Annotated in this window: 52 protein-coding genes, 1 rRNA gene and 1 riboswitch (1 of these 54 running past the window's edge); of the genes, 18 read left to right on the top strand and 35 right to left on the bottom strand. The window is 52.4% G+C overall.

What is annotated here, in order from left to right; genetic code table 11:
- The 17 genes from glmS to mioC all read right to left on the bottom strand — a co-directional run.
- Window positions 1–1,385: the 5' portion of a glutamine--fructose-6-phosphate transaminase (isomerizing) gene (glmS, locus tag Q4579_RS15950; protein ID WP_303565558.1), read on the bottom strand. The gene continues 451 nt to the left of window position 1, outside the view; only the first 1,385 of its 1,836 coding nucleotides appear in the window; the start codon lies at window positions 1,383–1,385; the stop codon falls past the left edge of the window.
- Between the two features lie 30 nt (window positions 1,386–1,415).
- Window positions 1,416–2,186 carry a DeoR/GlpR family DNA-binding transcription regulator gene (locus Q4579_RS15945; RefSeq protein ID WP_303565557.1) on the bottom strand — a complete coding sequence of 257 codons (771 nt, stop codon included), beginning with the start codon at window positions 2,184–2,186 and terminating at the stop codon, window positions 1,416–1,418.
- Between the two features lie 169 nt (window positions 2,187–2,355).
- A complete protein-coding gene (glmU, locus tag Q4579_RS15940) occupies window positions 2,356–3,717 on the bottom strand; it encodes a bifunctional UDP-N-acetylglucosamine diphosphorylase/glucosamine-1-phosphate N-acetyltransferase GlmU (protein ID WP_303565555.1) in 1,362 nt (453 codons plus the stop codon).
- A 211-nt stretch (window positions 3,718–3,928) separates the two neighbouring features.
- Entirely contained in the window at window positions 3,929–4,351 is a 423-nt protein-coding gene (locus tag Q4579_RS15935) for a F0F1 ATP synthase subunit epsilon (RefSeq protein WP_211646701.1), read from the bottom strand.
- Between the two features lie 17 nt (window positions 4,352–4,368).
- On the bottom strand, window positions 4,369–5,775 hold the full coding sequence (atpD, locus tag Q4579_RS15930) for a F0F1 ATP synthase subunit beta (protein WP_211646700.1): 1,407 nt from the start codon (window positions 5,773–5,775) through the stop codon (window positions 4,369–4,371).
- Between the two features lie 32 nt (window positions 5,776–5,807).
- Window positions 5,808–6,674 carry a F0F1 ATP synthase subunit gamma gene (atpG, locus tag Q4579_RS15925; RefSeq protein ID WP_303565553.1) on the bottom strand — a complete coding sequence of 289 codons (867 nt, stop codon included), beginning with the start codon at window positions 6,672–6,674 and terminating at the stop codon, window positions 5,808–5,810.
- A 44-nt stretch (window positions 6,675–6,718) separates the two neighbouring features.
- The gene (gene atpA / locus Q4579_RS15920; protein ID WP_211646698.1) at window positions 6,719–8,260 is read right to left on the bottom strand and encodes a F0F1 ATP synthase subunit alpha; all 1,542 of its coding nucleotides are present in this window, start codon (window positions 8,258–8,260) and stop codon (window positions 6,719–6,721) included.
- 16 nt (window positions 8,261–8,276) lie between these two features.
- Window positions 8,277–8,810, bottom strand: a complete 534-nt coding sequence (gene atpH, locus Q4579_RS15915) for a F0F1 ATP synthase subunit delta (RefSeq protein WP_211646697.1) — start codon at window positions 8,808–8,810, stop codon at window positions 8,277–8,279.
- Window positions 8,811–8,827: 17 nt separating this feature from the next.
- Entirely contained in the window at window positions 8,828–9,298 is a 471-nt protein-coding gene (gene atpF, locus Q4579_RS15910) for a F0F1 ATP synthase subunit B (RefSeq protein WP_303565552.1), read from the bottom strand.
- A gap of 50 nt (window positions 9,299–9,348) precedes the next feature.
- Complete coding sequence (gene atpE / locus Q4579_RS15905) at window positions 9,349–9,606, bottom strand: F0F1 ATP synthase subunit C (RefSeq protein WP_005302247.1); 258 nt, start codon at window positions 9,604–9,606, stop codon at window positions 9,349–9,351.
- Window positions 9,607–9,673: 67 nt separating this feature from the next.
- Window positions 9,674–10,480 carry a F0F1 ATP synthase subunit A gene (gene atpB, locus Q4579_RS15900; RefSeq protein ID WP_211646695.1) on the bottom strand — a complete coding sequence of 269 codons (807 nt, stop codon included), beginning with the start codon at window positions 10,478–10,480 and terminating at the stop codon, window positions 9,674–9,676.
- Between the two features lie 8 nt (window positions 10,481–10,488).
- Complete coding sequence (locus Q4579_RS15895; protein ID WP_211646694.1) at window positions 10,489–10,878, bottom strand: F0F1 ATP synthase subunit I; 390 nt, start codon at window positions 10,876–10,878, stop codon at window positions 10,489–10,491.
- Window positions 10,879–11,055: 177 nt separating this feature from the next.
- Window positions 11,056–11,958, bottom strand: a complete 903-nt coding sequence (locus tag Q4579_RS15890) for a ParB/RepB/Spo0J family partition protein (protein ID WP_211646693.1) — start codon at window positions 11,956–11,958, stop codon at window positions 11,056–11,058.
- Between the two features lie 6 nt (window positions 11,959–11,964).
- Window positions 11,965–12,759: a ParA family protein gene (locus Q4579_RS15885; protein WP_303565551.1), complete on the bottom strand. Its 795-nt coding sequence runs from the start codon at window positions 12,757–12,759 to the stop codon at window positions 11,965–11,967.
- A gap of 17 nt (window positions 12,760–12,776) precedes the next feature.
- Complete coding sequence (gene rsmG, locus Q4579_RS15880) at window positions 12,777–13,400, bottom strand: 16S rRNA (guanine(527)-N(7))-methyltransferase RsmG (RefSeq protein ID WP_303565549.1); 624 nt, start codon at window positions 13,398–13,400, stop codon at window positions 12,777–12,779.
- Complete coding sequence (mnmG, locus tag Q4579_RS15875) at window positions 13,397–15,301, bottom strand: tRNA uridine-5-carboxymethylaminomethyl(34) synthesis enzyme MnmG (protein WP_303565547.1); 1,905 nt, start codon at window positions 15,299–15,301, stop codon at window positions 13,397–13,399. Before mnmG ends, rsmG begins: the two co-directional genes overlap by 4 nt.
- 430 nt (window positions 15,302–15,731) lie before the next feature.
- On the bottom strand, window positions 15,732–16,175 hold the full coding sequence (gene mioC / locus Q4579_RS15870) for an FMN-binding protein MioC (protein WP_303565602.1): 444 nt from the start codon (window positions 16,173–16,175) through the stop codon (window positions 15,732–15,734).
- Window positions 16,176–16,923: 748 nt separating this feature from the next.
- On the opposite strand from mioC, the gene ileS reads away from it, so the two are divergent.
- Window positions 16,924–20,091, top strand: coding sequence for an isoleucine--tRNA ligase (ileS, locus tag Q4579_RS15865; RefSeq protein WP_303565546.1), 3,168 nt, complete (start codon window positions 16,924–16,926; stop codon window positions 20,089–20,091).
- A gap of 29 nt (window positions 20,092–20,120) precedes the next feature.
- Here the strand turns inward: ileS and Q4579_RS15860 are convergent, their stop codons facing one another.
- From Q4579_RS15860 to Q4579_RS15815, 10 genes are all read right to left on the bottom strand, one after another.
- Window positions 20,121–20,624 carry a hypothetical protein gene (locus tag Q4579_RS15860; protein ID WP_303565544.1) on the bottom strand — a complete coding sequence of 168 codons (504 nt, stop codon included), beginning with the start codon at window positions 20,622–20,624 and terminating at the stop codon, window positions 20,121–20,123.
- A complete protein-coding gene (locus Q4579_RS15855) occupies window positions 20,621–21,634 on the bottom strand; it encodes an ATP-binding protein (protein WP_303565543.1) in 1,014 nt (337 codons plus the stop codon). The genes Q4579_RS15860 and Q4579_RS15855 overlap by 4 nt, the downstream gene beginning before the upstream one ends.
- A gap of 136 nt (window positions 21,635–21,770) precedes the next feature.
- A complete protein-coding gene (gene mnmE / locus Q4579_RS15850) occupies window positions 21,771–23,138 on the bottom strand; it encodes a tRNA uridine-5-carboxymethylaminomethyl(34) synthesis GTPase MnmE (protein ID WP_303565601.1) in 1,368 nt (455 codons plus the stop codon).
- 138 nt (window positions 23,139–23,276) lie between these two features.
- Entirely contained in the window at window positions 23,277–24,920 is a 1,644-nt protein-coding gene (gene yidC, locus Q4579_RS15845) for a membrane protein insertase YidC (protein ID WP_303565542.1), read from the bottom strand.
- A gap of 2 nt (window positions 24,921–24,922) precedes the next feature.
- Window positions 24,923–25,180 carry a membrane protein insertion efficiency factor YidD gene (yidD, locus tag Q4579_RS15840; RefSeq protein ID WP_303565540.1) on the bottom strand — a complete coding sequence of 86 codons (258 nt, stop codon included), beginning with the start codon at window positions 25,178–25,180 and terminating at the stop codon, window positions 24,923–24,925.
- Window positions 25,147–25,503 (bottom strand): ribonuclease P protein component, encoded by a 357-nt coding sequence (rnpA, locus tag Q4579_RS15835; RefSeq protein ID WP_211646684.1) that lies wholly within the window; start codon window positions 25,501–25,503, stop codon window positions 25,147–25,149. Before rnpA ends, yidD begins: the two co-directional genes overlap by 34 nt.
- Window positions 25,504–25,517: 14 nt before the next feature.
- Window positions 25,518–25,652, bottom strand: coding sequence for a 50S ribosomal protein L34 (gene rpmH, locus Q4579_RS15830; RefSeq protein ID WP_081669218.1), 135 nt, complete (start codon window positions 25,650–25,652; stop codon window positions 25,518–25,520).
- Window positions 25,653–25,854: 202 nt separating this feature from the next.
- A complete protein-coding gene (locus tag Q4579_RS15825; RefSeq protein ID WP_303565539.1) occupies window positions 25,855–26,625 on the bottom strand; it encodes an amino acid ABC transporter ATP-binding protein in 771 nt (256 codons plus the stop codon).
- Complete coding sequence (locus Q4579_RS15820) at window positions 26,622–27,293, bottom strand: amino acid ABC transporter permease (protein ID WP_211646682.1); 672 nt, start codon at window positions 27,291–27,293, stop codon at window positions 26,622–26,624. The genes Q4579_RS15825 and Q4579_RS15820 overlap by 4 nt, the downstream gene beginning before the upstream one ends.
- Before the next feature lie 122 nt (window positions 27,294–27,415).
- On the bottom strand, window positions 27,416–28,171 hold the full coding sequence (locus Q4579_RS15815) for an amino acid ABC transporter substrate-binding protein (RefSeq protein WP_303565537.1): 756 nt from the start codon (window positions 28,169–28,171) through the stop codon (window positions 27,416–27,418).
- 348 nt (window positions 28,172–28,519) lie between these two features.
- Here Q4579_RS15815 and dnaA point away from each other — a divergent pair, with 348 nt between their 5' ends.
- Genes dnaA through gyrB form a run of 4 tightly spaced genes read left to right on the top strand, consistent with a single transcriptional unit; the run spans window position 28,520 to window position 34,530 of the window.
- Entirely contained in the window at window positions 28,520–29,914 is a 1,395-nt protein-coding gene (gene dnaA / locus Q4579_RS15810) for a chromosomal replication initiator protein DnaA (RefSeq protein WP_303565535.1), read from the top strand.
- Window position 29,915: 1 nt separating this feature from the next.
- Window positions 29,916–31,016: a DNA polymerase III subunit beta gene (gene dnaN / locus Q4579_RS15805; RefSeq protein WP_211646679.1), complete on the top strand. Its 1,101-nt coding sequence runs from the start codon at window positions 29,916–29,918 to the stop codon at window positions 31,014–31,016.
- A gap of 3 nt (window positions 31,017–31,019) precedes the next feature.
- Complete coding sequence (gene recF, locus Q4579_RS15800) at window positions 31,020–32,099, top strand: DNA replication/repair protein RecF (RefSeq protein WP_303565534.1); 1,080 nt, start codon at window positions 31,020–31,022, stop codon at window positions 32,097–32,099.
- Between the two features lie 19 nt (window positions 32,100–32,118).
- Complete coding sequence (gene gyrB / locus Q4579_RS15795; RefSeq protein ID WP_303565532.1) at window positions 32,119–34,530, top strand: DNA topoisomerase (ATP-hydrolyzing) subunit B; 2,412 nt, start codon at window positions 32,119–32,121, stop codon at window positions 34,528–34,530.
- 65 nt (window positions 34,531–34,595) lie between these two features.
- Here the strand turns inward: gyrB and Q4579_RS15790 are convergent, their stop codons facing one another.
- Window positions 34,596–36,293, bottom strand: coding sequence for an acyl-CoA dehydrogenase family protein (locus Q4579_RS15790; protein WP_303565530.1), 1,698 nt, complete (start codon window positions 36,291–36,293; stop codon window positions 34,596–34,598).
- A 368-nt stretch (window positions 36,294–36,661) separates the two neighbouring features.
- On the opposite strand from Q4579_RS15790, the gene Q4579_RS15785 reads away from it, so the two are divergent.
- Complete coding sequence (locus Q4579_RS15785; RefSeq protein WP_303565528.1) at window positions 36,662–37,132, top strand: Hsp20 family protein; 471 nt, start codon at window positions 36,662–36,664, stop codon at window positions 37,130–37,132.
- Window positions 37,133–37,335: 203 nt separating this feature from the next.
- Complete coding sequence (locus tag Q4579_RS15780; protein WP_368501997.1) at window positions 37,336–37,920, top strand: GNAT family N-acetyltransferase; 585 nt, start codon at window positions 37,336–37,338, stop codon at window positions 37,918–37,920.
- A gap of 121 nt (window positions 37,921–38,041) precedes the next feature.
- On the opposite strand, the gene Q4579_RS15775 is transcribed toward Q4579_RS15780, so the two are convergent.
- Entirely contained in the window at window positions 38,042–39,292 is a 1,251-nt protein-coding gene (locus Q4579_RS15775) for a valine--pyruvate transaminase (protein ID WP_303565527.1), read from the bottom strand.
- 437 nt (window positions 39,293–39,729) lie between these two features.
- Between Q4579_RS15775 and Q4579_RS15770 the strand changes: the two genes are divergently transcribed.
- Window positions 39,730–41,022: a DUF1835 domain-containing protein gene (locus tag Q4579_RS15770; RefSeq protein ID WP_303565525.1), complete on the top strand. Its 1,293-nt coding sequence runs from the start codon at window positions 39,730–39,732 to the stop codon at window positions 41,020–41,022.
- A 111-nt stretch (window positions 41,023–41,133) separates the two neighbouring features.
- Window positions 41,134–41,214: a cytochrome b6-f complex subunit PetN gene (locus Q4579_RS23080; protein ID WP_368501998.1), complete on the top strand. Its 81-nt coding sequence runs from the start codon at window positions 41,134–41,136 to the stop codon at window positions 41,212–41,214.
- 83 nt (window positions 41,215–41,297) lie between these two features.
- Here Q4579_RS23080 and glyS read toward each other — a convergent pair whose 3' ends face one another.
- Window positions 41,298–43,370, bottom strand: coding sequence for a glycine--tRNA ligase subunit beta (gene glyS / locus Q4579_RS15765; protein ID WP_303565523.1), 2,073 nt, complete (start codon window positions 43,368–43,370; stop codon window positions 41,298–41,300).
- 9 nt (window positions 43,371–43,379) lie between these two features.
- Window positions 43,380–44,291: a glycine--tRNA ligase subunit alpha gene (glyQ, locus tag Q4579_RS15760; RefSeq protein ID WP_211646672.1), complete on the bottom strand. Its 912-nt coding sequence runs from the start codon at window positions 44,289–44,291 to the stop codon at window positions 43,380–43,382.
- 251 nt (window positions 44,292–44,542) lie between these two features.
- Between glyQ and Q4579_RS15755 the strand changes: the two genes are divergently transcribed.
- Together Q4579_RS15755 and Q4579_RS15750 are read left to right on the top strand one after the other, a co-directional pair.
- Entirely contained in the window at window positions 44,543–45,259 is a 717-nt protein-coding gene (locus Q4579_RS15755) for an OmpA family protein (protein ID WP_303565522.1), read from the top strand.
- A 95-nt stretch (window positions 45,260–45,354) separates the two neighbouring features.
- Window positions 45,355–45,453, top strand: a riboswitch (yybP-ykoY riboswitch).
- Between the two features lie 94 nt (window positions 45,454–45,547).
- Window positions 45,548–46,105, top strand: coding sequence for a TMEM165/GDT1 family protein (locus Q4579_RS15750; RefSeq protein ID WP_303565520.1), 558 nt, complete (start codon window positions 45,548–45,550; stop codon window positions 46,103–46,105).
- 82 nt (window positions 46,106–46,187) lie between these two features.
- Here Q4579_RS15750 and tusA read toward each other — a convergent pair whose 3' ends face one another.
- Complete coding sequence (tusA, locus tag Q4579_RS15745) at window positions 46,188–46,436, bottom strand: sulfurtransferase TusA (RefSeq protein ID WP_046222073.1); 249 nt, start codon at window positions 46,434–46,436, stop codon at window positions 46,188–46,190.
- Window positions 46,437–46,573: 137 nt separating this feature from the next.
- Between tusA and Q4579_RS15740 the strand changes: the two genes are divergently transcribed.
- Window positions 46,574–46,756, top strand: coding sequence for a hypothetical protein (locus Q4579_RS15740; RefSeq protein WP_303565519.1), 183 nt, complete (start codon window positions 46,574–46,576; stop codon window positions 46,754–46,756).
- Between the two features lie 132 nt (window positions 46,757–46,888).
- Here Q4579_RS15740 and Q4579_RS15735 read toward each other — a convergent pair whose 3' ends face one another.
- The 3 genes from Q4579_RS15735 to fadB form a co-directional block, all read right to left on the bottom strand.
- Entirely contained in the window at window positions 46,889–47,872 is a 984-nt protein-coding gene (locus Q4579_RS15735; RefSeq protein WP_303565518.1) for an MDR family oxidoreductase, read from the bottom strand.
- A gap of 147 nt (window positions 47,873–48,019) precedes the next feature.
- Window positions 48,020–49,189 (bottom strand): acetyl-CoA C-acyltransferase FadA, encoded by a 1,170-nt coding sequence (gene fadA / locus Q4579_RS15730; RefSeq protein WP_211646667.1) that lies wholly within the window; start codon window positions 49,187–49,189, stop codon window positions 48,020–48,022.
- Between the two features lie 16 nt (window positions 49,190–49,205).
- The gene (fadB, locus tag Q4579_RS15725; protein WP_303565517.1) at window positions 49,206–51,368 is read right to left on the bottom strand and encodes a fatty acid oxidation complex subunit alpha FadB; all 2,163 of its coding nucleotides are present in this window, start codon (window positions 51,366–51,368) and stop codon (window positions 49,206–49,208) included.
- A gap of 345 nt (window positions 51,369–51,713) precedes the next feature.
- Here fadB and Q4579_RS15720 point away from each other — a divergent pair, with 345 nt between their 5' ends.
- From Q4579_RS15720 to Q4579_RS15695, 6 genes are all read left to right on the top strand, one after another.
- Window positions 51,714–53,588 (top strand): S8 family serine peptidase, encoded by a 1,875-nt coding sequence (locus tag Q4579_RS15720; RefSeq protein WP_303565516.1) that lies wholly within the window; start codon window positions 51,714–51,716, stop codon window positions 53,586–53,588.
- Between the two features lie 3 nt (window positions 53,589–53,591).
- Complete coding sequence (locus tag Q4579_RS15715) at window positions 53,592–54,065, top strand: hypothetical protein (protein WP_303565515.1); 474 nt, start codon at window positions 53,592–53,594, stop codon at window positions 54,063–54,065.
- Window positions 54,066–54,184: 119 nt separating this feature from the next.
- Window positions 54,185–54,811, top strand: coding sequence for a YigZ family protein (locus tag Q4579_RS15710; RefSeq protein WP_303565513.1), 627 nt, complete (start codon window positions 54,185–54,187; stop codon window positions 54,809–54,811).
- 29 nt (window positions 54,812–54,840) lie between these two features.
- Window positions 54,841–56,298 carry a TrkH family potassium uptake protein gene (locus Q4579_RS15705; protein WP_303565512.1) on the top strand — a complete coding sequence of 486 codons (1,458 nt, stop codon included), beginning with the start codon at window positions 54,841–54,843 and terminating at the stop codon, window positions 56,296–56,298.
- Between the two features lie 10 nt (window positions 56,299–56,308).
- The gene (hemG, locus tag Q4579_RS15700) at window positions 56,309–56,833 is read left to right on the top strand and encodes a menaquinone-dependent protoporphyrinogen IX dehydrogenase (protein WP_303565511.1); all 525 of its coding nucleotides are present in this window, start codon (window positions 56,309–56,311) and stop codon (window positions 56,831–56,833) included.
- Between the two features lie 452 nt (window positions 56,834–57,285).
- Window positions 57,286–57,671: ribosomal RNA gene (locus Q4579_RS15695) — 16S ribosomal RNA — on the top strand; the annotation flags it as partial.

Here is a 57,671-nt window from a genome sequence, read left to right as displayed (position 1 = left end):
TCCGCCAGGGCTTCAATGTCATCAGCCATCGCCAGCGTCTGCTCAATTTTGGATGGCAGGCTTTGCAGTGCCGAAACCAGCTGAGTTTCCTGAGCCGCATCCATAGTCTGATTGCCGCGGCCAATCGCACCCACCAGCATCAGCAGACCAGCCAGCTGAACAGTAAAGGCTTTGGTCGAAGCGACCCCGATTTCTGCACCGGCTTTCATCATGTAAGCCAGATCGGATTCACGCACCAGCGACGAGCCCGGCACGTTACAGATCGTCAGGCTGGCCATGTAACCCATTTCTTTCGCCAGACGCAGGGCTGCCAGCGTATCTGCGGTTTCGCCGGACTGAGACAGTGTGACCAGCAAGCTGTTGTCGAACACATGAGACTTGCGATAGCGGAATTCAGAGGCGATTTCCACATTACAGGACACACCCGCCCACTGCTCCAGCCAGTAACGCGCCACCAGACCGGCATGGTAGCTGGTCCCGCAGGCAATGATCTGAACGTGTTTCACTTTCTGAAGCAGAGCTTCCGCACCTTCACCAAAGGCGGATGCCAGCACTTTACCGTTCTGCAAACGGCCTTCCATGGTGCGTTGCAGGGCAATCGGCTGCTCGTAAATTTCCTTCAGCATGTAATGGCGGTACTGACCCTTATCACCGGCGTCATGGGAAACTTCAGATTCTTTAATTTCGCGTTCAACGGCTTCGCCGTTTTTGTCGAAAATAGTCACTTCAAAACGCGTCACCTCAGCCACATCACCTTCTTCAAGGAATGCAAAGCGACGGGTCACCGGCAGTAGGGCCAGCTGATCAGAAGCCACAAAATGCTCATCGACCCCATAGCCGATCACCAGCGGGCTACCGGAGCGGGCGACGACAATCCGGCTCGGATCGCGACGGTCCATCACCACAGTCCCGTAAGCACCTTCCAGTTGTGTCACGGTTTTCTGAACCGCTTCCAGCAGCGTTTCAGCGCGACGCAGTTCCCAATCCACCAGGTGAGCGATCACTTCGGTATCGGTCTGCGACACAAAGGTGTAGCCCCGCTCTGTCAGTAATGCACGCAGCGGCTCATGGTTCTCGATGATGCCATTGTGCACAATCGCGATGTCGTCGCCGGACATGTGCGGGTGAGCATTGATTTCAGACGGTACACCATGGGTCGCCCACCGGGTGTGTGCAATACCGGTCCCACCAGCAATCGGACTGGCAGCCACAGCATCGGACAGCTCCTGGACTTTGCCCAGACGACGCACCCGGCTCAGCGCATTTGCTGAATCCACAACCGCGACACCGGCTGAATCATATCCCCGGTATTCCAGACGGCGCAGGCCCTCAATCAGAATGCCCGCCACATCACGCTGTGCGACAGCACCAACGATTCCACACATATCTTACTCCTGCAAACTTCAAGATTGTTATCAGTTGACGGCAGCGCAGATCACCTGCACTCCTTGTTGTTCGATTTCTGCTTTTGCGGCCGGATCCAGACCGTCATCGGTGATCAGGGTACTGATGCTCTGCCACGGCAGTTCCAGATTGGGGATCCGACGACCGACCTTGCTGGATTCCACCATCACCACCACTTCACGGGACACCTCAGCCATGACCCGGCTCAAACCAATCAGTTCGTTGAAAGTGGTGGTTCCGCGACTGATGTCGATGCCATCCGCACCGATAAACAACTGGTCAAAATCATAGGAACGCAAGACCGACTCAGCGACCTGCCCCTGAAAAGCCTCGGAGTGGGGGTCCCAGGTCCCGCCGGTCATCAATAGGGTCGGCTCATTTTCAAGCTCATTGAGGGCATTGGCGACATTGAGTGAATTCGTCATCACAATCAGACCCTGCTTGTCACCCAGCAGGCTGATCAGCGCAGCCGTCGTACTTCCGCTGTCAATGATGATGCGGTTATGGTCACGGATCCGGGCGGCAGCAGCCTGGGCAATCGCCAGCTTTCGAATCGAAACTTCCGGTTCGTGGCCTGCCGCCACAATTTCAGACGGCATCGCAATCGCACCGCCATACCGGCGCAGCAGCAACCCCGCTTTTTCAAGCGCGGCTAAGTCTTTACGGATGGTGACTTCAGAGGTGGTAAATTGTTGTGCCAGTGCATCGACACTGACTTCGCCCTGTTCATTGACCCGAGCAACAATACTGTGGCGCCGCTGCTGCGTATTTCGTTTCGACATGTAAGTTTATTTTGTAATTTAAGTTTCGAACTGAAACTAAATATAGCAAAACAAAAGAATGGAGATCAAGAAATTACCAGCAAAGTTTCACCGAGATCTGACAGGGCGGCAGGATGTAGTGATAAAAAAAGCAGCGCATCAGCGCTGCTTTTTCAGATTGAAAGAATCATTATTTTTTCTTTTCCGGCCGTTTCCAGCCTTTAATTGTCCGGGCTGGCACGCGAGTAATGACTAACTCACCTTCACCGACATCCCGGTTAATCGTGGCACCGGCACCAATGGTTGCACCCTTGCCGATTTTCACAGGCGCAATCAGTTGTGTATCCGATCCAACAAATACATCATCTTCGATTTCGGTTCGGAACTTATTGGCACCGTCGTAGTTACAGGTAATCGTACCCGCACCAATATTCACCCGAGCACCGATTTCTGCATCGCCCAGGTACGTCAGATGACTGGCTTTCGAACCCTGCCCCAGACGGGCCTGTTTCATCTCCACAAAGTTACCGACGTGAGAATCACCAACCAGCTCTGCGCCCGGACGCAGGCGGGTAAACGGCCCCACAGAGCAATCTTCACCGACGGTCGCGCCTTCAATAATGCTGTACGGGCGCACCAGACTGTTGTCGTCAATTTCACAGTCAATCAGCACAGAGCCTGCGCCAATCACAACATTGTTGCCCAGGGTTACATTGCCTTCGATCACCACATTGACGTCAATTTCAACATCCTGACCGCACTGCAGCGTCCCACGCAGATCAAAGCGCGCCGGATCACGCAGCATCACGCCTTGCTCCAGCAGCCGCTCAGCCTGCATCAACTGATAAGCCCGCTCCAAACGCGCCAACTGAACGCGGTTGTTCACACCTTCAACTTCTACCGCCATCGCCGGATGCACCGCCTGGATCTGACGGTCTTCACTGTGTGCCATGGCAATGATATCAGTCAGGTAATATTCGCCCTGTGCGTTCTCGTTCTTCAGTTGGCCAAGCCAGCGCTTCAGATCACCGCCATTGGCGACCAGCACACCGGTATTAATTTCACAGATCGCTTTCTGCGCTTCCGTCGCGTCTTTCTGCTCTACAATCGCAACAACGGCATCGTTTTCCCGCACAATCCGGCCATAGCCCGTCGGATCCTCCAGCACCACAGTCAGCAGGCCGATGCCGCCAACCGGCTGTGCATCCAGCAGCTTTTCCAGCGTTTCACCTGTAATCAGCGGTACATCCCCGTACAACACCAAGACCTGCTCATCATCCGCAAAATGAGGGGCAGCCTGATTGACGGCATGGCCCGTCCCCAGTTGCTCGGCCTGAAGGACCCAATTCACAGGCTCTTCTGCCAGGCGAGCCTGCATGACATCGCCGCCATGCCCGTAGACCAGATGGAGGTTAGCCGCCCCTGCATCACTGCAGGTATCAATGACATGTTTCACCATTGGCTTGCCTGCCAGTGTATGGAGTACTTTCGGCAGGGCGGAATACATGCGGGTGCCTTTGCCCGCGGCCAGGATCACAGCGCTGAAGCTCATGAATCAGTGTCCCTTCTAATGAATGTCGGAAAGAGTTTGGAGCATTGTATCGGCTCACTGCGACGGATATAAGCCTTTGCCGCATATTATTGACACAATGCATACAGGCAGGCGCGCGCTTTGTGAGCTTATCCGGGTCTTTCTTCGATTTTCCTGAATCGCAGCCATAAAAAAAGCGACCCGATGGGTCGCTTTTTGCTCAGATGCCTGATTAACGCTTCCGCTTGGTCAGCTCGATGACTCGAAGCTGCGCGATTGCTTTAGCCAGATCACTGGCCGCTTGCGCGAAGTCGATGTCGCCGTGCTGATTGTGGATACGCTCCTCAGCCTGACGTTTCGCTTCTTCAGCCTTGGCTGCGTCCAGATCAACGCCACGGATTGCTGTATCCGCCAGGACAGTCACTGCCCCAGGCTGAACTTCCAGCATACCGCCGGAGAGGTAGATAACTTCTTCCTCACCGTTTTGTTTAACGATCCGGACCATTCCTGGCGTGATAGCGGTCAGCAGCGGGGTGTGACCTGCGTGAATACCCAGTTCACCTTCGCTACCGGTCACCTGGATATTTTCAGCACGACCAGAGAACAAACGTTTCTCTGCGCTTACTACGTCCAGATGGAAGGTTATCGCTGCCATGTCGCCTCCTGTTCAGCTTACAGCTTCTTCGCGTTTTCCAGTGCGTCTTCGATCGCGCCGCAGTACATGAATGCCTGCTCTGGAATGTCGTCGTATTCGCCGGCCAGCAGGCCTTTGAAGCTGCGCAGAGTATCTTTCAGAGGAACATAGATACCCGGGTCGCCAGTAAATACCTGTGCTACGTGGTAAGGCTGAGTCAGGAAACGCTCAATCTTACGTGCACGGGCAACCGCTTGCTTGTCATCTTCAGACAACTCGTCCATACCCAGGATAGCGATGATGTCTTTCAGCTCTTTGTAACGCTGCAGGGTGCTTTGAACACCACGCGCGATTTCATAGTGCTCCTGACCAACCACCAGCGGATCCAGCATACGAGATGTAGAATCCAGTGGGTCGATCGCTGGGTACAGACCCAGAGAAGCAATCTGACGAGACAGTACAACAGTCGCATCCAAGTGGGCAAACGTGGTCGCCGGAGATGGGTCAGTCAAGTCATCCGCAGGAACGTAAACGGCCTGTACGGAAGTGATAGAACCGGTCTTCGTCGAGGTGATACGCTCCTGAAGCACACCCATCTCTTCTGCCAGTGTCGGCTGATAACCTACAGCAGAAGGCATACGACCCAGTAGTGCAGATACTTCTGTACCGGCCAGGGTGTAACGATAGATGTTATCGATGAACAGCAGTACGTCACGGCCTTCATCACGGAACTTCTCAGCCATCGTCAGGCCAGTCAGAGCAACACGCAGACGGTTACCCGGTGGCTCGTTCATCTGACCGTAAACCATTGCTACTTTTGATTCTTCAGGTTTTTCCAGGTTGACAACCCCGGCTTCCTGCATCTCGTAGTAGAAGTCGTTACCCTCACGCGTCCGCTCACCAACACCGGCGAAAACAGACAGACCTGAGTGTTTCAGGGCGATGTTGTTGATCAGTTCCATCATGTTGACGGTCTTACCAACACCCGCACCACCGAACAGACCGATTTTACCACCCTTCGCGAATGGGCAAACCAGGTCAATCACTTTTACGCCGGTTTCCAGCAGTTCAACTGCGTTGGACTGATCTTCGTAGCTTGGTGCTGCACGGTGAATTGAGTAACGCTCTTGTTCACCGATCTCACCACACTCGTCAATTGGCTGACCCAGAACGTTCATGATACGTCCCAGAGTCGCTGTACCGACTGGTACTTCAATTGGTCGACCTGTGTTTTCAACAGTCAGACCACGACGCAGGCCATCAGAACTACCCATAGCGATACCACGAACTACGCCACCGCCCAGCTGCTGCTGAACTTCCAGTACCAAGGTACCTTTTTCTTTGGCATCAACGTGCAGGGCATCATATACCTGGGGTACAGAATCCTGTGGAAACTCTACGTCGACTACCGCACCGATGATCTGTACGATCTTACCTGTAGCCATCGTTAATCCTCTAAACTTATTAATTCTTTGCCTTAAACAGCGGAGGCACCAGAAACGATTTCCGACAGCTCTTGTGTGATCGCAGCCTGACGGGCTTTGTTGTACACAAGTTGCAGTTCGTCAATCAAGTTACCTGCATTATCTGTTGCTGCTTTCATCGCAACCATTCGGGCCGCTTGCTCACAGGCAAGGTTCTCGACCACACCCTGATAGACCTGAGATTCGACATAGCGAACCAGCAGGGTATCCAGCAGAGGTTTTGGCTCAGGCTCATAAATGTAGTCCCAAGCGTGGTTGCGTTTCATTTCTTCGTCTTCTGACTTAGGCAAAGGCAGCAATTGATCGATCACTGGCGCTTGTACCATGGTGTTCACAAACTTGTTGTACACCAGATACAGACGATCCAGTTGGCCTTCATCATATTTCTTCAGCATCACACCCACAGTACCGATCAGCTCATCGACAGAAGGCTTGTCACCCAGACCTGTCACCTGAGCCGCAACACGGCCACCGTAGTTGTTAAAGAAAGCTGTCGCTTTCGCCCCAATCAGGGCCAGCTCAACCTCAGCGCCTTTATCTGACCAGGACTTCATGCCGTTGATGGCTTGTTTGAACATGTTGACGTTCAAGCCACCACACAGACCACGGTCAGTTGAAACAATGATGTAACCTACGCGCTTGGCCTCACGCTCCTCAAGATAAGGATGCTTATACTCGAGGCTACCAAGGGCGATATGACCGATCACTTTGCGCATTGTTTGTGCGTATGGGCGTGATGATTCCATCGCGTCTTGCGATTTACGCATTTTAGACGCAGCAACCATCTCCATCGCTTTGGTGATCTTCTGAGTGTTCTTCACACTGCCGATCTTGTTACGTATCTCTTTTGCGCCGGCCATCGTTACTCTCCTTGAGCTGGTGATCGCTTGCGATCACCAACCAATTACCAAGTCTGGGTCGCTTTGAAATCTTCAACCAGTTTCACGAACTGGGCTTCAACTTCGTTGTTCCACGCACCCGTTTCATCAATCTGAGCAACCAGCTCAGCGAATTGACTCTTGGCGTAAGACAGTAACGCAGCTTCGAAATCTGCCAGCTTATTCAGCTCAACATCTTTCAGGTAACCTTTCTCAGCAGAGAAAATCACCAGCGCCTGCTCAAATACAGACATTGGCGAGTACTGCTTCTGCTTCATCAGCTCGGTTACTTTCTGGCCGTGGTCCAGCTGACGCTTAGTGGCGTCATCCAGGTCAGAAGAGAACTGTGCGAATGCAGCCAGTTCACGATACTGAGCCAGTGCGGTACGGATACCACCAGACAGTTTCTTGATGATCTTGGTCTGCGCAGCACCACCAACACGGGATACCGAGATACCTGGGTCAACCGCAGGACGGATACCGGCGTTGAACAGCTCAGTTTGCAGGAAGATCTGGCCATCGGTGATCGAAATCACGTTGGTCGGTACGAACGCAGAAACGTCGCCCGCCTGAGTTTCGATGATTGGCAGTGCGGTCAGAGAACCGGTTTTGCCTTTCACTTCACCGTTGGTGAACTTTTCGACGTACTCTTCGCTTACGCGAGCCGCACGCTCCAGCAGACGGGAGTGGAGGTAGAAAACGTCACCAGGGAAAGCTTCACGACCTGGTGGACGACGCAGCAGCAGAGAGATCTGACGGTAAGCAACAGCCTGCTTAGACAGGTCATCGTATACGATCAGTGCATCTTCACCGCGGTCACGGAAGTATTCACCCATGGCACAACCAGCATAAGGTGCCAGGTATTGCAGCGCCGCCGCTTCAGAAGCAGATGCCACAACAACGATGGTGTTTTTCAGTGCGCCGTGCTCTTCCAGCTTACGAACCACGTTTGCAATGGTTGAAGCTTTCTGGCCAATCGCGACATAGATAGAGTAGATACCAGAGTTCTTCTGGTTGATGATGGCATCGATCGCCAGTGCGGTTTTACCGATCTGACGGTCACCGATGATCAGCTCACGCTGGCCACGGCCGATTGGAATCATCGAGTCAACCGCTTTGTAACCAGTCTGTACAGGCTGATCAACAGATTTACGGTCGATAACACCCGGTGCGATCACTTCTACAGGTGAGGTGATGTCGCTCTCGATTGGGCCTTTACCATCAATTGGCTCACCCAGGGTGTTGACAACACGACCCAGCAGAGCAGGGCCGACTGGAACTTCCAGGATACGACCGGTTGCGGTCACTTTCATGCCTTCCTGCAGGTCAGCATATGGGCCCATCACAACTGCACCAACCGAGTCACGCTCAAGGTTCAGTGCCAGTGCGTAACGGCCGCCTGGTAGTTCAATCATTTCACCTTGCATGACATCTGCAAGGCCGTGGATACGAATGATACCATCGCTGACAGAAACGATCGTACCTTCGTTACGCGCTTCACTTGCAACGCTGAATTTCTCAATTCGCTGCTTGATCAGTTCGCTAATTTCCGTGGAATTAAGTTGCATGCTCCAATTCCCCAAATCAAGACTGCAACGTATCGTTCAGACGGGCGAGTTTGCCGCGCACTGATTGATCGATGACTAAGTCTCCGGCTCTAATTACAACCCCGGCAATCAGGGTCTCGTCTACACTGCAGTTCAGCTTAACCTTACGCGCCAGACGCTCTTCCAGCTTCTTGCTGATCGCACTCAATTGACCCTCGTCCAACGCAACCGCAGAGGTCACAGTGGCATCGATGGTTTTTTCCAGTTCGTCTTTCAGGAACAGGAACTGAGTACAGACAGCAGGAAGTGCTTTCAGACGTCCGTTTTCAGCCATCACCTTAATCAGGTTCTGGCCGGCTTCGTTGAGTTGCTCGCCGCAGACGGAAATAAATACTTCCACCAGCTTGTCGGCCGCATAACCCCCATCCAGGATATCCTGAATGGTGTCATTGTTTGCGACTTCCGCAGCAAAGGTGAGCATTTCAGACCACTGGGTCAACTCACCTTTCTCAACCGCATAATCAAAGGCTGCTTTAGCGTAGGGGCGTGCGATAGTAGTCAGTTCAGACATGTTGCTTGCCCCTTCTATTACAGATCTGCAGTGACTTTGTTAAGAAGATCAGCATGAGCGTCTTTATCAATAGAACGCTCGATGATTTTCTCAGCACCAATCACAGCCAGAGTTGCAACTTGTTTGCGTAGTTCATCGCGCGCGCGATTTCGTTCTGCATCAATTTCAGCACGACCTTGAGTCAGAATTTTTTCACGCTCAGCCGTCGCTTCCGCTTTGGCCTCTTCGATGATTTGAGCTTTGCGCTTATTGGCTTGCTCAATCAGTTCAGTTGCAGTGCGTTTTGCTTCTTTCAGTTGATCAGAAGCATTTGCCTGCGCCAGGTTCAGATCTTTGGCAGCGCGATCCGCTGCTGCCAAACCGTCAGCAATTTTTTTCTGACGCTCTTCAATCGCTGCCATGATCGGTGGCCACACATATTTCATGCAGAAGACCACGAACAGGAAAAACGCGATAGCCTGACCCAGCAATGTTGCATTCATATTCACAACGGCATCTCCTTAAACAGGGTTGCTATGGGTCCGTTTACGTCCGTTGATTAACCAGCCAGTTGTCCAACGAATGGGTTTGCGAATGTGAATAGCAGAGCGATAACGATACCGATCATTGGAACCGCATCCAGCAGACCTGCGATGATGAACATCTTAACTTGCAGCATTGGCGCCATTTCTGGTTGACGAGCTGCGCCTTCCAGGAACTTACCACCCAGCAGGGCGAAACCAATCGCAGTACCCAGGGCAGCAAGACCTACAATGATGCCCACGGCAATTGCAGAAAAGCTTAGTAAAGTTTCCATCACTATCTCCAGTTTATTGTTGTCGGCCTAAACGCCAGTAAAGAAAAATTTAAAAATTGTTTACGTCTTAATGATTGTCTTCGTGTGCCTGAGACAGGTACACAATTGTCAGCATCATAAAGACGAAAGATTGAATCGTAATGACCAGGATGTGGAAAATTGCCCACGGAACCGAGCCCAGCCATTGAGCCCACCACGGCATCAGTGCCGCGATAAGGATAAACACCACCTCACCGGCGAACATGTTACCGAACAGACGCATACCCAGAGAAATAGGCTTCGCCAGCAGCGAAACTACTTCCAGTAGCAGGTTGAACGGAATCATGACCGGGTGATTGAACGGGTGTAATGCCAGTTCTTTGGCAAAACCGCCCAGGCCTTTGATCTTGATGCTGTAATAGATCATCAATGCAAAGACACCCAGCGCCATTGCCATGGTGATGTTAACATCAGCTGATGGTACGACCTTCAGATAAGGAATACCCAACCAATGCTCTGCCGGATAAGGAAGAAAGTCGATTGGAACCAAGTCCATGACGTTCATCAGGAAAATCCAACAGAAGATCGTCAGAGCTAGCGGAGCTATCAGCGGGTTGCGGCCATGAAAGGTTTCTTTGACACTGTTGTCAACGAATTCCACCATGATTTCCACAAAACACTGTAGCTTACCCGGCACCCCTGAGGTTGCCTGCTTCGCTGCAAGACGGAACAATCCCAAAAAGATTGCACCAGTCAACACAGAAAAGAACAGACTGTCGATGTGTACCGCCCAGAAACTTCCTTCCGCCACCAGGCCCAGCTTATCGGTTGATAAGTTAGTCAGGTGGTGAGTGATGTAACTGGATGGAGTAAGCGCTTCACCTGGCGCAGCCATAACTCATCCTATTTGTTGTTGTTAATGAATAAAACCGGCGCACAGATATTAATACCCAGAGCCAGCAAATAGGTCAGTTTGAGGGGAACAAGTTCCACCTCGACATACAAGTAGACAAGGGAAAACAAGATGACTGTAATGAGGATTTTCAGCACTTCTCCACTGTAGATGGACGCCATCACCAGACGGGCCTTACTCGCCCCGCCATAAAGAAAAGCGCACACAGAAAAAGCGGCGTTAGCAATCACAAAAATGCCACCACCGATCAGTGCAGAGATTCCCCAGTCAACATTGACAGCAAACACTGCCATGATTGCCGTTGTCAAAACGACGCCAGATTGTAATAACAACAACCGCTTCGCCAATTGGCGTCCCGGTCTGACCAGCGCCGAAACCATGTATTCATTCCTCGAGTCCGTTCCACTACACATACGTCGTGCTGGGAAAACTGCGAAAATTATACGGGTCAATAAATTGAATGCAATCTAATCACAGCAAAAAAACAGTTAGATTTTATAACACATTATCCCGATCACGCGGTGGTTACTTTTACGGCAAAAATAGTACGAAACTCGTCACACTTCCGAACTGAACATTGCCAGTAGTTGCTCTAACTTCTGCGGTTCGTCAAAATTTATAATAATTTTTCCTTTACCGTTCTTGCTTTGATTTATCGCAACCTGAGTGCCGAAATGCTCACTCAGACGGTTTTCAATCGCTTCAACTTTGGGATCAACAGGGGCAGGGGCCACTTCTGGGGCCGGGGCAAGCATTTTTTTCACCAAACGCTCGGTATCCCGGACCGTCAGAGATTTAGCCACGACGGTGTGGGCCGCTTCCAGTTGCTGTTCAGCAACCAGAGACAGCAAAGCACGGGCGTGACCCATTTCCAGCTGACGCTGGGCCAGCAACCGTTTGACCTGAGGTTCCAACTGATTCAGACGAAGCAGGTTGGATACCGCAGCACGGGACTTGCCGACAGCTTCGGCAATTTGCTGATGGGTGAGGGAGAATTCATTCTGCAATCGCTCCAGCGCCTGAGCTTCCTCAATGGCATTGAGGTCTTCACGCTGGATGTTTTCAATCAGAGCAATCGCCACGGTGGCGCGGTCGTCCACGTTTTTCACCAGACAGGGAACAACTTGCAGTCCTGCCTGACGCGATGCCCGCCAGCGACGTTCGCCGGCAATGATTTCATACTGTTGCGGTGCGAGCTGGCGAACCACGATCGGTTGGATCACCCCTTGCGCACGGATGGAGTCAGTTAATTCAGCCAGCGCTTCGTCCGACATATCCTGACGAGGCTGGTACTGACCCGGTTGCAGCTGACTGACCGGCAAATCGCGCAATGCGCCTTCGGCCGGTACCGTTTCTTCCTTGCTGACGGCCTCTGCGGCCTGTTGTCGTTCACGAGCCACCGAACTGGTGGCCAGCAGTGCATCAAGGCCTTTTCCCAGGCCTCGTTTATTCATGGTCATGTTTGCTTATGCCTCTACCTGAGCAGATTCACCCGCAGTTTCCTCACGACGAATCATCTCTCCGGCCAGGGCCAGGTAAGCCTTGGCACCACTGGAGGTTTTATCGTAGTACATCGCCGGACAGCCGTGACTCGGCGCCTCAGCCAGACGGACATTGCGTGGGATCACGGTGCGGTAAACCTTGTCGCCAAAATGCTTCTTCAACTGCTGGGACACTTCGTTCGCCAGCCGATTGCGTGGATCATACATGGTGCGAAGCAAGCCTTCTATCCTCAGATCAGGATTCACCACGGCGGCCAGTTTACTGATGGTATCCATCAGCGCCGTCAGGCCTTCCAGTGCAAAGTATTCACACTGCATCGGCACCAGTACGGAATCGGCGGCAGTCATGGCATTGATCGTCAGCAGGTTCAGCGACGGCGGGCAATCGATAAAGATGAAATCATAAGATTCTCTGACCGATGCCAGAGCCGTGCGCAGCCGGACTTCGCGGGCAAACACTTCCATGAGTTTAATTTCGGCAGCAGTCACGTCTCCGTTCGCTGCCACCAGATGGTAACCACCGGCATTTTCAGTGATCACCACCTCGGAGAATGGGGTTTCTTCGACCAGAAGCTCATAGGCCGTGGCATCAACCTGGTATTTGTCCACACCGCTGGCCATGGTGGCATTGCCCTGAGGATCCAGATCAACCACCAGCACCTTGCGCTGCGTTGCGGCCAGTGAGGCAGCCAAATTGACACAGGTCGTGGTTTTACCCACGCCACCTTTTTGGTTGGCAACAGCTATGACTTTTCCCACGAATCACCCTCGTTCATTCATTCCTTTGCCGTCAAGAGTACTAAATGACGCGCCCCCGCCAATTCGGGGACATGCAAAGATTTGACCTCACTCACAGAACACCAGGATGGTAGCTCAGCAAGCTCCTCTTCCGCAACCTGACCTTTGAGCGCCATAAAATAGCCCCCTTGGATAGGCAGGTGACGGCACCAGTGCACCATGTCAGACATCGACGCAAACGCCCGGCTCAGAACGGCATCAAAGCCCTGTTCCGGTTGAAATTCTTCCACCCGGCTCTGGACCGGTGTGACATTGTCGATGTTGAGTTCATGAAGCACCTGGCGGATAAATCGGATCCGCTTCCCCAGACTGTCCAGCAATGTGAACTGCTTGTCCGGATGCATGATGGCCAGCGGGATGCCAGGCAGACCAGGGCCGGTCCCGACATCAATAAAGCGTGTGCCCGATGCCAGATAAGGACTGACCACCAGGCTATCCATAATATGCTTCACCAGCATTTCACTGGGATCACGCACAGACGTCAGATTATACGCTTTGTTCCACTTGTGTAGCAGACTAACGTAGCCCACCAGTTGCTCAAGTTGCTGTTCTGTGACCTTGAGTTCAGTTTTTGCAATCAGCTGCGTCAGACGTGCTTTCACGCGGCCACCTCCGGGTCACCTTTTTTCAGCAAACCTTGCTTTTTCAGGTAAACCAGCAACAGTGAAATCGCCGCCGGCGTTACACCGGAAATCCGGGACGCCATACCAATGGTGGCCGGGCGCGCTTCCGTCAGCTTGGCCACTACTTCATTAGACAATCCTTTCACCAGGCTGTAATCCAGATCGGCTGGCAGTTTGCTCTGCTCATGACGCAGGGATTTTTCCACCTCTTCTTTCTGGCGGTCGATATAGCCCTGGTATTTAACCTGAATTTCGACCTGCTCGCTGGCCTGCACATCCTCATGGGCCGGACCAAACGATGTCTGTGCCGTCAGTTGCGTATAGGTTACTTCCGGTCGGCGCAGCAGATCTTCACCGTTGGCTTCACGCACCAGCGGAGTTTTCAAAATGTCATTGATCGATGCCGCATCTTCGGAAGTCGGGTGGATCCAAATCGACTTCAGACGCTGACGTTCTTGTTCAATATGCGCCATCTTGGTATTGAAACGCGCCCAGCGCGCATCATCTACCAGACCGAACTGACGGCCGATTTCTGTCAGACGGATATCCGCGTTGTCTTCCCGCAGCAGCAAACGATATTCAGCACGCGAGGTAAACATACGATACGGTTCTTTGGTGCCCATGGTTGACAGGTCGTCAATCAGCACGCCCAGATATGCCTGATCACGACGCGGGCTCCAGCCATCTTTGTCCTGAGACTGCAGCGCGGCATTCATCCCGGCCAATAGCCCCTGAGCGGCCGCTTCTTCGTAGCCTGTGGTGCCGTTGATCTGTCCGGCGAAGAACAGACCGGCAATAAATTTGGTTTCCAGCGTTGGTTTCAGATCACGCGGGTCGAAGAAATCATATTCAATCGCGTAACCCGGACGAATGATGCTGGCATTTTCAAAGCCTTTCATCGAACGGACGATCTGCATCTGCACGTCAAACGGCAAACTGGTGGAAATTCCGTTCGGATACAGCTCATGGGTCGTCAGGCCTTCCGGCTCAATGAAGATCTGGTGGCTGTTTTTATCCGCAAAGCGCATGACCTTGTCTTCAATCGACGGACAATAACGTGGACCAATCCCTTCGATCACACCCGAGTACATCGGGCTGCGATCCAGATTATTGCGGATCACATCGTGCGTCTGCTCATTGGTATGGGTGATAAAACAAGGGATCTGACGCGGATGATCCGAGGGTTTGCCCATAAACGAAAAGACAGGCGTCGGGTTATCACCGTGTTGCGCTTCGAGCTGACTGAAATCAACCGTGCGGGCATCAATACGTGGTGGCGTACCGGTTTTCAGGCGATCCACCCGAAACGGCAGCGCACGCAGACGATCCGCCAGCGCGATCGAGGGTGGATCCCCGGCGCGACCGCCGTTGTAATTTTCCAGACCAATATGGATCTTGCCGCCCAGGAAAGTCCCCACCGTCAGAACCACAGCACGGGCACGGAATTTCAGTCCCATTTCAGTGATCACACCCACAGCACGATCCTGCTCGACGATCAGATCGTTGACCGCCTGCTGGAACAGCATCAGATTGGGTTGATTTTCCAGCGTTTCACGGACGGCGGCTTTATACAGCGCACGGTCAGCCTGAGCACGGGTGGCGCGTACGGCCGGACCTTTGGAAGAGTTCAGGGTCCGGAATTGGATCCCGCCTTTATCGATGGCGGTTGCCATGACACCACCCAAGGCATCCACTTCTTTTACCAGGTGGCCTTTACCGATCCCGCCGATTGCCGGGTTACAGGACATCTGACCCAGCGTATCAATATTATGGGTCAACAGCAGGGTTTTCTGACCCATCCGAGCTGCTGCCAGTGCGGCTTCCGTTCCGGCATGACCGCCACCGACGACGATGACATCAAAATTTTCCTGGTAAAACATGAAACTACCTCAGGTGATCAATTAGCCAGTCAATTTGCAAGAAGCAAAGGGGGGATATTCTACCTTGTTTCAGAGCAAGAAAGAATCACCCTGATTCGATCAAATGATCCGGGGATGAGATCCTAAATATATATAAGATCTTTTAAAGAAGATCTTTTATTGGATCTACTATTAGGATCCCCCGATCGTGTGGATAAGTGGTTTTTGATCCGAATGATCATGCGTTTAGGGAGGATCACTTCTTGTGAGGTGTCCGGGATCTTCATAAGGAAAGGCTGGGATCTAAATGCCTTGTTATACACAGGGCCAACAAGGCGATCAAGTTGTTCATTGGATAACAAAGGGTTGATCACCGTTTAGATCAATAGTTATCCACAAGAGAAAAGTGAAAAAAAGCGGAAATGGGAGTAATTTCCGCTCTGAATTTGCCTTAGCTCAGGAATGGCAGCCACGTTTCAAGCCACATTTCCGCTGGATCCTCTGGAACGGGATCGCGTTGCACATCAATTTCCAGTCGTTCGCCCAATCGATGAGCGCCGCAGTCTTGTAGCAACTGATCAAGATCTTTTCCAGCCTGGCAGAACGTGTCGTAGCTGCTGTCGCCAATGGCAATTACGCCGTATTTCAGCTGTTGTAGGGATGGCTGTTCCTCTCGGAGCTGTATTACGAAAGGCTGAATATTATCCGGAAACTCACCGGCGCCGTGAGTTGAGCAGATCAGCAGCCAGATGCCATCCGGGTCCAGCGCGGACAGGTCGGCCTGGTTCACAATGTCTGTCTGGTGTCCGGCTTCGCTCAGCATATCGGCCAGATGATCGGCAACATACTCGGCCCCGCCGAGGGTACTGCCAGTGATCAGGGTAATGGTGGCCATTGCATCCTCTTTGTCAAAATAGTCTGTGTTGAGCGGATTGTACCCGCAATCGATCTGAATAAAACCCCCGGAATATTGTGCTTTCTGTACGATGGTAGCGAGGGGGGACAGGCTGGCCGTTTTGCTTGACACGCCAATGAAACTTCCCGGTGGATAGATGTTCATCTTCCTGAGTATGGATAGCTGTCGGCTGACATGTTTTCGACAGAATATCTGGGACTTGTTGACAGGTAATCCCAAGGATCATTTGTGTTTCAATGCCCTGTCAGGCCTGGATCTCCTGTCATATCAACCGATATTTCATCAGGATCCTTGCTGACTTGGCCTGTGGCGACATATGAATTGGATCTGAATGCTGAGCAGGCTGTTGGTATCCTGTTTGGAGACTGTGATCATTATCGACTGGTGATCTGGCTGAGATCTTCTGCGGTCTGGCTTCAGGCTTCATTGGACGGATCCCTGATCCGGATCTGTGGGCAAAGCGGACCGCGACAGCGGAAAAATTGCGATCATGCACCACATGGACGGTGATGACTGCTTTGGTGCTTGATGTGGCTCTCGTATTTGACACCTTTCATGAAGGGGGTTAGGTTAAAAGCCATGAAGACATTTTTTAGCCAACAGCGAATTATTATCATCATTCCTTAGGAGTGGTGGGTTCGTGTTGCCGAAATTTAACTGACCCGCTCAAGAGGCGGGTTTTTTGTAAACTGCATCTTGGGCGCTCTGACAACGAAAGAGGTCCTTGATGCGTAAAGAATCCAATTCAGGCCAGGACGCAGTGTCGTCCCCGGCATTTTCCTTTGTGGCCGCAGAGCATGCGGTCCTCGACTTCTGGCAGCACCGGCAGATTTTCCGGCAGTCACTTCAGGCTTCGGCCGAGCAGCCGGAGTATGTGTTTTATGACGGGCCCCCTTTTGCCACTGGCCTGCCGCATCACGGCCATCTGGTTGCATCAACCATCAAAGATGTCATCCCACGATACTTCACCATGCAGGGATTTCATGTCCAGCGCCGGTTTGGCTGGGATTGCCATGGCCTGCCGATTGAGCATGAGATCGACAAAACCTTAGGCATGTCGGCCAAAGAGGCCGTGGCCGAGCATGGTTTGGCGCAATATAACGACGCCTGTCGGGGCATTGTGCAGCGCTATACGAAAGAGTGGGAGAAAACCATCACCCGGCTGGGGCGCTGGGTGGATTTCGAGAATGATTACCGCACGATGGAGCCCTGGTATATGGAATCGGTGTGGTGGGTCTTCCGCCAGCTGTGGGATCAGGGGCGGGTCTATCAGGGCAAGAAAGTGGTGGCTTACTCCACGGCGCTGGAGACCGTGCTGTCGAACTTTGAGGCCACCTCCAACTATCAGGATGTTCAGGATCCTGCGCTCACCGTGCTGTTCCGGCTGGCCGATGAGGATGCTTATTTTGCGGCCTGGACAACCACGCCCTGGACACTGCCGTCGAATCTGGCGCTCTGTGTCGGTCCGGCAATCGACTATGTCAAAGTCAGAGACGAGGCCGCAGGTTGCACGTTCTGGCTGGCCCAGTCTCAGCTGGATGGGATCGGCAAGGGGTGCTCACTGACCGTACTGGCCCACAAAACCGGCGCTGATCTGGCCGGGATGCGTTACCTGCCGCTGTTTGATGATTTTGCCCATATGCAGGCCGACGGGGCGTTCCGGGTGCTGGCCGATGACTTTGTCTCGACAGACAACGGCACTGGCATTGTGCATCTGGCGCCAGCTTTCGGGGAAGATGATCAGCGGGTGGCCAGAGCCCATGGCCTGGACGCCGCTCCCTGTCCGCTGGACAGCCTCGGATGTTTCACCGCGGAGGTGGCAGCTTTTCAGGGGATGTACATCAAAGATGCCGACAAACCTATCATTCGTGCCTTGCAGTCCCGGGGGCAGCTGTACCGGCAGGAAACGATCGTCCACAGTTATCCGTTCTGCCCGCGTTCGGACACCCCGATCATCTATCGCACCGTCCCGTCCTGGTATATCCGGGTCGAGCCGATGCGCGATGCACTGGTCGCAAACAATCAGCAGGTGAACTGGGTGCCGGAACATCTGAAAGAAGGCCGGATGGGCAACTGGCTGGCGGGGGCGAAAGACTGGGCGGTTTCCCGCAACCGTTATTGGGGAACGCCGCTGCCGATCTGGGTGAATGACACCACAGGCAACCGGCTGTGTCTGGGTTCACGGGAAGAGTTAGCCCGTTATACCGGCGTCACGGTTGCGGATCTGCACCGGGACCATGTGGATAATCTGACATTCACTCTGCCGGGAGAAGCCGGGGTCTACCGTCGCATTGAAGAAGTGTTCGACTGCTGGTTCGAGTCGGGCGCCATGCCTTATGCACAGGTGCACTATCCGTTTGAAAATAAAGATCAGTTCGAGAAAAACTTCCCGGCCGCTTTTATTGCGGAGGGGGTCGATCAGACCCGGGGCTGGTTTTATACCCTGCAGGTGCTCAGTCACTGCCTGTTTGGCAAAGCGGCGTTCAACAATGTCATCGTCAATGGCATCGTGATGGCTGAAGATGGCAAGAAGATGTCGAAACGTCTGAAAAATTATACCGCACCCGATGTGCTGATGGAGCAATACGGCGCGGATGCCCTGCGGCTGTATCTGATCAACTCCGGGCTGGTGAAAGCCGAGGAGCAGCGTTTTTCGGACAGTGGTGTACAGGACATGGTGCGTCGGGTACTGCTGCCCTGGTACAACGGCTACCAGTTCTTCGCTACCTATGCCGGGCTGGATCAGTGGCAGGCTGCGGCGGAACCCGTGCCCAGCGATAACATCCTGGATCAGTGGATCCTGTCCCGGCTTCAGACGCTGATCCGGCAGGTGAACACCGAGATGCAGCAATATCGCCTGTATCAGGTGGTGCCGGCACTGTTTGAGTTTCTCGAACAGCTGACCAACTGGTATATCCGTCTCAACCGGGCCCGGTTCTGGCAGTCGGGGATGACTGAGGATAAGGCGCACGCCTATCAGACGCTGTTCCGTTGCCTGGAGACATTCGGCATGCTGATGGCCCCGTTTGCGCCGTTTCTGTCGGAACATCTCTATCGGGCGATGCTGGCCTTCCGTCAGCCCGGCAGTGTGCCGGAATCGGTCCATCTGTGTACCTATCCGGTCGCCGAGACGGCCTTGCAGCAACCGATGCTGGAAGCGTCCGTCGAGCGGTTTCAGCATCTGGTCATCATGGGACGGCAGAAGCGCAATGAGCTGAAAATCAAAATCAAAACCCCGTTGAACCGAATGACGGTGCTGCACCGCGATCCGGCTGTGCTGGCGGATGTGGCCCGGTTGTCGGACTATATCCGTACCGAGCTGAACGTGAAGACGGTATTGTTCAGCGAGCATGAAGCGGACTACATCGACTTCTACGCCAAACCGAACTTTGCCGGATTGGGTCGGCGGCTGGGGCCGAAGATGAAGCATTACTCAGCCCTGATCCAGTCCCTGACGGAAGCCCAGCTGATGGATTTGCAAACGCAAGGCCAGCTGACACTCGACGGGGAAGTGTTCAGCGATGAAGATATTGTGCTTTACCGTCAGGCGAAAACAGGCACTCATGCCGTGTCGAACCGGTTTATCTCGCTGGATGTGGATCCGGAGCTCACGGATGCGCTGATCGGGGAAGGGGCTGTCCGGGAGGTGATCAGCCGGATCCAGAAGCTCCGTAAGGACAATGGATTTGCGGTCAGTGACCGGATCCGGATCGACCTGCAGGCCCCGGTGACGATAGCGGACTGGGTGACCCGGCATCAGGCGTATCTGATGGAGGAAACGCTGGCGGTTGCGCTGGAGGTACAACCGTTCACGGACAGTGCATCAGGCAAGGGGCAGGTGTTCTCGACCGAGCATGGTGAGATTGCGATCTCGGTTGCTGTGGTGCCCGCTTAAACGCGAAAGCCCCGCTCATTGGCGGGGCTTTAATCGTGTTGAATTAACCCAATTTGTTGTGCCATTTCTTTATTAATCACCATTGCATTGGCACGCCAAAGCTTACATTGACGATAGAGGACCTGCTTTAGCTTATCCGTTAAGTCAGGTAAATATGCTTTGGGAGCTTCCGGGATGACCAGGTAGAAAGTAATTTTACTGGTTCGCCAGTTCATGGCGCGGATATCTGCGCTTAATTCATCCCGAACATGGACTGAGTGCCCTGTGGAGCCAGTGAGTAATGCTTGCAGCGAGTTGTCGAATTTCTCGAAAATTTCATGAAAGTATTCATTAAATCGGTCGATATTTTTTGTGCTGCTTGGAACTGATGCTTTCGCTTCAACAAGAATCAGTTTTTGCTCGTTTGTCCACCAGATAAACTCACAAGCTTTAATTCCTGATATGCCTTGAATGGTTGCAGACTTTTCTACTTGATAGATTTGACTGGGATTGAAGGGACCAAAATGGACACCAGACTCAACGATGGTAATCATGAAATACCTTCAAACTCTTGTTCAAAAAGGCGAATCGATTCATTAATAATTTCTGTGTCGGGTAGACCATCTCTGAGTAAGCAGCTTTGGTGCCACAATCCGTCCTCATCGGCGATAAAGCACGGCAAGGGAAGTTCATGTTTTCTGGCAATTAACAGCAGTTTCTTGATGACATAGTAGGAATGCGTTGCCATAAATATCTGCATTCCTTGTTCAGTCAGCATGTGCAGAATATCTAAGAGTTTGATAATGGCTGTCGGGTGCAAAGCTGATTCAGGTTCATCAATAAAGATCACTGAGCCAGGGGTCAGGAAGCGGTTACCAAGTAATGTATCCAGAATCGCGATCTTTTTGATCCCTTCTGCCGTACTATGAATCGAGAATTTTGAGTTTTTTTGTTTATACACCCATTGTTGATCCTCAAAAACGACTTTTCCCTGAAACATGTCTTCAAGCTGTTTACGCGACTTCGAAAAACTATCATAGTTTCGGCCGCGCTGAGGTTGGTTCTGTAAGGCGAGGATGAGATCTGAATAAGTTGCATCATAGCCAAACTCTCTGTTTTGCAGGGAACTGCGTAAGATGACATTCCACAGAGACAGCACTTCTTTTGGGGGTAAGAAAACAGAGTTGTCCTCTCGAACCGGAAGGGTATTCATACTGGGCCTGACGAGTTTGCTCGTATCCTGTCCAAAACTAAAAGAAAGTGATGATTGATCTGACATGGTTGCGCTGACTTCGAGTCGGTTCCCTTTGCCTCTTTTGACTAGATCACCAAGAGGCTGACTTTGGAAAGTCCAGTACAGTTTATCGCTCAATACATCATGAAATTCTCGATTGTCCTGGCCTCGTCCAAATTCTTCCTGAGCACGCATGACACAATAAAGTGATTTTAATAACCAGGTTTTACCGCAGCCATTGGTGCCAATTATGACATTGAGTTTGCCTAAATTTTTGCCTTTGGCTTCCTTTATTGGCCCGCTGTTATGAATTGCGAAATGTTCAATCATAGTACTAACCTTGAAGTTATTTGATTCAATATAACAACGCTTATAGCTTTGATAAACCTGCTCATTTAACTATGAGTTGTGTGACCTCCTAATCTTCGTTCACAGAACGAGGGTTAGGAGGTATGCGCGATAAGAATTACTTCCCGATGCAAAAGGAAGTAAAGATGCGGCCCAGCAAATCATCGGAGGTAAATTCCCCGGTGATTTCGCTCAGGTGCTGCTGAGCCAGACGTAGTTCCTCAGCCAGGATTTCGCCCGCCATGTAACCTTCCAGCTGTGCCTTGCCGGTGTCAAGGTGCGTCGCAGCGCGTTCCAGTGCATCCAGATGGCGACGGCGGGCCATGAAGCCGCCCTCCGTGGTTCCGGCGAAGCCCATGCAGGCTTTGAGGTGTTCGCGCAGGTCTTCCACGCCATCTCCGGTCCGGGCTGACAGGCGGATCAGGGTGGGCTGGCTGACATGGCAGATCCCGGCGGTTTCACCGGTCAGCTCCACTTTGTTGCGGATCACCGTCAGACCCATGCTGTCGGGCAGGCGCTCGATAAAATCGGGCCAGATCTCTGCCGGATTGGTCGCATCCGTGGTGGTGGCATCGACCATAAACAGCACGCGGTCTGCCTGCTGGATTTCATCCCAGGCCCGCTCAATGCCGATGCGCTCGACTTCGTCGCTGGCGTCCCGAAGTCCGGCGGTGTCGATGATGTGCAGTGGCATGCCATCTATGTGGATGTGCTCACGTAGGACATCACGGGTGGTGCCGGCAATGTCGGTGACAATGGCGCTGTCTTTGCCGGACAGGGCATTGAGCAGGCTGGATTTGCCAGCGTTCGGCCGCCCGGCGATCACGACTTTCATGCCTTCGCGCATAATCGCGCCCTGATTGGCTTCGCGGCGCACGGCGTCGAGCTGTGTCATCACCGCATCTAGATCAGCGCTGACTTTGCCGTCACTGAGGAAGTCGATTTCTTCTTCCGGAAAGTCAATGGCCGCTTCCACGTAAATACGAAGACGGATCAGGGCTTCAACCAGATCATTGACCCGGTTTGAAAAAGCCCCCTGCAGCGACTGAAATGCACTCTTGGCGGCTTCCTCGCTGCTGGCGTCAATCAGATCGGCAATGGCTTCGGCTTGTGCCAGATCCAGTTTGTCGTTCATGAAAGCGCGCTCAGAGAACTCACCCGGCCGGGCCGGACGAACGCCGTCGATGAGCAGGATGCGCTTGATTAGCATGTCCATCAGGACCGGACCGCCGTGGCCCTGCAGTTCCAGCACGTCCTCCCCGGTAAAAGAATTCGGGTTGGGGAAGTACAGGGCGATGCCCTGATCCAGCGCGGTTCCGTCTGCGGCGCGGAACGGCAGATACTCTGCGTAACGGGGCTTGAGTGAGCGTCCGGTGACGGCTTCTGCCACCTGGCCCGCCAGCGGGCCGGAAACGCGGATAATGCCGACCCCGCCCCGTCCCGGTGGGGTGGCCTGAGCAACAATCGTGTCGGTCGTCTGTGTCATCATGAATGCTTCGTCAGTTGGCGTGGGCGCCATTGTAATCAGTGTTTACAGGATAGCCAACTCTGTGAGCCGGCGATGGCGCAGGAAATAAAAAGGCGGCCCGGTTGGCCGCCTTGGTCTCATCTTCAGGAAGCAGGCTTACTTGCTGTGCAGGCCTTTCTTCTCTAGTTGCTTGAAGATGATGGACTGCTGAATCAGCGTCACGATGTTCGATACCAGCCAGTACAGTACCAGACCGGATGGGAAGAACAGGAAGAAACCGGTGAACAGCACAGGCATGAAGGTCATGATCTTCTGCTGCATCGGATCCGTCACTGTGGTCGGACTCATCTTCTGAATCAGGAACATGGTCACACCCATCAGAATCGGCAGGACGTAGTACGGGTCTTGTGCGGACAGGTCGTGGATCCAGCCGAAGAAAGGTGCGTGACGCAGCTCGACTGATTCCATCAGCGCCCAGTACAGAGCGATGAAAATCGGCATCTGCAGCAGCAGTGGCAGACAGCCACCCAGCGGGTTGACTTTCTCTTTCTTGTACAGCTCCATCATTTCCTGGCTCATGCGCTGACGGTCTTCGCCGAAACGTTCACGCATTGCCTGCAGCTTAGGTTGCAGCATGCGCATTTTTGCCATAGAGGTGTACTGTGCTTTGGTCAGCGGGAACATCACACCACGAACAATGAAGGTCAGGATGATGATGGCGATACCCCAGTTGCCCACAAAGCCGTGGATCAGAGACAGCAGCTTGTGCAGCGGGCTCGCGATGAACCACAACCAGCCGTAGTCGGCGGTCAGATCCAGGTTGTCTGCGGTGGCTTCCAGTTTGTCTTGCAGTTTCGGACCGATCCACAGTTTCGCGGTGGTCATCACGCCTGCGCCCGGTGCTACAGTTTCACTTGGCATTCGCACGCCAATGTAGCCTTGTCCCTGACCGGTACGTGAGAACAGGTTGTGAGTTGGGCCTTGAACGCTCTGATCTGTCGATTTGGGAAGCGGTGTCGGGATCCAGGCGGTCACGAAGTAGTGCTGCATCATTGCAGCCCAGCCTTCTTTCATGGACAGGTTCAGGTTCTTGTCTGCCATGTCATCAAAGCTGTACTTCTTGTATTTTTCTTCGTCGGCAGAGAATGCGCCGCCACGATAGGTCGGCATGGTCAGGCTGCCACCGTCATCCATCAGTGTCTGCTTCAGCTGCGCATACATTTGTACGGTTGCTGGTTTGTCAGATTTGTTGTCGATGGTGTAAGACACTTCCAGCGCATAGCTATCGCGCTGAAGCAGGAAAGTCTTGGTATATTCGATGCCGTCTTTGCTGTATGTCAGCGGGACACGCAATTCGTTCTGACCTTCGGCCAGGACATATTCTTTTTGATCAGCGTGCAGCTGGGCACGGCCAGCGGTGGAGTCGATACCGTTTGGACCGATCAGACCTGATTGCGCCGTATACTGGTGCGCCGGGTCATTTTTCAGCAGAACGAACGGATCAGCTGAGTCCAGTTCGTTGTCATAAGCCAGCAGTTTGGCTTCAACAATATCACCACCCAGGGTATCAACAGTCAGATCCAGCACATCGGTGCGGATGTGGATCAGCTTGTCGGAATTGCTTGGCCCCGGAATCGTCGCACTGTCACTGGCATGTGACGGTACATCGCCCTGAGTCGTCGCGCTTTGCGCAGCTGTCTGGTTCTGAGTTTGCGGGCTGTTGTCGGCATTCCACTGCTGAAACAGCAGGAAAGATACAAACAGCAGGGCAATTAACAGAATATTGCGTTGGGAATCCATCGTTAATGTTCTCTGTCGTTATCCTGGGTTGGCGGAACGGGGTCGTAACCACCGTGAGTCAAAGGGTGACATCTTAATAGACGTTTCGCCGCGAACCAACAACCTTTTATTGCTCCATGGGTTTTTACCGCTTCGATCGCGTATTGGGAGCAGGTGGGGGTGAAACGACAACGTGGCCCGATCAGCGGGCTGATTGCCAGTTGGTAAAAGCGGACCAGTCCGACGACTAGCCACGCGAAGGGCGAGACAGGCGATGCCATAGCTTATCTAGCAACTGACACAGTTCGGCGTTGCTCAGTTCACCGGCACTTTTTTTGGCGATCACCACAAAGTCCTTTGCAGGTAAATCGTGTTGTTTGAGACGGAAACGTTCCCGTGCCAGACGCTTAAAACGATTTCGGCCTACAGCGGTTTTGATTTGTTTTTTGGGGACTGCCAACCCGAGCCTTGGATGGTTCTGGGTGTTTTTTCGGGCCAGAATGGTTAAGTGAGGAGAGCCAGCACTGTGCGCTTGCTGGAAGACGTGTTTGTAATCTTCGGGAGTTAACAGACGTAACTCCCGAGAAAAAGCGTACTTATTCAAAATAATCGTGGTGATTACTTAGACAGACGCTTACGGCCTTTCGCACGACGTGCGTTGATTACAGCGCGACCGTTCTTCGTTGCCATGCGTGCACGGAAGCCGTGAGTACGCTTGCGCTTTAGAACTGAAGGTTGAAAAGTGCGTTTCATGGTTTTACCTTAAAATTACTGATCAGTTTTAAGTTTTTGTGTGCTTTGGTCTCTCTTGCGAGACGCCAAACGGGTTATCAATAACCCTTCAAGTCCACAAAGAGGCGGAATTGTAATCACTGACCCGCTTCGAGTCAATATTTCGCCACCTTTTCAGACCCGGTTTTTCGCCTGTTTTTCACAGCCAAACCCGGGCGCTGAATTATACTGGGTGTTTATCTAAGTGCAAGGATCCTGATTGGATCCCCACCTGGCGCAGGAATTTCTTCAGTCGCGGATCCTGTGGATTGGAGAAGATTTCCTGCGGTGATCCTTGCTCAACAAACATGCCGTCCGCCATAAAGATCACGCGATCCGCCACTTCGCGGGCAAACTGCATTTCGTGCGTGACCACCAGCATGGTTTGATTGCGAGTGGCCAGCATTTTCATCAGATTCAGCACTTCGCCAACCCATTCCGGATCCAGCGCTGAGGTGGGCTCATCGAACAGCAGTAACTCAGCGTTGAGTGCCATGGCCCGGCCAATGCCGACCCGTTGCTGCTGGCCGCCGGACAGCGCTGCCGGATAGCTGTCTCCTTTATCCCCCAGGCCGATGTCATCCAGGATTTGCTGTGCCTTGTCGTCGGCGTCCTGCTTTTTCCAGCCTTTGACGGTGATCAGGCCTTCGGCAATGTTCTGACGGGCGGTCAGATGCGCAAATAAGGCGTAGTTCTGAAACACGAAGCCGGTTTTACGGCGGATCGCCAGAATGTCTTTGGCGGTCGCGACCGGTGCTTCGACATGGATATTGTCGATGGTCAGGTGACCGCTGTTGGCTTTTTCCAGAAAGTTGATGCAGCGCAGCAGGGTGGACTTGCCGGTGCCGGACGGGCCGATGATAACGACGATCTCACCTTGCTCGATGGCCAGATCAATGCCGGAGAAGACGGTGTTTTCACCGAAGCGCTTGCTGAAGTTATGTAACTGAATCATCGTACATACGCCCTGTTGAGTTTCACTTCTGCCCAGTTCTGAATGCGGGTCAGGATCACCACGATACCCCAGTAAATCAGGGCCACGGCCAGGAAGGCTTCAAAAAACTTGAAGCTGGAAGAGGCTTCCATCTGAGCTTTGGCCATAATCTCGGCCACGCCCAGCGTAAAGGCCAGCGAGGTGGATTTGATCATGTCGATAAAATAGTTCATCAGCGAAGGCAGCGCGACCCGGGTTGCCTGCGGCAGAATAATGCGGCGCATGGCCTGCATTTCAGTCATACCAATCGACAGGCTGGCTTCACGCTGGCTGTGATCGACGCCGATGATTGCGGCCCGGATACTTTCAGCCATGTAGGCAGCAAAATGCAGGCTCAGGCCGATGACCGCAGCACTGAAGGCATCCAGCCCAACCAGCACAGGCATGACCTGAGGCAGCCCGTAGTACAGCAGAAACAGTTGCACCAGCAGCGGTGTGCCGCGAAAGAAGCTGATATAAACCTGACTGATCTGATCCAGCACCGGCACGCGATAAACCCGAACCAGTGCGAGAGAGACCGCAATGATCAGCGCAAAGATCAGTCCCCAGACAGCCATGCCCATGGTCGTACCCAGATATTTGAGCAGAATCGGCATGAGCGACAGCATGTAATCAAAATCGAAGCCCATAGGGATATGTGTTCCGTGGCGTATGAATAACAAAAGTGACAAGACCCACCGGAAAGGTGAGTCTTGAGATTACTGGTAGTATAAGGATGGTGACCTGAAATGGCAGGGTTTCTTGTCAGAATTTAGCGGGTAATGTCAGCATCGAACCATTTTTGTGAGATTTGGGTCAGTGTGCCGTCCTCACGCATGGCGTTCAGCGCTGTGTTGACTTCATCACGCAGCTTCTGGCCTTTTTCGTTGTTCAGGAATGGCCAGGCATTTTCAATCGTTTCGAACGTAGAGCCAGCCAGTTCCAGTGGCAGACCTGCTTTTTTGATCAGCTCCACAGAAGACAGGCGATCCATGACGAAGGCATCGGTGCGGCCCAGAGCAACATCGTGCTCAATGCCGGTGTCGTAGGTTTTGATGGTGATTTGCTCCGCATTGTCCAGCCCGCGCAGTAATTGCTCGTAGTTTGAGCCCAGGTTCACACCAACGGTTTTGCCGTTCAGGTCGGCCGTACTCTTGATTGCGTCATTGCCTTTACGCACTACCAGCTGCGCGCCGTCAATGACATAGGCATCGCTGAACAGGTACTTGGCTTTTCGCTCACTGGTAATGGTGATCTGGTTGGAAATGGTGTCAATGCGACCGGTTTCCAGCAGACCGAACAGACCGGAGAAGTTTGCGGTGACAAACTCCACTTGATAGTCGTTGCGTTTGCCAATTTCGTTCCACAGATCGACTTCGAAGCCCTGCAGTTCATCCTGCTTCACGAAGGTGAACGGGAAGTAGCGGCCGGACATGCCGACTTTCACGTCTGTGGCAGCAAATGCTGCCTGGCTGACAGTCAGGCCCAGTGCCAGTGCGGTAAAAGATGCTTTGACCCAGTGTTTCATCTGTCTACTCCTCGGATGATGCTGTTTTTATCGGGTTATTCATATCATCCTACTTGTCAGTAAGAACAATGCTTAAATAACCAAAAGTTATTTGTAATAACTATAGAGTGTGAGTTTCAGGTGTGGTGAAAATTCACTCAGCCTCAAGCCCAGGATCCTGTACTTTGTGTAAACAACTGTGAGTAAGGGTCGGCTAAACTGTGTTGATCTGGCCCACGCTTGTGGGATCTGTGTGAATAACTTCGATCTTATTCACTGGATCTGGGATCTCTTTGCTGGAGATCCTTCGCCAGCAGGTATAAAATTGCGTCCCTTTTCGTTTTTTCGTTATTCAATGTGGAGTCGAACTTGTCATCTTCGCTTTGGCTGCAGTGCCTTCAACGCCTTCAGGAAGAACTCCCTGCCACGGAATTCAGCATGTGGGTTCGTCCGCTACAGGCCGAGTTAAACGACAACACCTTGACCTTGTTCGCCCCGAACCGTTTTGTGCTGGACTGGGTGCGGGACAAGTACCTCAACAGTATCAATCGACTGCTGAACGAATTTTGCGGCGCCGATGCGCCGATGCTGCGCTTTGAAGTGGGCAGCAAGCCGGTGACCGTACCGCCGCCTCAGCCAACCGCGGCCGTGGCCACGGTTGCAGCAGACGACCGAATCGATCCGCCGTCCCCGACCTGGGAGCCTGCACCGTCACCGGTACAGCCTGAATCGGCAAAAGGGTATCGATCGAATGTGAATCCCAAACATAACTTCAACAACTTCGTTGAGGGTAAATCGAACCAGCTGGGTCTCGCAGCCTGCCGCCAGGTGGCGGATAACCCGGGTGCAGCGTATAACCCGCTGTTTTTGTATGGCGGCACGGGTTTGGGTAAAACGCACTTGCTGCATGCGGTCGGGAATGCGATTGCGGATCGTAAACCCAATGCCAAAGTGGTTTACATGCATTCCGAGCGCTTCGTGCAGGACATGGTGAAAGCCCTGCAGAACAACGCCATTGAAGAATTCAAACGTTATTACCGCAGCGTCGATGCGCTGCTGATCGATGACATTCAGTTCTTTGCCAACAAAGAGCGCTCTCAGGAAGAGTTTTTCCATACCTTTAATGCGCTGCTTGAAGGCAACCAGCAAATCATCCTCACCTCGGATCGCTATCCCCGTGAAATCAGTGGGGTGGAGGATCGTCTGAAGTCCCGCTTCGGCTGGGGACTGACGGTAGCAATTGAGCCGCCGGAGCTGGAAACCCGGGTTGCGATCCTGATGAAAAAGGCAGAGGACCACAATATTCGTCTGGCCGACGAAGTGGCCTTCTTTATTGCCAAGCGCCTGCGTTCGAATGTGCGGGAACTGGAAGGGGCGCTGAACCGGGTGATCGCGAACGCGAACTTTACCGGTCGTGCTATTACCATCGACTTTGTCCGCGAAGCGCTGCGCGATTTGCTGGCCTTACAGGAAAAGCTGGTCACCATTGATAACATTCAAAAGACAGTGGCTGAGTACTATAAAATCAAGATGGCTGATATGCTGTCCAAGCGTCGCTCCCGCTCTGTTGCTCGCCCACGCCAGATGGCGATGGCATTGGCGAAAGAGCTGACCAACCACAGTCTGCCGGAAATCGGCGATGCGTTTGGTGGACGCGACCACACCACAGTGCTGCACGCCTGCCGTAAGATTGAGCAGTTGCGTGAAGAAAGCCATGATATTAAAGAAGATTACTCTAACCTGATCAGGACACTGTCGTCTTAATATGAAATTTACCGTTGAACGAGAACATCTCATTAAGCCGCTGCAGCAGGTCAATGGTGCGCTGGGCGGTCGTCCGGCGCTGCCGATTCTGGGTAACCTGCTGCTCAAAGTTGACGCGGGTGCATTGTCGCTGACCGCAACGGATCTTGAAGTCGAGCTGGTGGCTAAACTGGTGCTCGACGGCGAATGGGAACCGGGTGCGGTGACGGTTCCAGCGCGGAAGTTTCTCGATATCTGTCGTGGCTTACCCGACAGTGCTCAGTTGAAGATTGAATTACAGGGCGACCGGTTATTACTGCGCTCTGGCCGGAGTCGTTACTCACTGACAACCTTGCCGGCTAATGATTTTCCGAACATAGAAGACTGGCAAAGCGAAGTCGAACTGCATCTGGCGCAGGGGCAGGTTCGTCAGTTGATCGAAAGCACTCAGTTTTCTATGGCCCATCAGGATGTGCGTTACTACCTGAACGGTATGCTGCTGGAAACCGACGGCAAACAGCTGCGGTCGGTGGCAACCGACGGTCACCGGATGGCGGTCTGCACGGTGGATACCGAAAGTGAACTGCCTGGCAAACAAATAATTCTGCCTCGTAAAGGGGTGATGGAGCTGGTTCGCCTGCTCGATACTCCGGATGCCGAGGTCGTGCTGCAGATTGGCCAGTCTAACCTGCGCGCGGTGGTCAACAACTTCATCTTTACCTCCAAGCTGGTGGATGGTCGCTTCCCGGATTATCGCAGGGTCTTGCCGCAAAACAGCAGTAAGTTCCTGCAAGCTGGCTGCGATGAACTGCGTCAGGCGTTTTCCCGTGCGGCTATTCTGTCGAACGAGAAATTCCGCGGAGTTCGGGTCAATCTTGCAAACAACGAGATGCGAATCACCGCGAATAACCCGGAACAGGAAGAAGCAGAAGAAGTGCTGGATGTTGATTTTCAGGGCGATGAACTGGAGATTGGCTTCAATGTCAGCTACATCCTGGATGTGTTGAATACGCTCAAGTGCGATCAGGTCCGGATTTCGATGACAGACGCCACGGCCAGCACCCTGATTGAAGATGTCGCGGACAGTGATGCCGTGTACGTGGTGATGCCGATCCGGCTGTAACCCATGGCGCTGACGCGATTTATAGTCAAAGATTTTCGTAATCTTGAAGCCTGTGATCTCACCTTGTCCGATGGCTTTAACTTTCTGGTCGGTGCCAATGGCAGCGGGAAAACCAGTTTGCTTGAAGCCATTTACTTCCTTGGCCATGGCCGCTCCTTTCGCAGTCACCTGACCAGCCGGATTATCCGACATGGTCAGGATGAACTGGTGTTGCATGGCCGTGTCCGGACAGAGAGTGATCTGGAGCGACCGCTGGGCATTCAAAAGCAGCGGGACGGGACGACACAGGTTAAAATAGCCGGCCAGGCTGGCCAGAAAGTGGCACAACTGGCGCAGATTCTGCCGCTGCAGTTGATCACGCCGGAAGGTTTTGATCTGATGGTGGGCGGTCCGAAATTTCGCCGCGCATTTATCGATTGGGGCGTGTTTCACGTGGAACCCCGCTTCTATCAAGCCTGGAGCCGCGTGAAGCGGTTAACCAAGCAGCGCAACGCCTTACTGAAAACTGCCCGCAGTTACCGGGAACTTAGCTACTGGGATCAGGAACTGTCTCTGCTGGCAGAAACCATTGACGGTTGGCGATCTGATTATGTTGCGGCGCTGCGGGAGCAGGCAGCCGCATTCTGTGCAGATTTTCTGCCGGAGTATGACATCCAGCTGGGTTATTACCGGGGCTGGGAGAAGTCCACGCCTTATCAGGAATTACTGGCGGCGAACTTCGAGCGGGATCTCCAGCTGGGGTATACCGTCAGTGGTCCCCATAAAGCCGATCTCCGCCTGAAGGTGTCGGCGATGCCCGTGGATGATGTACTGTCCCGGGGGCAGCTGAAATTACTGATGTGTGCCCTTCGGTTAGCGCAGGGGCAACAGTTGCGACAGGCAACCGGCAAGCAATGCCTTTACCTGATCGATGACTTTGCTTCTGAGCTCGACAGCGGGAAGCGGGCTTTGCTGGCGAAAGGATTACACGATACGCAGGCTCAGGTGGTCATCAGTGCCATCAGCGAGGAGCAACTGGGTGACATGAAGGACGAAAAGGGCAAGATGTTTCATGTCGAACAGGGTAAAATAACCGCAGGATAAATTAAGCGAGAGTAACTCAATGTCCAACAATTACGATTCATCAAGTATCAAGGTATTAAAGGGTCTTGATGCGGTACGTAAGCGTCCGGGGATGTACATCGGCGATACGGATGACGGTACAGGTTTGCACCACATGGTTTTTGAGGTCGTCGATAACTCCATCGATGAGGCTCTTGCTGGTCACTGTGAAGATATCGTGGTGACAATCCACGAAGACGGTTCAGTTTCTGTCAGCGATGACGGTCGTGGTATTCCAACCGATATGCACCCGGAAGAAGGGGTGTCGGCTGCGGAAGTTATTATGACTGTCCTGCACGCCGGCGGTAAGTTTGACGATAACTCCTATAAAGTTTCCGGTGGTCTGCACGGTGTGGGTGTTTCGGTGGTCAACGCATTGTCTGACAAGCTGGAACTGACCATTCACCGTCATGGCAATATCCACCAGCAGATTTATCATCTGGGTGAGCCGCAGGCACCTCTGGGTGTGATTGGCGATTCAGACCGGACCGGGACCCGGATCCGTTTCTGGCCAAGTGATACGATTTTCACGGACACCACCTTCCATTACGAGATTCTGGCCAAACGTCTGCGCGAGCTGTCGTTTTTGAACTCTGGTGTGTCGATTAAGCTGATTGATGAGCGCGATAACAAGCAGGATCACTTCAAGTATGAAGGCGGGATCCGTGCGTTCGTTGAGCACCTGAACCGGAACAAAACCCCAATTCACCCGAAAGCGTTTCACTTTGCGTTTGAACGTGAAGACGGTATTTCCGTTGAAGTTGCGATGCAGTGGAACGACAGCTTCCAGGAAAACATTTACTGTTTCACCAACAACATTCCGCAACGCGATGGTGGTAGTCACCTGGCCGGTTTCCGCGGTGCACTGACCCGTACCCTGAACAATTTCATGGATGCCGAGGGCTATACCAAGAAAGCCAAAGTGGCGACCTCAGGTGACGATGCCCGTGAAGGTCTGACCGCTGTGGTTTCGGTAAAAGTGCCGGATCCTAAATTCTCCAGCCAGACCAAAGATAAGCTGGTGTCGAGCGAAGTGAAACCGGCGGTTGAGTCGGCCATGGGTGAGAAGCTGAGTGAATACCTGCTGGAAAACCCAACCGATGCCAAGATTGTCTGCGGCAAGATTATCGATGCTTCCCGTGCCCGTGAAGCGGCACGTCGTGCCCGCGAAATGACCCGCCGCAAAGGCGCACTGGATCTGGCTGGCCTGCCGGGCAAACTGGCCGACTGTCAGGAAAAAGATCCGGCGCTGTCTGAACTCTATATTGTGGAGGGTGACTCTGCAGGCGGTTCAGCCAAGCAGGGCCGTAACCGGAAGAATCAGGCGATTCTGCCGCTGAAAGGTAAGATCCTGAACGTTGAAAAAGCCCGTTTCGACAAAATGCTGTCTTCTCAGGAAGTCGCAACGCTGATCACTGCGATGGGTTGTGGCATCGGCCGGGATGAGTACAACCCGGACAAACTGCGTTATCACAGCATCATTATTATGACGGATGCCGACGTCGATGGTTCGCACATCCGAACGCTGCTGCTGACGTTCTTCTACCGTCAGATGCCGGAACTGATCGAGCGTGGCCATATCTTCATTGCTCAGCCGCCGCTGTATAAAGTGAAGAAAGGAAAGCAAGAGCAGTACATCAAAGACGATGAAGACATGAGCCAGTTCCAGATTGCGCTGGCTCTGGAAAATGCATCTTTGTTTACCAGTGAAACGGCGCCGGCAATTTCCGGGATGGCGCTGGAAACGCTGGTGAAGCAGTACAACGGTGTGGTGAAGCTGGTTGAGCGCATGAGCCGTCGTTACCCGACACTGCTGCTGAACGAACTGACCTATCAGCCGCGTCTGAGTGACGAGAAACTGGTTGATCAGGCGCAGGTGGAAGCCTGGGTGAAAGCTGTTGTGGATGCGCTGAACGAGAAGCAAACCGGCGAAAGTCATTACGGCTATGAGGTGTTCCAGGACGAAGAACACAATGTCTGGTTGCCGAAGATTGTGGTTCGAACGCACGGTGTCGATTACCAGTATCCGCTCAGTTACGATCTGCTGCATTCGAAAGAGTACGGCAAACTGGCTGATTTGTCGGAAGCATTGTGTGGTCTGCTTGAAGAATCGGCCTTTGTTCAACGTGGCGAGCGTAAACAACCGGTCTCCAGTTTCAATGAAGCACTGGAGTGGCTGATCAAAGATTCCAGCCGTGGTCTGAGCCGTCAGCGCTACAAAGGTTTGGGTGAGATGAACCCGGATCAGTTGTGGGAAACCACGATGGATCCTGAATCACGCCGGATGATGCAGGTAACCATCAATGACGCGGTCGCAGCGGATGAGTTGTTTACCACACTGATGGGTGACCATGTTGAACCGCGTCGTCAGTTCATTGAAGAAAATGCATTGAACGCGAATCTGGATGTTTAACCGTTCTGATTCACCTGAAAACGCCGCTGAACAGCGGCGTTTTTTTTATGGCGTTGTTTATGCGGCTACCTGTGACGTACTGGCGATTGCTGTGGCAGGTTGGGTAGGGCACGAGCAATGATGGATTGTGTGTCGATGTCTGCCGGCAGCGTGCCAAACTGATAGCTGCTGTGCTCTGACAGTCTGGCTCGCACAAAGGCCTGTGCGATCTGAGGGTCGCCATAAACCAGCAGGGTGGCACTTTGCCAGAGCAAGGCCAGGTGCTCCATGATACTTCTGGCACGAAATTCGATTTGATGCTGATCGGCGAATTCCTGTTTGAGTCTTGCCAGTTGTTGATCAAACAGTGGATGCAGTCCTTTCGCAGATTCGAATTCACTAAATAAGGCATTCAACGTTTCCGGCTCACGCTGCAGCACCCGCAGTAAATCCAGGCACTGGACATTTCCTGAACCTTCCCAGATCGAGTTGACGGGCGCTTCCCGGTATAAGCGGCTGGCGACATTCTCATCGACATAACCTACACCGCCAATACATTCCATGGCTTCAGCGCTGTGCTGGATGGCACGTTTGCAGATCCAGTATTTTCCGATCCCCGTGGCACTGCGCACCAGTGCATCTTCCTTGGGATTTTCCTGCTGATCCAGAGCATGGGCAATCCGCAGGGTGACAGCCAGCGCGGCTTCTGCTTCCAAAGCTAAATCGGCCAGGACGTTTCGCATCAGAGGCTGATCATGCAGATTTTTACCAAACACATGTCGGCCCGAAGTATGCCAGATGGCTTCCCGGGCTGCTTGTGCCATCAAGGCGCTGGAGCCAATCATGCAGTCATAGCGGGTGAGGGCAACCATGTCGATAATCGTCCGGATCCCCCGGCCTTCTTCGCCCAGCAGCCAGCCATGGGCACCACGAAATTCAATCTCAGCACTGGCATTTGAGCGGTTCCCGAGTTTGTTTTTCAGTCGCTGGATGTGCATCGGGTTCTTACTGCCGTCTTCCCGCCAGCGTGGCACCAGAAAACAGGAGAGTTGTTCGCCTGTTTTTGCCAGTACCAGAAAAGCATCGCACATGGGAGCAGAGCAGAACCATTTGTGTCCTGTCAGGCGGTAGTTTTTTCCCGGACCAGCTGCGTGAACCGGCGTTGCCAGAGTGGTATTCGCCCGCACATCGGAGCCGCCTTGTTTCTCGGTCATCGCCATGCCAATGGTCACCCCCTGTTTTTCGAAATAGGGACGATTGCTGCCGTCATAGTGTGTCGCGGTAATTTTCGGCAGCCATTGTTCCGCCAGATCCGGCTGATGTTTGATTGCCGGAACACTGGCAAAAGTCATGGTTAACGGACAGCCTGAGCCTGGATCGGCCTGAGTATGCAAGAAAGCCATGGCGGCGCGGGCAACGTGGGCACCCGGCCGGGGCATTGTCCAGGGCAGGCTGGTGTGTCCGGCCTCGATGGCATGTCGCATCAGCTGGTGATATGCCGGATGATAATCCACCTGATCGATTCGATAGCCAAATCTGTCATGCGGCTGGAACTCGGGCGAGTGTTTGTTGGCGAGAAAACCCGCCTCCAGTAATGTGTGACCGACGTGATGACCAAAAGCAGACAACTGCGACTCAGCCCAAGCGCCTTCAAATTGCCGGACCCAGTTTCTTAAGATGGCGTTGGTATCATAAGCATTGAAGTGTTCCAGTGCCGCGGGCTGATTAAAGACGTGATGGGTGTCCTGACTTGATGCTGTCATTGCCATATCCTTGTGATCCATGCTGGTGGTTTCCTTTCTGCGCACGACTGCTCAGTACCAAATTGACAGTGGCGAAGAGCTGCTTCGTTGTGGTGTTCTCGATTCTCCGCAATCTGCCTCAATTAACTTAGACCGTCCCGGCGATATTGACTACGTCAAGACGTGAGTGGGGTTGAATGTTGTGAACAGTGATCAATTCAACATGCCTTTCGCGAAAAATATGCCTTAAAAAATTTTCAGCTTTCCCCTTGAAGCGGATTTGAATGCCCCTATATCTATGGGTGAAGCAGGAGGTGCCAGCGAGTTGGGCCTTCGACGGTTTGTCCAAGAGGAAAACCCGCTTCAGTTGTTTAACCATTCAATTATTGCTTCAGAGAAGGATAGTGATGATGCGTACATTAGATTTTTCCCCCCTGTATCGTTCTGCCATTGGTTTTGATCGTCTGTTTAATCAGATGGAACAGAACCTGAATAATAGCAATGGCGGATATCCCCCATACAATATTGAACAGCAAGACGAGAACCACTACCGGATCACCATGGCGGTTGCTGGATTCTCTGATGATCAGCTCGAAATCAGCCAACATCAAAATCGTCTGATTGTCACCGGGAAACGTGCCATTTCCGAGCAGGATGAAAAACGCCAGTACCTGTATCAGGGTATTGCTGAGCGAGATTTTGAGCGTAAATTCCAACTGGCCGATCATGTCAAAGTGATTGGTGCTGCGATGGAAAATGGTTTACTCCATATTGAGCTGGAACACGAAGTCCCAGAAGAAGAGAAACCGCGTCGCATTGCGATTAACGGACAACGTCTGTTGGGACAAGAAGACTCGGTTGTGAGTCACACCGCTGAATAAGACTTGCGTCAACATTGTATGGAAGGTCAGCCTGAGGGCTGGCCTTTTTTATATGTGAGCCAACCTAATGAGAAGCTATCTATGTTTCACGTGAAACAAAGGTGTGATCTCACGATAAAGGTTTCACGTGAAACAACACTTTAGTGCTGCTTTGGTTTGGATTATCTTCTTCAGGCGATGATCTAATTTGAAGGAAGAAAAGTGTGGGGAAGGAAATCAAACCACAATTAAACCCGAAGCGCCAGCGTGTCAGTGCTGCCTGCCTGAAGCCGTTGTTGCCAGCGAATACACCTGCAGGATTGTCCCTCGTTACGGCTGCAGACCACCATGAACGTTTTGTTTTCGAATTAAAGAAAGCCGCAGAACGAGAGGCTGTCACTCAGATTTTTGGATGGGATGAAACCTTACAGTACCAACTGCATCTGTCTGAGTGGCAGGATTGTAAACCCTTGTTGATTCTGATGGACGGAACCCCGATTGGCAGTGTGTTGCTGGAAATGATTGCGCCGGAATGCCATTCGAAGACCGAACAAGACAGTCGCGATCTCCCGCAAAGTTATTTCAGCCGTTTCTTTCTGTTTCCGCAATGGCAAGGGCGGGGGATTGGCAGTGCGGTGCTAGGCGCAGTGATTGCGTGGTCTGATACAACCCAGAGACCCTGTCGCTTAATGTATTTACAGGGCAATCCTGTCGGTACTTTGTATCGGCGGTTTGGATTTGAATTGGTTGATGATGACTCTCAGTTTGTCACGATGGTTTACAACTCGAGTCCAAAGACAATCGTTTGAGTGAATTTCTCTGCGGCCTCAACAACACCGTGTGAAGACGATGCTTGCCTGACTCAGATGAACAAACAGGGCAGTGAATGCCCTGTTTGTTGTCTTTCGACGCGCGTGTTCAGTGAGACACTCAACCTTGCTGGTAAGCTTTTGCTACTTCCTCGGCAATGATCGCGATCCCGCGTTGCATCTTGTCATCATCCTGCACATAGTTCATTCGCAGGCATTCATGGCCGTGCGGCCAGTCTTCACCGAGACCAATAAAGAAATACTCACCCGGTACAATCAGCACGCCACGTGCTTTCAGGCGCTGATAGAGCTCCATGGTGGTGATCGGCAGCTCTTTTAGCCACAGCCAAAGGAACATGGCGCCTTCTGGTTTGTGAATCCGGAAGCGCGGATCCGGAATCGCTTCCTGAAGCCAACGTACAGCTTGCTGGGATTTCGCAGAGTAGAAAGGTTTGATGACTGTTTCACTTAAATGAAGCAGCTCGCCTTTTTCGATCATCTTGTTGACCACTGCAGGTCCGACACTGCCCGGTGCCAGACTCAGGACGCCGTTCATATTGGCCAGTGCTGTGGTGATCTCTTCACTGGCAATGACAATCCCGCAACGCACCCCGGGCAAACCCAGTTTCGACAGGCTCATGCACAGGATGGTGTTGGCATTCCAAAACGGGGTGACATCTTCAAAAATGATGTCTGGGAAGGGCATCCCGTAGGCATTGTCGATGATCAGTGGAATGCCGTGTTGTTGTGCAAGCGCATCCAGATGACGGACTTCTTCATCGGTCAACACATTCCCGGTTGGATTGGTCGGGCGGGATGCGCAGATTGCGCCGACATTCTCGTCGACGGTCAGGGCTTTGAAGTCGACATTATATTTAAACAGACCATTGTCCAGCAGGGTTATTTCTGGCTTGTACGAAATGAACATGTCTGGGCTGAGGCCGGCATCACCATAACCGATATACTCCGGGGCGAGGGGCAACAGAATCTTTTTATGGCTGCCGTCGGGAAATTCACCGGCCAGCAAATTAAATAAGCTGAAGAAGGCGCTTTGACTGCCGTTGGTCAGGCTGATGTTCTTGCTTGAAATATCCCAGCCATATCGTTTACGGAGCAGCTCGGCCAGAGACTGAATAAAAGTATTTTTCCCTTGCGGACCGTCGTAATTCGTCATCGCGGCTGCGAGGTCGCCGGTTTCATTCAGGCTGGCATTGAGCTGGGTAAAGTAGTCAACCATGGCTGGAATTTGAGCCGGATTGCCGCCGCCCAGCATGATTGCATCTGGGTTGCGCAGGCCATCATTCAAATCATCCATTAACTGGGTGATCCCCGAGTAACGGGCAAACTTGTTACCGAACGTAGAAAACTCCATCTTGCTTCGACCTCAGTGTGCGTCTGTTGTGATTTTTATTGTGGGTGAGCCAGACAACATACAGCAATGAAACTTACAGTGAAAGTGACTTTGTTCGAGCGATGTCAACAATGTGTTCGACGTGTGTTTCACGTGAAACACAGAAGAAATCATGTCCTTTATGATTAAGTTTAGATGATCTCCAATTCGTATTTCGCTTCCTGGTTTACTTTGTTTTGGCGTCAATAGAAACGAGCGGGCAGGTCGCGTTCAAGCCGAGCGCTTTGCTTTGCAAATGGATTGGACTGTTGTAGTCTGGTGCAGCTTGACCCAAGCAACCAGCTCGCGGAAAGGATGTTATCCAGGGTAATCTGATGTGCTGCACACCATGTGCAGCAGAGATGTTTGTCATCTACCTTCTCTCTGTGATGCGGGCCCAGAATCATGAGAATGGTGACATGATGAAAGCTGACAATGCATTTTCCCTCAGTCTGGTGCAGTTAAAATCTCAGGCGAAGCGAACCCTCAAAGCCGTGCGACGAGGTGACGAAGCCGCGCGTCGTTTTCTGCAGAAGAACCATCCGGTGCCGCAACAGATTACCATCGAAACGATCCGGCTTGCTGATGTTCAGCTTGCTCTGGCACGTTCTTTGGGAATGCCAAGCTGGCCGAAACTCAAGCATCATCTGCAAACGCTCGACGCGCACAAACAAGCGATCGCGCAGGGGAGTTCGTCTCTGGATCGTGAGATGCTCACCCTCCATATCCGTTGTGGTCATGACATTCAGCAGCTCTTAAAAACGGCCGGTTTTCAGGGCGAGTTTCTGCCGTTTATCGATCCTCATTGTATGGGACCTTTGTCTGCTGGATTTGCGTTTGAGCGCATGCGCGCAACCTATATTCATCAGTTTTTGTTGTCTGAAGTCGGGGACGAGCGTTCGGTAGAACATCTGATTGCTCAAACTCGGCAACAGTTGGATTCCCTGCTGGACGACAAGTTTCAGCGTTTGGTCTTTTGGGTCGAGCACGATAATTACGACCAATTGATGCTGTTTCGGTTACTGGCTTTTCTGGCGGATGAACCCGCAGCTTCATCGCGTGAGGTTGAGCTGATTGAAGTGAACCAGTATCCGGGGCGGAGTCGATTCATTGGCCTGGGGCAGTTGCCTGCGGAAGGACTTCGGGCTTTATGGCAACAAAGACGGCGTCTGGACACGGGACATTTCAAGTTCGCCCAACAAATATGGCAGGCATTTTGTTCGCCTTCACCTGCAGCTTTAATCGCAGCAAGCACGTCGGATGCGATGACCGTGTTTCCGAATCTGCCGGCTGTGATAGTCCGGCATTTGCAGGAATTACCTCATGGTTCGACCGGTCTCAGCCTGACACAAATGCTGGCGTTGCGTGTACTTGAAAACGCGTCTGGACCGCTTTGGGTGTCGGATTGGTTTCAGTCGTATCAGTCTGAAGAACCGTTGCCGTATCTTGGCGATTTGATGTTTTGGGTGCTCTTGAAACCCTTGCTCGTGTGCGAGACGCCTTTGATATCGGCGACCGGGATTGAACCTCATCAAAGCTGGCTGGATCATGACATCTCGATCACGACGTTCGGACGTTCGGTGCTCTCTGGCAAGGCGAGAGTCAGGTTGCCAGAATATTGGGTGGGTGGCATTTGTGTCCGTCCCGAGTCACGTTGGTGTTGGGATCATGAGTCGTTCAGTACCCTGAGGTTTGAAGACATCGACATCTAATGCGTGCCATCATCTGCTAAGACGGTGGTCGTGAAATGTTTCACGTGAAACATGATTGGTAAGTTGTCTTTCAGTTGCGCAGTGATCAATACAGAAAATTAAATCGAGGATATGTCATTTAGATGGGTGGCGTATCTGGCATGTTTCACGTGGAACATCTGCCTGAAGGCGTGGGGATGCTCAGCTCTTTGAGGACGGCATAAAAAAATCCCGCGAACATTGTCGAGGGATTTTCATTGCTTTTGGAGCGAGATAAATTCGGGAAGCGGTCAGGATCAGTTCTGTAGTACTGAAATGTCAGCCACTTTCAGGAATTCATTGCGCAGTTGGTTCAGCATGGTCAGACGGTTCACTTTCAGTGCTTCGTCATCTGCCATCACCATCACGTTATCGAAGAAGGCATCGACGGTGTCACGCAGTGTCGCCAGTTCAGACAGCGCCTGCTGATAATCACCAGCTGCAAACACTGGGGCCAGCTTCGCAGTCACAGCTTCAACATCGTTCGCCAGTGCTTTCTCGGCATCTTCAACCAGTAAGCTGCTGTTGATTGACGCAGACAGTTCACCTTCAAATTTTGCCAGGATATTCCCGACACGCTTGTTCGCTGCTGCCAGTGATTCAGCAGCATCCAGCGAACGGAAGTGACTGACGGCTTTCACACGTTTGTCGAAATCAGACGGAGTGGTTGGGCGACGAGCCAGAACGGCCTGAATCACATCGACACTGTGGCCTTCGTCCTGATACCAGGCACGGAAACGACCCAGCATGAAGTCAATGACATCGGCTTCCACGTTGTGGTTTGTCAGCTTCTGACCAAACAGTTCTTTGGCCTTGCGGATCAGATCAACCAGATCCAGCGCGTAGCCTTTTTCAACCATGATACGCAGTGCACCCAATGCGGCACGACGCAGGGCAAACGGGTCATTGGCACCTTTTGGATGCTGACCAATACCGAAAATACCAACCAGGGTGTCCATCTTGTCAGCCAGTGCGACAGCAGCGGCCACATCGGATCCTGGCAGTGCATCCCCGGCAAAACGTGGCATGTACTGTTCGTTCAGGGCAACGGCCACATCTTCATGTTCGCCGTCCAGACGCGCGTAATGCATTCCCATCACGCCCTGAGTGTCGGTAAATTCGAACACCATGGAGGTCATCAGGTCACACTTGGACAGTAGACCGGCACGTTCGGCATGCTCGACGTTGGCACCAATGTGCTGAGCAATAAAGCCGGACATTGCAGTGATGCGGTCTGTCTTATCACGCAAAGTCCCCAGTTGTTTCTGGAACAGGACATTGTCCAGCTCTGGCAGACGATCGACCAGCGGGCGCTTGCGGTCTGTGTTGAAGAAGAACTCTGCGTCAGCCAGGCGAGGGCGAACAACTTTTTCGTTTCCTTCGACGATGTGGCGCGGCTCTTTTGAAATGATGTTCGACACGAAGATGAACTTCGGCAGCAGTTTGCCGTTCGCATCGTAAACCGGGAAGTATTTCTGATCCCCTTTCATGGTGTACACCAGCGCTTCAGCGGGCACGTTCAGAAATTCTTCTTCGAAAGAAGCGGTCATCACAACCGGCCATTCCACCAGAGAAGTGACTTCTTCAACCAGATCATCTTCCAGATCAGCTGTACCGCCGACTGCAATCGCTGCTGCTTTGGCATCTGCGATGATTTGTGCTTTCCTGGTTTCGTAGTCGGCAATGACTTTTCCGCGCTCTGCAAGAATCGCAGGGTACTGATCGGCATGCTCGATGCTGAATTCAGATTCACCCATAAAGCGGTGGCCGCGGATGGTACGGGCAGATTCAACGCCAAGAATGGTGCCTGGGATCAGTTCGTCATTCAGCAGCATCACCAGGGTTTTCACCGGACGGATAAACTGCGTATCTGAATCACCCCAGCGCATTGGTTTTGGGATCGGCAGTTTTGCCAGCGCAGTGGCAGCCAGTTCACACAGCAGTTCGGTGGCAGGTTTGCCTTTCACCGCTTCTTTGAACAGCAGCCATTCGCCTTTGTCGGTTTTCAGGCGCTCAGCCTGCTCAACCGTGATGCCGTTGCCACGCGCCCAGCCTTGTGCTGCTTTGGTCGGGTTACCGTCGGCGTCAAAGGCAACACTGATCGCAGGGCCGCGCTTTTCAACAACTTTGTCGGCCTGGCCTTCAGCCAGTGCGGTCACTTTCAGTGCCAGTCGGCGAGGGGCCGCGTACCAGTCCATGCGCTGGTATGCCAGCTCGGCCGTGTTCAGCTCGGCAGCAAAGTTCTCGGCAAAAGCTTCCGCAAGGGTTCGCAGTGCTTTTGGCGGCAGCTCTTCGGTGCCCAGTTCAATCAGGAAATTTTTCTCAGCCATGCGAAATCCTTACTTGTCTTTTTTACACATCGGGAAGCCAAGGGCTTCGCGAGAGGCATAGTAGGCTTCTGCCACTTGCTTGGTCAGGTTACGAATCCGCAGGATGTAACGCTGGCGTTCGGTTACCGAGATTGCCTTGCGGGCATCAAGCAGGTTGAAGGCGTGGCCCGCTTTCAGAATACGCTCGTAAGCGGGCAGTGGCAGTGGCTGTTCCAGTGCCAGCAGCGACTGACATTCTTTCTCGCACTGATCGAAGAAGGTAAACAGGAAATCGACATCCGCGTGTTCAAAGTTATACGTCGACTGTTCCACTTCGTTCTGATGGAAGATATCGCCGTAAGTCACTTTGCCCAGTGGGCCATCGGTCCAGACCAGATCGTATACGGAATCGACACCCTGGATGTACATCGCCAGACGTTCAATTCCATAAGTGATCTCGCCAGTGACGGGTTTACATTCCAGGCCGCCCACTTGCTGGAAGTAAGTAAACTGTGTCACTTCCATGCCGTTCAGCCAGACTTCCCAGCCCAGGCCCCAGGCACCCAGTGTCGGGTTTTCCCAGTTGTCTTCTACAAAGCGAATGTCGTGAACCTGCGTATCAACGCCCAGCGCTTCCAGAGAGCCAAGATACAGCTCCTGAATGTTGTCCGGGGAAGGTTTGATGATGACCTGGAACTGATAATAGTGCTGCAGACGGTTCGGGTTTTCCCCGTAACGGCCGTCAGTCGGGCGGCGGGAAGGCTGCACATAGGCAGCGGCGATTGGCTCTGGTCCCAACGCGCGCAGACAGGTCATTGGATGCGAAGTACCCGCACCCACTTCCATATCCAGCGGCTGCACGATAGTACAACCTTGCTGGCCCCAGTAGTCCTGAAGCGTCAGGATCATGCCCTGAAAGGTCTTAATGTCGTATTTTTGCATTGTCAGCTTCACGAGATCCGTTGATAAAAGTAGAAAAGATAACAATCCAGTATACCTTGGCTGGCTTTGCGGGAGTAGGGGCCGCGCACGTTTTTTGCGCATTGTGGCGCCTTGTGTAAATTTTTGTCATCAGACTTCCGCCATAAGCAGAAACAGGGTAAAAAATTGACAGGTTTTTGATATCAGCGGGTCAATCTTGACTACAATGCAGCAAAAATATGCTGAGACGATGCCATGGCTCGGATCGGTTCATGAACAATCAATGGGGAATGAGCATGCAACAATACACCTCTTCGAACTCACGTAAGTGGGTACGCGCTATCCTTTTGTCGAGCATCACAGCGATGGTGGCAACAGGTTGTACAACGGTTAACCCATATACGCGTGAAGATCAGACAGCAAAATCAACCAGCGGTGCACTGATTGGTGCTGTTGCTGGTGCGGCTATCGGTGTGGCCTCATCAAGCAAGAGCGACCGCGGTAAAGGGGCGCTGATTGGTGCTGCTTCCGGTGCAGCACTGGGTGGCGGTATCGGCTACTACATGGATGTGCAGGAAGCAAAACTGCGTCAGCAGCTGGAATCGACCGGGATCAGCGTGACCCGTAATGGCGATCAGATTGTCCTGAACATGCCGAATGCGATTACCTTTGGCGTTGATCAGTCAAACCTCAGCCAGCAAGCCATGGATGCTCTTCATAACGTGGCACTGGTTGTGAACGAGTACGATAAAACGCAACTGAATATTTATGGTTTTACCGACAGCACAGGTTCTGAATCTTATAACTTACGTTTGTCTCAGGTACGTGCCAGTGAAGTGAGCAACTATCTGGTGCGGAGTGGCGTTGCCGCGAAACGTGTTCTGGCGAAAGGCATGGGTGAAGCGCATCCGATTGCTTCAAATGCGAATCAGCAGGGTCGTTCTCAGAACCGCCGTGTGGAGATTGTCTTGAGCCCGACGGCGTCATAACTGAGTTCATCTGACGGGAACACAGCAATGGGAAGCGGAAGCTTCCCTTTTTTCGTAGCTTGATTCTGGGGCGACTTCTGGCTATGATGCCGATTCCTTTGGGGAGTAGCCTGCCGTTCTGACGGCACAATCATCAACATAATTGAAGCAAAATCTTCATGGTGATTGTGACTGACCAATTTCTCCGGTCAGTTTGGCGAGACCATAGGCAAATCGATATGAACCGGGGTGGGGCATGTCTGTTTGTCTTTGGTTAAAAACGATAATCCTCGCCCCAAAGAGCATGTCGTGAGCATTTTAGCTGTATCCATTACTACCGTTGCACTGGCAGAAATTGGGGACAAAACCCAATTGTTATCCCTACTGCTGGCCAGTCGCTACCGTAAACCCGTTCCTATCATTCTGGCGATTTTTCTCGCTACGCTGGCCAATCACGCATTGGCTGCCTGGCTGGGTGTGGTTGTTGCCGATTATCTTTCTCCTGACATTCTTAAGTGGGTCCTGGTTGTCAGTTTTGTGGTGATGGCGGGCTGGATTCTGATCCCGGATAAACTGGACGATGACGAGACCATTTCAAATCGGGGTCCGTTTGTTGCGAGCTTCATTGCGTTTTTTATTGCAGAAATTGGCGATAAAACTCAGGTGGCTACGACTATGCTAGGCGCAAAATATCATGACGGCCTGTTGCTGGTTGTGCTGGGTACCACGATTGGCATGTTGCTGGCCAATGTACCTGTGGTTCTGATTGGAAAACTGTCTGCAGATAAAATGCCGCTGGGGCTGATCCGGAAGGTGACGGCAGGTTTATTTGTGTTGCTGGCGTTGGGTGCTGTATTTGGCCTGTAACAAAGAAATTGTGCGATTCAGGCTAGTCTTGAACCAGCGCAATGAAAATGTCATCAGGCAGCGTTAGGCTGCCTGATTCATTTTATGCTTTGCCTTTCTGAATCAAAAACCGGTAGGGCAAAGATTCTGTGTCCGCCGCCAGCAGTGTGTGATCCATAAAACGACAAAAACTCGGGATATCCCGGGTTGTGGAGGGATCATCGGCAAGCACCAGCAGTGTTTCGCCTTCGGCCATTTTGCGGACCGTTTTACGAACCATCATGACAGGTTCCGGACAACGCAGTCCTTGTGCCTCCAGGCTGAGAGTGGCGGAATCAAAATTCGTGTTCATCGTGAAACCATATCGTAAATGAGACCTAGATCATACTCACGGAGATTAAATAATCAACTGGGGGTTGGCAAGGGTAACAATTATGTGTAACTTAGTTAACAAGTTGTTAACTTTGTTGTCATCACAGGGAGGCGAGGATGATTACTCAGATGGATAGACTGACTATTTACTGTGTGCTGTGCTTTATCGCTTTCTGCTCGATTGTACTGCGCAACGTCGATGATTTAACAATCTTTTCGCTGGTGGGGTTGATCGCCGCTGCGATAGGACTCTGGCTCGAGCTATCACATTCTCCTGAGCTCGAAGAAGAGGAAAGCTAACTTTCACATCTACTACACTCCCCAGTTTTCTTGGGCTTCCCCGCTTTTATAGCGGGATTTTTTTTATTTGGCGAGTCAAAAAGTTCACCCGGCCAGACCGGATGAACGTGAACTGTATCGCCTCAATTCAACTCAGCCCAACTTCACCAGCGTTCGGCCGGTGACCTGTCCCTGAATAATGGCCTGTGCAAATGCCGGAACTTCTTCCAGGCTGATTGTTTGGCCTGCCTGCTGGTAAAAGCTTTCCGGCAGCAGTTCGCTCAGGCGCCGCCAGGCTTGCTGACGTTTTTCCATCGGGCAGTAGACGGAATCGATACCCTGCAGCCGGACATTGCGCAGAATGAAGGGCATGACAGTGGTGGGTAAATCAAAGCCGCCCGCCAGACCACAGGCCGCAACGGCGCCATTGTAATCCGTTTGTGCCAGCACTTTTGCCAGCATTTTGCTGCCGACGGTGTCGATGGCACCGGCCCAGCGTTGTTTTTCCAGCGGCTTGGCGGGTTCTTCCAGTTCGCTGCGCTCGACGATGGTCGAGGCACCGAGTTGTTTCAGTAGCGCACCATTCTGCGAGGCACGGCCGGTCACCGCGGCAACCCGGTAACCCAGCGCCGATAACAAGGTGATGGCAACAGAGCCGACACCACCGCTGGCACCTGTCACCAGAATCTCTCCCGATTCCGGTGTCAGACCGGCATCCTGCAGGGCTTGTACACACAGCATAGCGGTTAGACCTGCGGTGCCAATCACCATGGTTTGCTCACAGCTCAGGCCCTCGGGAAGTGGCACCAGCCAGTCTGCTTTTACGCGGGCACGCTCTGCCAGTCCGCCCCAATGGGTTTCGCCCACGCCCCAGCCGGTCAGTACAACTTTGTCGCCTGGCTGAAAACGGTCGTTGTCGGACTGGGTGACCGTGCCTGCGAAATCAATTCCCGGCACCATCGGAAATTCACGGATGATTTTTCCGGCACCGGTAATTGCCAGCCCGTCTTTATAGTTCAGAGAGGAGTATTCAACCGTGACGGTGACGTCTCCCTTGGGCAACTGGTGTTCTTCGATATCGCTGACCTGTGCCAGTGTTTGCTTGTCCTGCTGATTGAGGATAAGAGCTTTCAACATACGATTTCTCCGCGCTCAGGTATCGGTGGATTGTGATTGTATTGAGTCAGAATGTCTCAAATTCTGATCAGGAGCAACGTTTGCGAAAAAATTCACAAAAAAAAGCCCGCTATAAAAGCGGGCTTGAGAAAGTTAGTTTGAAGCAGATTAGCTATCCACACGCTCAAAGATGGTGGCAATGCCCTGACCCAAACCGATACACATGGTGGCCAGACCGTATTTCACGTCATGGTGCTCCATCAGATTGATCAGCGTGGTCGAGATTCGCGTGCCGGAACAGCCCAGTGGGTGGCCCAGTGCAATTGCACCGCCGTTGAGGTTCACTTTCTCGTCAACCGCATCCAGCAAACCCAGATCTTTGGCGCAAGGCAGGGACTGAGCTGCGAATGCTTCATTCAGCTCAATCATGCCGATATCTTCCATCGTCAGGCCTGCGCGCTTCAGTGCTTTTTTCGTTGCCGGTACAGGACCGTAACCCATAATGGACGGATCGCAACCCGCGATGGCCATCGACTTGATGCGTGCACGGATTTTCAGGCCCAGCTCTTTCGCTTTGCTCTCGCTCATCACCAGCATGGCTGAAGCACCGTCAGAGAGGGCGGAGGAAGTCCCTGCGGTGACTGTGCCATTGGCCGGATCGAAAACCGGACGCAGCGCAGACAAGGTTTCGACCGTTGTTTCCGGACGAATCACTTCGTCGAAATCGTACACTTTCAGGATACCGTTTTCATCGTGACCTTCGGTGGGCAGAATTTCGTTTTTGAAGCGGCCTTCCAGAGTGGCAGCATGTGCACGCTGGTGCGAGCGGGCAGCAAAGGCATCTTGCTGCTCACGGCTGATACCATGCATCCGGCCTAGCATTTCTGCTGTCAGGCCCATCATGCCCGCAGCTTGCGCCACCGACTTGGACAGACCCGGATGGAAATCTACACCATGGTTCATCGGCACGTGGCCCATGTGTTCCACACCACCGACCATGCAGATCTCAGCATCACCCACCATAATGGCACGGGCGGCACTGTGCAGGGCATCCATGGAGGAGCCACACAGACGGTTAACCGTGGTGGCACCGACAGTATGAGGAATTCCGGCCAGCAGCGACGCATTGCGCGCGACGTTGAATCCTTGCTCCAGTGTTTGCTGCACACAGCCCCAGTAAATGTCTTCAATCGCTGCCGGTTCAACCTGAGGGTTGCGCTCCAGCAGGCCTTTCATCAGATGTGCTGACAAGTCTTCAGCACGTTTGTTACGAAATGCACCAGCTTTAGAACGCCCCATCGGGGTACGGATGCAGTCAACAATTACGACGTTATTCATGTGTTTATCCTCGTCCTTAAGCGTTTACGGTTGCGTTGTAATAGCGTTCGCCTTGCACTGCTTTTTCACGCAGACCGGCCGGCACTTCGTACACAGCGCCAAGGTGAGCGAACTGATCGGCCATCGCGACATAGTTCGCCAGACCCATCGCATCCAGGTAACGGAACACGCCGCCACGGAACGGAGGGAAGCCCAGGCCATAAACCAGTGCCATGTCCGCTTCTGCTGGCGTGGCAATGATGCCTTCTTCCAGGCAGCGAACCACTTCGTTGATCATCGGGACCATGGTGCGGGCAATGATCTCTTCATCGCTGAAGTCGGCCGCGCGGCTGACAACCGGGGCGAGCAGGCTCGCAACTTCCGGTGCCACATCTTTCTTCGGCTTGCCTTTCTTATCAACGGAGTAAGCGTAGAAGCCTTTACCGTTCTTCTGGCCCAGACGCTGGTTCTCGTACATTACGTCGACAGCATCTTTGTAGTCTTTACCCATGCGCTCAGGGAAGCCTTCTGCCATTACCGCTTGCGCATGGTGCGCAGTATCAATCCCCACAACATCCAGCAGGTAAGCAGGGCCCATCGGCCAGCCGAATTTCTTCTCCATGACTTTATCGACTTTGGTGAAGTCGGCACCGTCACGCAGCAGCAGGCTGAAACCGGCAAAGTAAGGGAACAGAACACGGTTCACGAAGAACCCCGGACAGTCATTCACGACAATCGGCGATTTGCCCATCTTGGCCGCGTAAGCCACCACACGGGAAATGGTTTCTTCCGAAGTGTGTTCACCCCGGATGATTTCAACCAGCGGCATGCGGTGAACCGGGTTGAAGAAGTGCATGCCACAGAATTTCTCCGGGCGCTTGAGTGATTTTGCCAGCACGTTGATTGGAATCGTCGAAGTATTGGAGGTAATCACGGTGTCTTCACCCACACGTTCTTCCACTTCAGCCAGCACCGCTGCTTTTACTTTCGGGTTTTCAACGACGGCTTCAACGATGACATCGGCTTCTTCAATCCCGGCGTAGTGCAGGGTTGGCTGAATGGATGCCAGAATTTTTGCCAGCTTCAGGCCATTCAGTTTGCCGCGTTCCAATTGTTTGTTCAGCAGCTTGGATGCTTCGGTCATGCCCAGATCCAGTGAAGGCTGTGCGATGTCTTTCATCATCACGGGTACGCCTTTCAGGGCAGACTGATAGGCAATACCACCGCCCATGATCCCGGCACCCAAAACGGCTGCGCGTTGGGTGTCTTTGCCTTCTTTGGCAGCTTGTTTGGCCTGGCCTTTGATGTACTGGTCATTCAGGAAGATACCAACCAGTGCAGGGGCTACTTCGCTTTTCGCCAGAGCCACAAAGCCTTTATTCTCGACTTTCAGTGCTTCGTCACGGCTCATGCCTGCCGCTTCTTCAATACACTTCACGGCGGTGATTGGGGCAGGATAGTGTGGACCGGCCACTTGCATCACCATGCCTTTGGCCATGGTGAAACTCATGGTCGCTTCAATTTTATTCAGCTTGAGCGGCGCTTGTTTCTGAGCGCGGCGGGATTGCCAGTCCAGTTTTCCGGCGATGGCATCTTTGAGCATCGTCAGTGCGGCATCGTGCAGGGCATCTGGTGCAACGACGGCATCAACCAGTCCAAGTTTCAGTGCTTCCGGAGCTTTCTTCGCTTTACCGGCTGCAATGATGTCCATGGCCGGATCAGCACCGATCAGGCGAGGCAGACGAACAGAGCCACCCCAGCCCGGCATGATACCCAGTTTGGTTTCTGGCAGGCCAACCAGTGCTGTGGTGTCAGCCACACGAATATCAGTTGCCAGAATGCATTCACAGCCGCCGCCCAGTGCAAAGCCGTTGACGGCTGCAACAGTCGGGACAGAAATATCTTCCAGACGATTAAAAATAGCATTGGCATCTGCCAGCCAGCTGGAGAGCGTCTCGGCTTCCTGTGTCATGATGTCCGGAAACTCGGTGACATCCGCACCGACGATAAAAGCAGGTTTACCGGACGTTAACAGAACACCTTTCAGATCATTTTGCTGATAGAGGGCGTTGATAGCTTCACTGAGGTTTTCCAGGGTCTTGCGATCCAGCTTATTCACGCTGCCTGGCGCATTGAAGTTGATTTCCGCAATGCCATCCTCCAGATAGCGTGCAGACAGGGTTTCACCTTGGTAAATCATGTTCTATCTCCGTGAATACCGGTGCATTGCCGGTTTGATTTTGACTGGTTTGACCTGCAACCAGGTTAAAGATTAGTCTGAACCTGTTGTAATGCGATTTCAACACCTATTTTAAACAATTGTTTAAACCTTGATGTCGGGATGTTGCAAAAGGTGATTTTGGTCGAATCCTCTGAGTTGAATGTGTCTGATTTGGCTTTTTGATTCCGCTGGTTTTGCGAGTCATTTCATTATGTTTAGCAAAAAATGTGTCTTCTGATAGCCATTGTGACTGTTATCAGTGTACATCCAAGTACATTCCCTTGGTGGAATAAAAACGGAATGAATAAGCATAAGGATGCACTCATGAAGACAGCGCTGAGATTATTGCCTGTGATGGTGACGGCGGCTTTATTGCCGACAGTTGTCCATTCAGTGACACTGCCAAAACCTGCGCCGGTATTAAATGCCGATGTAGACTGGTCCTGGGTTCCCGATGAAATTCCATCAGATCCCTTGTATTCACAACAATGGCACTTACAGAACCATGGTCAGACCGCATTTTCCCGCTCTGGTGGTTTGGTGGGTCAGGATATGAATCTGTATATCAGTCACGCGATCGGTGTACGCGGACAGGGAGTGACGATTGCTGTGGTTGATGACGGCCTGGAAATCGGTCATCCGGATCTGGCGGCGAATATCCGTCCGGGCTCCCGCGATGTGGTCAATAATGATGATGACCCGACACCAGATGATCCAACAGACGGACATGGCACCGCGGTGGCTGGGATTGCAGCCGCTGTGGGCTGGAACGGTGTAGGCGGCCGTGGTGTGGCACCCTATGCGGGCCTGAAAGGGTTTAACTGGCTGAATAATCAGTCGATGGAAGCCTGGTTGTTGTCACACGGTGAAGCTGAGAACACTGCGGATGTCCGTGTGTTTAACCAAAGCTATGGATCCTCATCCATCGTGCCTCGTAAGTATGATCTCAATCAATTGAATACAGCATTAAAAGAGCAGGCTTACGAGCGGGTCAGTCGGGAGTCGCATCAGGGGCTGGGCAGTCTTTTCGTGAAATCTGCCGGGAACAGCTATAAACGTTTCCGTATTTCTCTGGGATCACTGGGAAGGACTCTGATTCTGCCTGGAGATTATTATGATACAGCGCGAATCGGACCGGCAAACAATGGTCTGCCGATGCAAGACAGTAATATCACCTCAGATAATGCCAATTTCTGGAATATGGTGGTCTCGGCACTCAATGCTAACGGTGAGTTGTCATCTTATTCTTCGGTTGGGGCAAATGTGTTCGTTTCTGCGCCCGGTGGTGAGTACGGCACGGATTCTCCGGCTATGATCACGACAGACGTGTCGGGCTGCCATGCGGGCTACAATACGGTGGATCGTCTGACAAATGGTCTGCATGGCGGAACAGCGCTCGATCCGCGCTGTGAATATAATGGCGTGATGAACGGTACTTCATCAGCAGCACCTAATGCCTCTGGGGCGGTGGCGATGATTATGTCTGCCAACCCGAACCTGAGCTGGCGCGATGTGAAACATATTCTGGCCTCAACCGCGACGAAAACCGATCCGAATCATTCCGGCGTTCATCTGACTTTTACTGGGTCAAATCAGGCCGAGGTGACTTATGCTGCAATTCCGGGCTGGCAAACCAATGCCGCGGGCTATGATTTCCACAACTTCTACGGATTTGGCAGGGTGAATGTCGACGGTGCGGTGGCGATGGCGCAAACGTACTCAGCGCCACTACCACCGATGACAATTACACCGTGGCAGCATGTCAATCGTCGTGAAAATATCCCGGATGCCAATCTGCACGGTGCCGTGAGTACCTATCAGCAGGCCAATGACTTTGTGGTCGAGGCGGTTCAGGTCAAAGTTGATATCGATCATGAGCGTGTGCACGATCTGGCGATAGAACTCGTTTCACCCTCAGGGACGCGCAGTGTCATCTTGTCGCCTCGCTCAGGGCTGGTGGGGCAGTCGGTATACAGCAATGTGAATGGCTTTGAGCAGCAGCTTCTGTTGTCGAATCATTTCTATGGTGAGTCGGCACAAGGACAATGGCAATTAGTGGTCAGAGACACAAATCAGGCTACTTCTCAATGGATTGCGGAACCTCAAAATGGACAACGCATTCCGGTCAGCCAGCAAAACAACGCTCAGGATGGTGTGCTGAAATCCTGGGATATTCGTTTCTTTGGTCATCAGGGGTAAATCATGATGAAAACTTTCGTTCTGTGTACTTCATTGTTATTTGCTGCGCCGCTGCTGGCGGATGATTCGTCGCTTCCATTGGCTGAATCGCTTTCTCAGGGGCGTGGCGACATTTTGATGATTAATGGCGTTGCTTATCAACAATTGTCTGAGACTCAGGCAGGAAAAACGCGCCAGAAACGTTCTTTGTCGGTCAATCCCATTCTGAGGAAAGGCGACAAGCTGGTGGCGGTGAATTCAGCCGAGGGAGCGGTTGAGATCACCGGCAGCTTCCTGATCCGTTTGGAGTCTGGTGCGGATGCAGCGACCTTTGCAGCACAGCATCAGCTGGAACTGGTATTTACCGGTGATGAGATCGCGTTGCTGAAAGCCAAAGAGGGGGTGAACCTGCTGCCTTTACTGGAGCAACTGGAGCAAAGCCACCAGGTCGAGCAGGTCGCGCTGGAGCTCAATCAACAGCTCAATGAGCCGCAGTAACTCAGGCTGCGGACGGTGAAAGAAAGGAGCTTCGGCTCCTTTTTTTGCTGCTGTGAAACACAGAGCAAGGTTGTGCTATTCTTGCGCTTTTGTATGACGTGAATCGCGAAAAGGAAGACATGGCACAGGCTCCTTATCTTATCCCGGTTGAATCGGTTGTGACCGAGGAAGAAATTAAAAAAAGTCGGTTTATCACTTATCTGGCGCATACGCCCGGGATAGAGGCTGCCAAAGCATTTGTTCAGACCATCAAAACCCGCCATGGTGACGCGCGCCACAACTGCTGGGCTTTCGTGGCGGGTCGCCCGGAAGACTCGATGATGTGGGGATTCAGTGATGACGGCGAGCCTTCCGGCACAGCCGGAAAACCGATTCTGGCCCAATTGAGTGGCTCTGGGGTTGGGGAGATCACTGCAGTGGTCACACGCTATTATGGTGGGATCCGTCTGGGAACCGGCGGACTGGTGAAAGCGTATGGCGGCGGTGTTCAGCAAGCCCTCTCTGTGCTCGTGTCCAAAGAAAAGGTGATTACTTCACCGATTTACCTGTGCTGTGCGTATAATCAGGTGCCTTTATTAGAAGCTGTAATGGCTGAGTATGGCGCTGACGTGACAAAAGCCGACTATGGCGCGGATGTCACCTTGCTGATTGAAATCGACAGTCGTCGGGTTGAGGACTTTAAGACCTGTCTGATAAATCGCAGTGGCGACCGGATTCGGATTCAGGACGCAAACACGGCTTTATAAAACAAACTTGACTGAGCGCCCGCAAGATTATGCAAATTCGTTCCATTATCCGTATCGTTGGCCTGCTGCTGGCACTGTTTAGTGTCACCATGTTGGTTCCTGCCTTTATCGCCTTACTGTACCGAGATGGTGCAGGTTTTCCCTTTGTGGTGACCTTCTTTATCTTACTGGCGGGTGGTGCGGCACTATGGCTGCCTAACCGGCATCACCGGCGGGAACTGAAAGCCCGGGATGGATTTCTGATTGTTGTTTTATTCTGGACCGTTATTGGCAGTGCCGGGGCTGTGCCTTTTATTCTGTCGAAAAACCCGGACCTCTCCTTTACAGACTCATTTTTTGAATCTTTCTCCGCCCTGACGACGACCGGGGCAACTGTGATTGTCGGACTGGATGCTTTACCGAAGGCGATTCTTTTTTATCGCCAAATGCTGCAATGGTTTGGCGGAATGGGGATCATTGTCCTGGCTGTCGCGATTTTGCCGGTACTGGGCATCGGTGGTATGCAGTTGTACCGTGCTGAAATTCCGGGCCCGGTGAAAGACAGTAAGATGACCCCGAGGATCGCAGAAACCGCGAAGACGCTCTGGTACATCTATCTGACGCTGACCATCGCCTGCGCTGTGGCTTTCTGGGCGGCCGGAATGGATGTGTTCAATGCGATAGCCCATAGCTTTTCTACGGTTGCCATTGGCGGGTTTTCGACGCATGACGCCAGTATCGGGCATTACAACAGCCCTGCGATCAATATGGTGACCGTCGTCTTCTTGCTGATCTCCGCCTGTAATTTCTCATTGCACTTTGCAGCCTTTTCAAATCGGGGAACGCATTTGCGAACCTATCTTCGCGATCCGGAATTCAAAGCCTTTCTGGTGGTGCAGGTAATTTTGTTTGCGATTTGCTACAGCTTACTGATAAAGCACCACACTTACGACAGCTGGTGGGAGACATTGGATCAGGCGCTGTTTCAGACGGTATCGATTTCAACGACGGCCGGATTTACGACCACCAGTTTTTCGGAGTGGCCGCTGTTTTTGCCTGTGCTGCTTTTATTCTCCTCTTTTATAGGCGGATGCGCTGGCTCAACCGGTGGTGGTATCAAAGTGATTCGAGTGTTGTTGCTGTTTTTGCAGGGTGTGCGTGAGCTGAAGCGTCTGGTGCACCCCCGAGCGGTGTACACCATTAAAGTGGGGAATAAGGCCTTGCCACAACGAGTGGTCGATGCGGTCTGGGGTTTTTTCTCTGCTTATGCGCTGGTATTTGTGATGTGTATGCTGGTGTTGGTTGGAACCGGCATGGACGAACTGACTGCATTTTCGGCCGTCGCTGCAACGTTGAACAATCTGGGGCCGGGCTTGGGCCAGGTTTCAGTTCATTTTGGTGAAGTGAATGATGCTGCGAAGTGGACCTTAATTGTCGCCATGTTGTTTGGCCGCCTTGAAGTCTTTACGCTACTGGTTCTGTTTACCCCGACATTCTGGCGTAACTAAGGAGATCATTATGGAAAAGGTGCTGATGCTGCACTCGAGCCGTGAAGGACAGACCATCAAAATACTCAGACAGATAGAGCAGGAGCTGGGCTCAGAGTTTCAGTGTGACATTCTGGATATTCATCAGTTGCCAGAGATCAACTTTACTCAGTACAGCAAAGTCCTGTTGGGGGCCTCTGTCCGTTACGGACATCTGAACAAAAAGTTATATCAGTTCATTGCACACCATCAGGTACAGCTTGAGGCACAGAAAGTGGCTTTTTACTGTGTGAACCTGACAGCAAGAAAAACGGGTAAAGATACGCCCGAGACCAGTGTGTATATGCAGAAGTTTTTACAGAAGTCCCCTTGGTGTCCTGATTTACTGGAAGTCTTTGCCGGCGCACTGCGTTATCCGAGGTATAACTGGTTCGATCGCACCATGATTCGGTTCATTATGCGAATGACAGGTGGGGAAACGGATACGACAAAAGAAGTGGAATATACGGACTGGAAACGTGTTTCCGCCTTTTCAGAGGCATTTAAGCAACTCTGAAGGGCAAAAAAAGGCGGTTTTGATTAACTTTTGTCCGAAAAAAAGAAAAAACAAAAAAATCTTAAAAATGCACTTGCGCCCTGAAAGAAAGTCCCTATAATGCCGCCTCACTGAACGGGGTTACAGCAAAGAAAGCTGAAAACCAAAGGTTCACGGGAAAGTTGTTCTGAAATAGATTGGAAAAAGTGTTTGACACGGTTTTTCATTTCGATAGAATAGCCGCCCTGTCCACGATGAGCGAAGCGCGAATCTGGCAAAGTTCTTTAACAATTTGACCATGCAATCTGTGTGGGCACTCGACAATGATACAGTCAAAAGATTTTATCAGTGAACTGAGTGACCAATTGGTAGCACTTTCTTGAAAGGGTTACCGGCACAGTCAATTCGTTTCAACTTCGGTTGAAACATCAGTAATCACTGAGCCGCTTCTCTTCGGAGAGGCAACAAAATTCTAATTGAAGAGTTTGATCATGGCTCAGATTGAACGCTGGCGGCAGGCCTAACACATGCAAGTCGAGCGGCAGCGACATCAACAATCCTTCGGGTGCGATGATGGGCGGCGAGCGGCGGACGGGTGAGTAATGCCTGGGAACATGCCTTAGTGTGGGGGATAACCATTGGAAACGATGGCTAATACCGCATAATCTCCTTTCTTTTACGAGATGGGAGCAAAGCGGGGGACCTTCGGGCCTCGCGCGCTAAGATTGGCCCAGGTGGGATTAGCTAGTAGGTGGGGTAACGGCTCACCTAGGCAACGATCCCTAGCTGGTCTGAGAGGATGATCAGCCACACTGGAACTGAGACACGGTCCAGACTCCTACGGGAGGCAGCAGTGGGG

It is taken from the genome of Photobacterium sp. 1_MG-2023, assembly GCF_030547945.1.
In the GTDB taxonomy this organism is placed as follows: Bacteria; Pseudomonadota; Gammaproteobacteria; order Enterobacterales; family Vibrionaceae; genus Photobacterium.
The sequence above is the reverse complement of the archived record's forward strand: the minus strand, read 5'-3'. Positions and strand labels throughout refer to the sequence as shown.

Coding starts and splice junctions, on each gene's coding strand:
- mnmG (WP_303565547.1), bottom strand. CDS start 15,301: ATGTTTTACCAGGAAAATTTTGATGTCATCGTCGTCGGTGGCGGTCAT.
- atpG (WP_303565553.1), bottom strand. CDS start 6,674: ATGGCCGGCGCAAAAGAGATACGTAACAAGATCGGCAGTGTGAAGAAC.
- atpA (WP_211646698.1), bottom strand. CDS start 8,260: ATGCAACTTAATTCCACGGAAATTAGCGAACTGATCAAGCAGCGAATT.
- Q4579_RS15790 (WP_303565530.1), bottom strand. CDS start 36,293: ATGGATCACAAGGATATGGCAATGACAGCATCAAGTCAGGACACCCAT.
- Q4579_RS15825 (WP_303565539.1), bottom strand. CDS start 26,625: ATGATTCAGTTACATAACTTCAGCAAGCGCTTCGGTGAAAACACCGTC.
- Q4579_RS15815 (WP_303565537.1), bottom strand. CDS start 28,171: ATGAAACACTGGGTCAAAGCATCTTTTACCGCACTGGCACTGGGCCTG.
- recF (WP_303565534.1), top strand. CDS start 31,020: ATGGCGCTGACGCGATTTATAGTCAAAGATTTTCGTAATCTTGAAGCC.
- Q4579_RS15935 (WP_211646701.1), bottom strand. CDS start 4,351: ATGGCAGCGATAACCTTCCATCTGGACGTAGTAAGCGCAGAGAAACGT.
- yidD (WP_303565540.1), bottom strand. CDS start 25,180: ATGGCATCGCCTGTCTCGCCCTTCGCGTGGCTAGTCGTCGGACTGGTC.
- Q4579_RS15895 (WP_211646694.1), bottom strand. CDS start 10,878: ATGGTTTCGGCGCTGGTCAGACCGGGACGCCAATTGGCGAAGCGGTTG.
- Q4579_RS15855 (WP_303565543.1), bottom strand. CDS start 21,634: ATGATTGAACATTTCGCAATTCATAACAGCGGGCCAATAAAGGAAGCC.
- ileS (WP_303565546.1), top strand. CDS start 16,924: ATGCGTAAAGAATCCAATTCAGGCCAGGACGCAGTGTCGTCCCCGGCA.
- Q4579_RS15890 (WP_211646693.1), bottom strand. CDS start 11,958: ATGACCATGAATAAACGAGGCCTGGGAAAAGGCCTTGATGCACTGCTG.
- atpH (WP_211646697.1), bottom strand. CDS start 8,810: ATGTCTGAACTGACTACTATCGCACGCCCCTACGCTAAAGCAGCCTTT.
- glyS (WP_303565523.1), bottom strand. CDS start 43,370: ATGGCTGAGAAAAATTTCCTGATTGAACTGGGCACCGAAGAGCTGCCG.
- Q4579_RS15755 (WP_303565522.1), top strand. CDS start 44,543: ATGAACAATCAATGGGGAATGAGCATGCAACAATACACCTCTTCGAAC.
- dnaN (WP_211646679.1), top strand. CDS start 29,916: ATGAAATTTACCGTTGAACGAGAACATCTCATTAAGCCGCTGCAGCAG.
- Q4579_RS15720 (WP_303565516.1), top strand. CDS start 51,714: ATGAAGACAGCGCTGAGATTATTGCCTGTGATGGTGACGGCGGCTTTA.
- mnmE (WP_303565601.1), bottom strand. CDS start 23,138: ATGACACAGACGACCGACACGATTGTTGCTCAGGCCACCCCACCGGGA.
- atpD (WP_211646700.1), bottom strand. CDS start 5,775: ATGGCTACAGGTAAGATCGTACAGATCATCGGTGCGGTAGTCGACGTA.
- glmU (WP_303565555.1), bottom strand. CDS start 3,717: ATGAGCTTCAGCGCTGTGATCCTGGCCGCGGGCAAAGGCACCCGCATG.
- rpmH (WP_081669218.1), bottom strand. CDS start 25,652: ATGAAACGCACTTTTCAACCTTCAGTTCTAAAGCGCAAGCGTACTCAC.
- Q4579_RS15735 (WP_303565518.1), bottom strand. CDS start 47,872: ATGTTGAAAGCTCTTATCCTCAATCAGCAGGACAAGCAAACACTGGCA.
- Q4579_RS15945 (WP_303565557.1), bottom strand. CDS start 2,186: ATGTCGAAACGAAATACGCAGCAGCGGCGCCACAGTATTGTTGCTCGG.
- Q4579_RS15770 (WP_303565525.1), top strand. CDS start 39,730: ATGATGAAAGCTGACAATGCATTTTCCCTCAGTCTGGTGCAGTTAAAA.
- Q4579_RS23080 (WP_368501998.1), top strand. CDS start 41,134: ATGTCATTTAGATGGGTGGCGTATCTGGCATGTTTCACGTGGAACATC.
- mioC (WP_303565602.1), bottom strand. CDS start 16,175: ATGGCCACCATTACCCTGATCACTGGCAGTACCCTCGGCGGGGCCGAG.
- hemG (WP_303565511.1), top strand. CDS start 56,309: ATGGAAAAGGTGCTGATGCTGCACTCGAGCCGTGAAGGACAGACCATC.
- gyrB (WP_303565532.1), top strand. CDS start 32,119: ATGTCCAACAATTACGATTCATCAAGTATCAAGGTATTAAAGGGTCTT.
- Q4579_RS15715 (WP_303565515.1), top strand. CDS start 53,592: ATGATGAAAACTTTCGTTCTGTGTACTTCATTGTTATTTGCTGCGCCG.
- Q4579_RS15820 (WP_211646682.1), bottom strand. CDS start 27,293: ATGGGCTTCGATTTTGATTACATGCTGTCGCTCATGCCGATTCTGCTC.
- Q4579_RS15775 (WP_303565527.1), bottom strand. CDS start 39,292: ATGGAGTTTTCTACGTTCGGTAACAAGTTTGCCCGTTACTCGGGGATC.
- glyQ (WP_211646672.1), bottom strand. CDS start 44,291: ATGCAAAAATACGACATTAAGACCTTTCAGGGCATGATCCTGACGCTT.
- fadB (WP_303565517.1), bottom strand. CDS start 51,368: ATGATTTACCAAGGTGAAACCCTGTCTGCACGCTATCTGGAGGATGGC.
- Q4579_RS15710 (WP_303565513.1), top strand. CDS start 54,185: ATGGCACAGGCTCCTTATCTTATCCCGGTTGAATCGGTTGTGACCGAG.
- Q4579_RS15785 (WP_303565528.1), top strand. CDS start 36,662: ATGCGTACATTAGATTTTTCCCCCCTGTATCGTTCTGCCATTGGTTTT.
- yidC (WP_303565542.1), bottom strand. CDS start 24,920: ATGGATTCCCAACGCAATATTCTGTTAATTGCCCTGCTGTTTGTATCT.
- atpE (WP_005302247.1), bottom strand. CDS start 9,606: ATGGAAACTTTACTAAGCTTTTCTGCAATTGCCGTGGGCATCATTGTA.
- tusA (WP_046222073.1), bottom strand. CDS start 46,436: ATGAACACGAATTTTGATTCCGCCACTCTCAGCCTGGAGGCACAAGGA.
- fadA (WP_211646667.1), bottom strand. CDS start 49,189: ATGAATAACGTCGTAATTGTTGACTGCATCCGTACCCCGATGGGGCGT.
- Q4579_RS15860 (WP_303565544.1), bottom strand. CDS start 20,624: ATGATTACCATCGTTGAGTCTGGTGTCCATTTTGGTCCCTTCAATCCC.
- Q4579_RS15705 (WP_303565512.1), top strand. CDS start 54,841: ATGCAAATTCGTTCCATTATCCGTATCGTTGGCCTGCTGCTGGCACTG.
- Q4579_RS15740 (WP_303565519.1), top strand. CDS start 46,574: ATGATTACTCAGATGGATAGACTGACTATTTACTGTGTGCTGTGCTTT.
- atpB (WP_211646695.1), bottom strand. CDS start 10,480: ATGGCTGCGCCAGGTGAAGCGCTTACTCCATCCAGTTACATCACTCAC.